Source organism: Arthrobacter sp. AOP36-C1-22, assembly GCF_052377515.1.
Classification (GTDB): Bacteria; Actinomycetota; Actinomycetes; order Actinomycetales; family Micrococcaceae; genus Arthrobacter_H.
This window is the reverse complement of sequence record NZ_JBQSWW010000003.1, coordinates 57,139-112,774: the sequence shown is the minus strand read 5'-3', so window position 1 is coordinate 112,774 and position 55,636 is coordinate 57,139. Positions and strand designations below refer to the sequence as shown.

The following is a 55,636-nucleotide window of genomic DNA, read 5'->3' as shown; positions in this document are numbered from 1 at the left end:
AGAACGACGTCGTCCGTGACTACCAGAGTGAACTGGCCGAGAACGTCAGGGTCACCGGCAACTACATCTTTGAAACCCAGATCCGGACCATCCTGGCCCATGCCTGGAGTGAGATCGAGCATGACATCCGGTTCAAGAAGGTCGACCCGCGGGCCTGGAGCCCCTATCTGGACCGCCAATTCACCGCGACCGCCGCCATGCTCGAGGCCGTTGAATCGACCTTCGAGGAACTGCATGACCGCTATCTGGCGGTCACCGGCTACTGGGACCGTGACGGCGAAGGGGCCGTGGAGCTGGACCCGGGGCGGATCCGGGAGATCTGGCAGACCCTGCTACCGCATGTGGACCGCAAGGCGGACGACGACTGGGGGTGGGCCGCCGAACTGCTCGCCGCCCACGGGCTGGGTACGACGATCGAACTGGCCGGGTTGCTCGATGCCACCGCGATCACCGAAGTACGCAAGGCGTTGGACCACCGGTACTCACCGGGCCCCGACCGGCTGCTCGATGACGTGCTGCTGTGGCGTTTCGGGGCCCGCCATATCGAGTTGACCGCCGGGAAGGACCGGCAGCGTCAGGAGAGCCTGCGGCGCCGGTTGGCCCAGATGGACTCCTATCAGGCAGATAAAAACCCCGGGTCCGACTAGCACCGACCCGTCGGGTCGGTGCGCCGGTCCCGGGGCAGGCGCCGGCTACTAGATGGTGGTGGTGGCCGTCTGGTAGTCGAAGCGTGGTAGGCGCGGACGCCAGGCGTTCTCGCCGGGCTTGCCGATGTTCACGACCATGAACGTCCGCTGGGTGGTTCCGGCATGGAAGTCCTCGTCCACCCCGGCGGCGTCGAAGCCTCCCATGGGGCCGGCATGCAGACCGACGGCCCGCACGGCCATGATGAAGTAGCCCGCCTGCAGATGGGCGTTGGAGTTGCCCACATGGGAGCGTGCGGCGGCATTATCCGCACCGTCGAAGGCCTCCTTGCGGTCCGGGGCATGGGGCAGGAAGGTGGCGAAGTGCTCATGCCATTCGGTGTCGAAGCTCAGGACGGCGACCAGCGGGGCGGAGAGCGTCTTGGGCCGGTTCCCCTCGGCCATGCGGTTGACCAGGGTTTCGCGGGCGGCCTCGGAGCGGACCCAGGTGATGCGCATCGGCTGGTTGTTCATCATCGTGGGCCCCATCTTCATGAGGTCGTAGATGGCCTGGGCCGTCTCCTCGCTGACCGGCTCATCGGTGAAGCTGTTGGCCGTGCGTGCTTCACGGAAGAGTACATCGGCGGTGGCCGGGTCGATGGCCAGTTCCTGCTCGACGTCGGAGATCGTGGTGGTCATGGGGTCCTTCCGGGGGAGACGGTGGTCGGGGCATGGTGAGGTGCCGGCCACTGACGTTGTGCTGGTCTTCAATTCCCAACCATTGCATGCCTGTGCATATTTCCGCATCATGGTGTGGCCTTGATCACCGGCGCCTAGTCAACGGTCGGAAAACCAATGCGCAGCCCCGTACCGTCCCCACCGACGGCCACGGTCAGGCCCTCCAGGGTCCCCACGATCTTCGAGGCGTCCAAGGAATCGGCATCGTAGGTTCCGGTGATGCCCAGGGTCCACGCTCCGGCGGCGCGCCCGGCCTCGATCCCGGCGGGAGCGTCCTCGAAGACCAGGGTCCGCTGCGGGTCCACGCCCAGGGCGGTTGCTGCGGCCAGGTAGCCTTCGGGGTCGGGTTTGCCCTGGGCGACCGAGTCGGCGGAGACCAGGATCGCGGGGGCCTCGATCCCCGCCACCGACAACCGCACGGCGGCCAGCTCAGCGGTGCAGGAGGTGACGATCGCCCAGCGTGTCGCCGGCAACGCCGCCAGCAGTTCGGCGACACCGTCCTTGATCGCGATGCCCTCCTTCTGCTCCACCTCCAGGGCTTCGATCAGGGCCAGCGCCTCGGCCCGGCGGCCCGGTTCGATCCGTTGGGCCACGACATCCCGGGCCGGGACGCCATGCGGGTGCGGGCCGTGCTCTCCCAGCCCCATCCGATGGGACCATTCCTGCCAACACTTCTCGGTGGCCCGGGTCGAATCGATGAGGGTCCCATCGAGGTCGAACAGCAGTGCCTCGACGTCGAGATGGTCGCCGTTGGAGTGGTGACGGGCCGCTGGGCGGTGGCTGGTATCCATCAGCCCAGCCTATCGGCGGAACCGGGCTCCCGGAGTGGCCGGAAAATCGGTGGCCCGGGCCCGGGCAGGAATCGACGGGGCAGGCTAGCATGAGTGAATGTCAGAGAACCCAGCAGCAATTCCCCTTCAGAAGCTCGCCAACGGTGCCGAGATCCCGATGATCGGATTGGGCACCTGGACGATGGACGACACCGAGGCCGGAGCCGCGGTGCTCAACGCCGTCGAGGCCGGCTATCGACTGATCGACACCGCCGAGAAATACGGCAACGAAGCCGGGATCGGACAAGGTATCGCGCGCTGTCCGCTCGCCCGTAGCGAATTGTTCGTGACCACCAAGTTCAATGCCGAATGGCAGTCCTTCGACGGGGTCCGCCAGGCTTGGCGGCATTCGATCGAACAGTTGGGACTGGACTACATCGACCTGCTGCTCATCCACTGGCCGAATCCGGGGCAGGGGACCTACGTCGAAGCCTATGAGGGGCTGGTGAAGCTCCTGTCCAAGGGCAAGGTCAGGGCGATCGGGACCTCGAACTTCACCCCCGCGCAACTGACCGAACTCATGGATGCCACCGGGGTGGTGCCGGATGTGAACCAGATCCAGCATTCCCCGATGTGGAGGCGTGAAGAGGAGATTGCCTTCCACCAGCGCCACGGCATCCACACCCAGGCCTGGGCCCCGCTGGCCCGCGGCGACGCGTTGAAGGCAGCACCGGTCATCGAGGCCGCCACCGCCCACCAGAAGACCCCCGCCCAGGTGGTGCTGCGCTGGAACCTGCAGCACGGGGCATCACCGATCCCCAAGTCCCAGGATCCGGGACGGATGGCCAACAACCTCGACGTGTTCGGATTCGAACTCGACGCCGAGCAGATGGCCGCCATCGACGCCCTCGACGGGACCGGCGACGAGCTGGTCGACCCGATGGTCTTCGGCCACTGACCGCCACCACGAACCCCAGGAGCCACCCATGAAGGTCATCGTGATCGGCGGCCACGGAAAGATCGGCTTATTGCTCGGCCGCGAACTGTCCCGTCGAGGTGATCAGGTCACCTCGGTCATCCGCAATCCGGACCATGCGGAAGAGGTCCGGGCGACCGGCGCCACCGAGTTGGTGCTGGACATCGAGCGGGCCTACGGCCCCGAACTGGAACCGGCCCTGACAGGATTCGACGCCGTGGTGTTCACCGCAGGGGCCGGCGGCGGTGATCCCGAGCGCACCTACGCGGTCGACCGGGACGCGGCCATCCGCATCATGAACGCCGCCCTGGTGGCCGGAGTGCAACGCTTCGTCCTGGTCTCCTTCGCGAAAGCCGATACCCGCTACCTGAAACCGCTCGACGACCCGTTCTATCCCTATCAGGTGGCCAAGATCGCCGCCGACGAGCATCTGCGTGAATCGGCGTTGGACTGGACGATCCTGGGGCCGGGGGCGCTGACGCTGGAACCGGGAACCGGGAAGGTGGCCCCGCTGGAGCATCCGATCTCCGGGGACACCTCCACCGCGCGGGCCAATGTCGCCGCAGCCATTGCCGAAGCCTTGGCCCAACCGCGCACCATTGGTGCCACGTTGAACTTCTGCGACGGGGACCTGCCCGTGGACCAATGGTTCGCCGCAGTGGACGGGTGACCCGGTGGCGCTAACGGGGTGGGGCGCGCATGGCGCGGGGTGCGACCACCAGTGAAAGCAGCAGCATCAGCGCCACGAGATAGAACGCGTTGAGGATCCCCAGGTGTTCGCCGACCACACCGAGCACCGGCGGGCCGACCAGGAAGGCCATGTAGCCGAATATCGAGATGATGCTGACCCTCCGTGCCGACTGCGTGGGGTGGTCCGCCGCCGCCGAGACACCGATCGGGAAGCCCAGCGAACCGCCCAGGCCCCAGAGGCCCGCGGCGGCAAAGGCCGTCCACTGGGTGTCGGTCAGGATGAAGATCAGGATGCCGATGAACCCTAGTGCCCCCATGATCGTCAGGGTGTGGCGTCGGCCCAATCTGTCGATCAACGGCCCGCCGGCCGCCCGCCCGACGGTCATCGCCGCCACGAAGGTCCCGTAGACCAGGGCCCCACCGGCATTGTCGAAACCATGACCATCCACGGCAGCGATGGGCAACCAGTCGTTGGCGGAGCCTTCCACGAAGGCCATGCCCACGACCATGAGCCCCAGGAAGAACAACTGGGGTTCGGCGGCCATCTTCAGGATTTCGCGCAGCCGTGCCCCGAGGTGGGTGTGCCTCCCGACACCGGTGACCACCTGGGGCGTGGTCGGTAGGACGACGGGCTCCTTGATCCCGGGTCCGGGAAGATAGCGAACGCTCCAGCTGCCGGCGGCCGCGATGGCCACCCCGACCACCGTGAAGTGGATGGCCACCGGGAGCGAATTCATGGCTGCCACCGCGCCGAGGCCGGCACCGATGATGGTTCCGAAACTGAAGAAGGCGTGCATCATCGGCAGCAGGGTGCGCCCATTGGCCCTTTCAACCTCCGCCCCTTCGACGTTCATGACGACGTCGGTGATGCTGTAGAAGAAACCGAAGAGCACCAATATGCCGGCCGAGGCGGGGAAGGAACCCCATACCCGGGTGGCCAGGCCCAGTAACACGGTGGCCACGGCCATGGCCAGCAGCGAATATCTCAGCCCGTTGCGGGTCCCCATCCCGGCCATGTAGTTCGGGGCGGTGGCGAGTCCAGCGATGGAACCGAAGGCCAGGCCGAAGAGCATCAGTCCGATGGTGGCGGTGCTCAGGTGCATGCCGTCCCGAACCGCCGGAATGCGGGAGACCCACGAGGCGAAGCCCAGGCCTGAAAGGGTGAAGACCACGAAAACGGCATTGCGCCACGCACGGAGGTTTCCTCGAACCATGGTCGGCTGCGTGGTGGGCACCTGGATGCTTCTTCCTGTTCCTTCGGGGTCAAGATGGTGATGCGGTCCCGGAGGACCGAGGACCTCCCGATCGGATCAGCGTGTTGCTGCCGGGCGGGGGACTATCTCTGCTGCTGCCTAAAGTCTAATGGCTTTTATGCTGCGGGTGGACTATTTGTTGTTCGTGCCTCGCCGGCGCGGGCCCGGCGCGTCTGAGCGCAACGGCCTCGTGGGTGTGGGTGGTGCCCCCGGCGCGATTCGAACGCGCGACCGACAGATTAGAAGGCTGTTGCTCTATCCACTGAGCTACGGGGGCCCGTGCCCCGCAGGGCAACAGGAATCATTCTAGCGATCCGTTCCGGCAGCGCCACATCGGGCCGGCCACGGACCCCTCACACCCCCCGGTCTCCGGACGAATCAGACCGGTAGTGCACACCCTCGCCGACGGCGCCACCGCTTCTGCGGCCGACCGGCCAGTCTGGGGATCCGGGACGATCGGTCCCGGTTCGAGCGCAGCACTGGAGGACACCATGAAAGACGTGAACAACTTCATCACCGTGGTCGGCAATGTGGGGACCGACCCGGTGGTGCGCACGCATGCCAATGACTTCAAGGTCACCCAGTTCCGACTCGGGGCCGATATCCGGGGCAGGAACCAGCAAAGCGGCGAATGGGAGACCAAGAGCACCAACTGGTACACGATCAAGGTGTTTCACCAGCTGGGGCTCAATGCCCACGCCTCCCTGCGCAAGGGGCAACGGGTTTTCGTGGCCGGATACGCCAAGGTGGACCAATACACCCGTGAGGACGGCAGCACGGGGACGGGAATAGATGTCGAGGCCGAGGCCATCGGCCATGACCTCAAATTCGGGACCACCGAATTCGCCAGGCTTCCCCAACTATTCGCCCCCCGGGGCGACGGGCACCGGACGGAGCCGGGGCCACCCGCGGTCCAGGGGGACGAAGCCGAGGCGCCGTCCGGGCCGGGAACGGCCCATGCGGGTCCCTCCGCTGCCGGGTCCGGTGATGCGTGGCAGGACCAGGAGGAACCGGAGGCGGATCCGTTGGCCGGTTGAGGCCGCGGCCTCCGGTCCTGCACCACCGGTGATGGACTGTTCCGGTGGGGCCACTGCAGCAGTAGTGCCGGCAGGAGTCCTCCGGCCCCGCCCAAATAGGGAAATGTCCGCGGCAACGACTAGCCTAGAGGGCATGGCAGAATTCATTTACACCATGACCAAGGCCCGCAAGGCCGTTGGCGACAAGGTGATCCTCGACGATGTCAGCATGTCGTTCTACCCCGGCGCGAAGATCGGTGTCGTCGGCCCGAACGGTGCGGGTAAGTCGACGATCCTCAAGATCATGGCCGGCCTCGACACGCCGTCGAACGGCGAGGCACGGCTCAGCCCCGGATACTCGGTGGGCATTCTGCTGCAGGAGCCACCGCTGAACGAAGAGAAGACCGTCCTGGGCAACGTCCAGGAAGGGGTCGGGGAAATCTACGGGAAGATCTCCCGTTTCAACGAGATCTCCGAGGAGATGGCCTCACCGGACGCCGACTTCGATGCGCTGCTCGAGGAGATGGGCAAGCTGCAGGAGGCCATCGACGCCGCCGACGCCTGGGATATCGATTCCCAGCTCGAGCAGGCCATGGATGCCCTGCGTTGCCCTCCGGGTGATGCCGAGGTTTCGATCCTCTCCGGCGGTGAGCGCCGTCGTGTCGCCTTGTGCAAGCTGCTGTTGCAGAAGCCGGACCTGTTGCTCCTGGACGAACCGACCAACCACCTCGACGCCGAATCCGTGCTCTGGCTCGAACAGCACCTGCAGGCCTACCCGGGCGCCGTGCTGGCCGTGACCCACGACCGGTACTTCCTGGATCACGTGGCCCAGTGGATCGCCGAAGTCGACCGTGGCCAGCTCCACCCCTACGAAGGCAACTACTCGACGTACCTGGAGAAGAAGCAGGCCCGTCTGGCCGTCCAGGGCAAGAAGGACCAGAAGCTGTCCAAGCGTCTGAGCGATGAACTCGAATGGGTCCGCTCCAACGCCAAGGGCCGCCAGACCAAGTCCAAGGCCCGTTTGGGCCGCTACGAGGAGATGGCTGCCGAGGCCGAGCGCACCCGCAAGCTCGACTTCGAGGAAATCCAGATCCCGCCGGGTCCGCGCCTGGGCTCGCTGGTCATCGAAGCCGACAAGATCAAGAAGGGCTACGGGGACCGCGTCCTCATCGAGGACCTCTCCTTCACCCTGCCGCGAAACGGCATCGTCGGGGTCATCGGGCCCAACGGTGTCGGCAAGTCGACCTTGTTCAAGACGATCGTGGGCATGGAAGAGATCGACGACGGAGTGCTCAAGGTCGGCGACTCCGTGAAGATCTCCTACGTCGACCAGAACCGTGGTGGCATCGACCCGGAGAAGAACCTCTGGGAAGTCGTCTCCGAGGGCAATGACTACATCCAGGTCGGCAACGTCGAAATGCCCTCCCGGGCCTACGTCTCGGCGTTCGGGTTCAAGGGCCCGGACCAGCAGAAGAAGGCAGGTGTGCTCTCCGGTGGTGAACGCAACCGCTTGAACCTGGCGTTGACCCTGAAGCAGGGCGGCAACCTGTTGCTCCTTGACGAGCCGACCAACGACCTCGACGTCGAAACGCTCTCCAGCCTGGAGAATGCGCTGCTCGAGTTCCCCGGTTGCGCCGTCGTCGTCTCGCACGACCGCTGGTTCCTCGACCGGGTCGCCACCCACATCCTCTCCTACGAAGGCACGGAGGAGGATCCGGCCAACTGGTACTGGTTTGAGGGCAACTTCGAGGCCTACGAGGAAAACAAGATCGAGCGGCTGGGCCCGGATGCGGCCAAGCCCCACCGGGTGACCCACCGCCGTCTGACCCGCGGCTAGGTTCCCGGAACCACGAGCGGCGCCCCCACCGGATGATGACATCCGGCGGGGGCGCCGTATTTGTGTGGTGCGGGCGGTCCTAGCGTTTCTGTTCGTGCTTGATCGCCGCGCGCATCAGGCGCGACTGCACCCCGCCAATGATCTTGGACTTGGTATCGGTGGGAACACGGAGCATGCCTTCCTGGGCGACGGTCGCCACCAGGACGCCTTCGCGGGTGAAGAATCGTCCCTGGCCCAGCCCGCGGGCCCCGGAGGAACTGGGGCTCTCCTGGACGTAGAGCAGCCAGTCGTCGACGCGGACGTCGCGGTGCCACCACATGGCGTGGTCCAGGCTCGCGACACTCATCCCCGGGGTGATCCATGGCAGGCCATGGCGGCGCAGCACCGACTCCAACAACGTGTAGTCGCTCCCGAAGGCCAGCGCGGCCCGGTGGAGGGACTGGTCGTCGGGCAGGACCTCGTAGGACTTCATCCAGACGGCGTTCGAGGCGGTCCGGGCCTGACCGGTCGGGGCCTCGAAGTACAGGGGCTTGTCGATGTAGCGGATGTCGAAGGGGCGCTTATAGGCCCATTCGCGGGCAATGGGATGGTTGATCTTCCCGATCACCTCGGCGGTGGTCGGCAGTGATTCGGGCTCCGGAATGCCCTCGGGCATCTGCAGCTGGTGCTCCAGGCCCTCCGCCGGCTCCTGGAAGGAAGCGATCATCGACAGGATCGGCTTGCCCTTCTGGTAGGCATGGACGCGCCGGGCGGAAAAGGACCGGCCGTCACGCAGGCGTTCGACCCCGAAGGTGATGGGGATCTTCACGTTGCCGGGACGCAGGAAGTATCCGTGCATGGAGTGGATGGGCCGTCCGCCCTCGACGGTGCGCGAGGCGGCGATGACTGACTGGCCCAGGACCTGCCCACCGAAAACCCGGTCCCGGCTCTGCTCGGGAGTGTGGCCGACGAAGATGTCCTCGTCCGTGCGGGTCTGGCCGTCTCCTTCGAGATCCAGCACCCTGACCAGGGATTCGGGCACTTCTTTTTCGGGCACTATTACTCCTTGGTAGGCATTGTCCTGCGCTAGAGACTATCCGCGGGCCACCTCGCCAATCAAGCAGGAGAAACCGGAAAATAGCGTGCCGACACCGGGGGTGACAGCATGGGAACATGCTTCACGATACGCTGCTCTTCGCCGATGCCGACACCATGACTGATCTACGCACGTTCCTGACCCGGGCCCGGACCGTTGAGGACGGTCAAGTCCGGCTGCAGGCGGTTGGGACGGCACTGGCCGTCTACGTTCCGGTTCTGGCCCAGGAAGCCATCGCCGCGGCGACCCCCACCGTGCTGGGACTGCGGGTGGCCCGTCTGGCCAGCCCCGAAGCGGACGGTTTCGAAGCCGTCCATGAGCTCGGCGCGTTGACCGACCGGTTGGCGCGGGTCGATGAGTTCGAAACGACCTTGGCCTTGCCCCCGGCGGAGTCCCGGGCCGCCTGGGCCGGCATCACCCCGCCGTTGGCCGGTTGGGAGGAACTGGGTGCCTACGCCGACGACGAACTGCGGGCCCAGGCCGAAACCGGGATGCGCTCGGTCGCCGAGGCCGTTCCGGCCAGCGTGGGGCGCCCGGTCCTGGATACGGTCCGCGGGAGGATCTGGTCCGCCCCGGTGACCGGGACCGGCCCCCATGACGTGGAACTGCCGCTGGGGGCGGCCTTCGCCGCCCACACCTTGGGTTTCCTGCGGCCCGGGGGAACCAGCAGGGTCTTCAGGCAAGGCCGCTGGCTTCGGCTGTCCTCCGCGGGCGGACACACCCTCATCCGGCACGCAGCGCAATTGCTGTAGGGACCGACCGGCCCCCGGCCGGTGACCGATCACGGGTTCCGGCCCACGCCGACAGACCCATCGTCCCGACCGCGATCGACACCACGGCGGCGGCCAGTGCGCCATAGATCGGCCAGTCCACGGCCGGGTCCCAGCCTCCCAACAACCCGTAACCGACACCGAACAGTGCCGGAAGAACACACAGAGTGCCGATCACCAGGGCGGATACGGCGACGAAACCGGATTCGATGAAGACCATGAAACGCAGTTGGCTGCGGGTGGCACCCAACCGTTTCAACACGGTGAATTCGTTCTTCCTCGCCCCGGTGAGCATCACCAGGGTGTTTCCGGCAGCCAAGGCGACGAAGAGGACCAGGACCAGCAACAAGGCGTTGGAAAGGCGCTGCTGCTCGGCGGTGGAGATCACCGCTTGTTCGGCGTAGTCCGCGACACTGCTGACCGTGTATCCCCGGGAGGCGAGCGATGCTGAGGCGGCCGCGGCACCGCTGCCGGTGGTGTTCACCAGCACCGAGTCCACCCGGTCCGGGCGGTTCGTCGCCGGGATGTTGTCCTCGTTGATGATGAAGTCGCCGAATCCCAGACCGTTGCGGTAGATCGCGGCGATGGTCAGGGTGTGTTCGCTGCCGTCGCCGAAACGCACTTCGAGGGGGTCATTGAGGCCCTTTCCGGTCCCCAGCGTGGCCACATCGCTCACGGCGATGGTCCCGGGGGTCGAAAGATCCTCCAGCCTCCCCTGCGTGAGCCCCGGATCAAGGAACCGGCCCGGGTGGTCTCCCACCGTGCGCAGGGCCCCGGGTTCCCAGAGGAAGTCATTGAACAGGGCCAGATCCTCGTCATCGTCCTCGAGCTTCGTGCTGACCGGGACGGTAGAGCTGGCCATCGCGGACTCCACCCCCGGGACCTGTCCCACCTCGGTGGCGTTTTCGGTGCCCAGACCCGTGGGGGAGGAGACCACCAGATTGACTTCCAGGCCCTCGCGGAGCTGCAGCCCGGCCGCTCCGACGGTACCGACCCCCACCCCGGACTGGACGGTTCCCAAGGCCAGCAACAGGGCCAGGGGGATGATCGCGGTGGTGAGCCGACGCGAGAAACCCCGGGTGTTGGCGATCGCCAGTACCGCCGGCCCGGCCGGGCCCGACCGGACGAGCCTGACCGCAGCCCGGGCCACCCACCCGATCATGGCCGGCCCGCCCAACGCGGCCGCGGCGATGAGCAGGAACGCGGACGAGGCACCGCTGGAGCTGCCGATGGTGTTCGGCAGGATGATGGGGATCACGGAGGACCCCGAGCCCGCCGCCAGGAAGCTCCAGGCCGAGATACGCCGGACGGGGGAGAGCACCGGGGTTTCCATGGCGCTGCCGCTGACGGCCGCCATCGGGCTGACGCGGGTCAGGCTCCTGGCGCCCAGGTGTGCCGTGAGCAGGCTCGTGGCCAACAGCACCACCACGGCACCCACTGCGGGAAGTGCGGTGATGGTTGGCTCGAACCCTGCCGGGACGATCCCGCTGCGGCGCAACAGCGGCAGGAGCAGGCCGGAAGCGTAGAGCCCGGGGATGGCCCCGAGCGGTGCGGCCAGGCAGAAGACGGCAAAGACTTCGGCGGTGATCATCGAACGAATCTGAGCGGAGGTGGCCCCGATGGCCCGAAGCAGGGCGAATTGCTGCTGGCGTTGCCGTAGCGAGGCGGCGAAGGTCTGGGAGAGCACCAGGACGACCAGGATCAGGGCCGTGCCGGCGAAGGAACCGGCCACCGTCAGGAGCTGGGACACGGGGGAGCCCGAGGCCCCGGCGTTCAGCCCCGCTGCCAGGTAGACTCCGGTGGCCGAAAGCAAGGCGGCCGCAAGGAGCACGATCAGAAAGCTGCCGATGAAACTGGAACGATGGGCGCGCAATGCGGAGAGGGTCGTGGACCACATGATCTCAGCCCTCGAGCTTCGTGAGACGGGCGACGATCTGGTCGGTGGAGGGCGCGATCAGTTCTCCTGCCAGACGGCCGTCGGACAGGAAGAGCACCCGGTCCGCAGCGGTGGCCACCTGCGCATCGTGGGTGACCAGTACCAGGGTCTGGCCCAGTTCGTGGGCCGTGGTCCGCAGGACCTGAAGGACCTTCTGGCCGGTGGGGCGGTCCAGGGCGCCGGTGGGTTCGTCGGCGAAGACGACGTCCGGACGGGCGATCAAGGCCCGGGCGATGGCGACCCGCTGGGCTTGACCTCCGGATAGTTCGCCGGGGTACTGGTCTTCCTTCCCATTCAGGCCCACCGCCGAGATGAGCCGCTGCTGCCACTGCGTGTCGGCACGCCTGCCATCGAGTTGGAGCGGGAGTGTGATGTTCTCGGCGACGGTCAAATGACCGATCAGGTTATAGGCCTGGAAGATGAAACCTATATGGCGCCGGCGGAACCGGGTGACCGCGTCGGGGGAGAGCATCGTGAGGTCGGTTCCGCCGATGACCACGCGTCCACTGGTGGGTACATCCAGCCCGGAGGCACAGTTCAGGAAGGTGGATTTTCCGGACCCCGACGGCCCCATGACCGCGGTGAAGGTGCCTTGGGGGAGGGAGAGGGTGACATCGTCCAAGGCGGTGGAGACCCCGGGGCCGTTCGGGTAGGTCCTGCGCAGTCGGCTCAATACCACGGCCGGTGCCGGGATCCGGCCGGTCGGCACCGTGGCGGGGGTGGTCATGCTCATGGGATGGCTCCTATGTCGGGGGAATGCTGCCTGGGGACTTCGAGCCTAGAAGCGCCACGAGCCCGGCACGAGCCGCTGGAGGAGGCACCCCGGGACTTGCATCCTTTGATGCAAGGACCGGGTGCGCGCGGAGCCGGGAGGGCCCCTCGATGCCCCTTGGAGCCCGCCGGTCCGTTGACGTGGCACCGGTTCCCGAGGGCGGGACAACACCTTTGGATGGTGGTCCCCACATGCCATCCTGCACGGCTGGAGGCCCTGCCGCATGCGGCCATAGCGTCGGAAGGACAGCACAACAGCGGACGAACCCCCGGAAAGGGACCATGATGAGCACCACCGAACTACAACCGGACGTCGAGGCCGGATCCGTCCGGGGATTGATTAGACGACGGCCTTTGACGACCTTCTTCATCCTGACCAACCTCTTGAGCTGGCTGGGCTGGCTGCCGTACATCCTGTCCAGGAACGGGCTGGGGGTCTGGGACTATGGATTCCCCGAGTTGCTGGGCACCTCGCAGTTCGCCGGCGTCCTGCCCGGGGCCTTCCTGGGACCCATCGGTTCGGCCCTGCTGGTCACGATCGTGACGGAGGGCCGTTCCGGGCTCCGCATCTGGGTCGGACGCCTGTGGAGGTGGCGTGTCCACTGGCAGTGGTACGCGATCACGTTGCTGGGGGTTCCCGCGGCGATGCTGGTGACCGGGTTCGTGTTCTCCGGCGGGAGGATCAACGCTCCGTCGGTGACGGCCATCGGACTCTACGTTCCCTTGCTGCTGGTCCAGCTGCTGACCACCGGACTTGCCGAGGAACCCGGATGGCGGGATTTCGCCTTGCCGCGCCTGCAGCAACGCTTCGGGGCCCTGGGGGCGGCGATGCTCCTGGGCCCGCTCTGGGCCATCTGGCATCTGCCACTGTTCCTGACCGAATGGGGTGGCTGGCCCGAGGCCCACTGGACCCGCCCCGTGGCATTCATCATCTTCTGCCTCGCGTTCAACGTGGTGATGTCCTGGGTCTTCAACCGGACCGGGCAGAGCCTTCCGCTCTCCATGCTCATGCACGTCAGCGTCAACACCTTCGCCTCCATCATCTGGACCGAGACCTTCCTGGCGATCACGGAAGTCATGGTCCTTCCGGCGACCGCCATCGGTGCCGTCGTCGCTGCGGTGGCGATCATCGTCGCCACCGGCGGACAGCTGGGCCACGTGCCTGCTGGCGCGGAGGCGGCAGTCCGGGAAGGGGTGGGCTAGGGACCAGAGCCGTCGGGGACCTCGACGATCCGATTCTGGTAGGCCCACACGACCGCCTGGAGCCGGGACCTGACCCCGAGCTTGGGCAGCATGCGCGCCAAATGCGATTTGACGGTGGAGACTTCCACCACCAGATCGGCCGCGATCTCCTCATTCGGTTTCCCCTGGGCCAGCAGGAGCAGGATTTCGTGCTCCCTCGGGGTCAACAGGTCCTCCACCCTGCGTCCGGTGACCGGTTGCAGGCTCCGTCGCTCGACGAACTCCCGCAGGATCCGGCGGGTGAGCGTCTGGTCGATGGTCGCCTCCCCGCCGGCGACCCGTCGCACCGCCTGGGCAATCACCTGTGGTTCGGCGTCCTTGAGCAGGAACCCCGAGGCCCCGGCCTCCAGGGCCCCGAAGACATAGTCATCGAGGTCGAAGGTGGTCAGCACCAGCACAGGGATCGGCGTAAGGACCCCCGGCCCGCACAGCTCCCGGGTGACGCTGATGCCGTCGATCCCGGGCATGCGGATATCCAGGCAGGCGACATCGGGGTCCATCTCGCGGGCCAACTCCAGGGCTTGAACCCCATCGGAGGCGACGGCGACGACATCGATATCGGCCTCCATGTTCAATAAGGCGGAGAGCCCGGCTCGTACGAGGGGCTGGTCGTCGGCAAGCAACACGCGGATCAAGGCAACTCCTGGTGGGTTTCGTGGTCGTCGACGTCGGGGTCCCTGGCCTCCCGGGGCACCACCAGACGAACCGACCAGCCGCCGTCGCCCATCGGCCCGTGGCTCAGCGTAGCCCCGATGAGCTCGGCCCGCTCACCCAGCCCGAGGAGGCCGAAGCCCCCGGCGGTGCCCCGGGGCCCGGCCGCGGACGGCCCATTGCGCACGACGGCCGTGAGTCGGCCGGGATGGGTGTCGTCGATTTCCACGACGCACCGGGCCCCGGGAGCGTGGGCGGAGGCATTGGCCAGTGATTCCTGGACCATCCGATACACCACCAGTTGGGCCAGCGGTCCGATCCCGGTCCCCGGCTCCCGGTCGTCCCCCGCCGCCGACAGGAGCACCTCCACGTCCATTCCCGTGCCGCGTCGTTCCTCCACCAGGTCGGGAACCGCAGCCACCGTCCGGGTTGAACGGGTGCCTTCGGGGTGTTCGCGCAGCAGGCCGACCAGCAGGCGGAGATCCTGCAGCACGGCCGTGCTTTGGGAGCGGACCTGCTGGGCAGACCGTTTGGCTTCCTCGGGGTCGGTGTCGATCTGCTGTTGGATCGCCGAGGTCATCAGGGCGATGCCTGACATGTGGTGGGCGGCAATATCGTGCAGTTCCCGGGACATCGCCGTGCGTTCCCTCGCAACTGCTACCTCGATCCGGGCTTGGTGTTCACGCGCCAGGGCCTGGACTTCATGGGTGCGGGAGAGGCGGGCTTCCCGCCGGGACGAGAACACCAGCGCGAACAGGGCCGGGGCGCCGACCACCACCAGGGCCTGGAGGGCCGCGGAGATCCCGGCCTCGGAGGCCGGCATGCCGGTGCGGAAGTCGTTGACCGTCTGGGCCCCGGCAAGCAACAGGACGGCCAGGGCCAGCAAGGGGCCCAGCCGGCGTACCGGAAGCACGCCGACGGTGAGGAAGACGGCACAGAAGATGGCCAGGGTGCATAGGCTGAACGCCGAGCCAGGGACGAAGGCGGCCAAGGCGATCGGCAAGGCCACGACGATGAGCAGTACCGCCCGCGGGGCCGTCCTGGCCCGGAGCAGGGCGACCGCCTGGCCCACCAGGACCACCGCAACTCCCCATAGCTCATACCCGCCGGAGGGGAACGTCCCTCCCGGGATCTCCGTATCGGCGGTCTCGAGCAGCGGAAGCAGCAGCAGGGTGGTCAGTGCCAGCCCGGCACACACCACGGCGGAACCCCACTCGGCGGGAGATGGCCGGAAGCTGCGATCCTCGTGGTCCTGCATGTCCTGGGGTTCCTGTCCTGGAGTGGGTGGACGGTGGGCGACCTCGTCGTGGATTACCCTGTGTGGGCCCGGGGCACCCTCCCATCCTTGCAGATGATCGCCCGGCCCGAACAGGAGGCGTTGACCCGCGGGGAAACCGGAGTGAACGGGGCCGACGTCCCCCGACCGGTAGGGTCGGAACATGTTCTTCATCACACGGATCTTCTCCTAGTCCCGCACGTCATCACGTCCACAAGCCGTGGGCGTCATGTCGCTGCGCCCGGTGGCCTCTACCCCCCTAGGACGAACGACCAGGAAGATCCGTGAGAAACAAACCCCTTCAGCCCCGCCTCCGCCCTGCCATTCTCTCCAACGCCTCCGATGCCGGGGCGAATCAACTATTCGGCATCACCCTGGATATCGTCACCGTGACGGTCCTCGGGTTCTCGGCCACCCAAGTCGGCCTGCTCAACGCGCTGGGTTCGCTCTCGTTCCTGTTCCTCAGCGTCCCGTTGGGCATGCTCGTGGACCGTGTCGGCGCTGCACGGGTCCTGGCCGTATCTCTAGTGGCCAAACTGCTGGGATCGGGCACCGTCCTGATCCTGTTCCTGACCGGTCAGCTGGGCACCGTGGCCGCCATGGTCGCCGTGACGGTGACAGGGATCCTGACCGTGGCCTCCGAAAACGCGCAGACGACCATCGTTCCGGGATTGACCCGTGACACGAGGGGCATCGCCCAGGTCATTGCCACGATGGCTTCGGTCGACCGGGCTGCCGGAATCATCTTTCCCGGAGTGACCGGTGCGCTCATCGCGCTGTGGGGCGGCGCGCCCGCCTTGGCCCTGTCCACCGCCTTCTTCGCCCTGGCGGTGGCGGCAATGCTCCCCCTGGTGAGGAAGGGACCCGGCCGGGTGCGGCCGGCACGCGCCCCGTCGGCAGCCGGCAACCCGGCCGGGGCGGCGAAGGTCCTTGCCCTCGGGGCCGGCCACGGTTTCGCGGTATTGCTGCGCAACAGGGTCCTGCTGGGAATCACCCTGCTGACGGCTGCCGGCAATATCGGGCTGGCCATCGGTAGTTCGATCCAACCGATCCTGATCCTGCGGACCTTGGGGCTGGGCATGGGTTTCTACGGGATCCTGGGGACCGTGGCGGCGGCGGCGGCGTTGACGGCCACCTTCGTGGCGCCGGCGATGGTGCGTCGGGTCTCCTTGAGGCGCCTGTTCGGCTGGGGTGCGGTCCTCCAGGCGGTCGTGGCAGCTCTCTCGCTGGCCGCGTATCTGTGGCCCGGGGCGGCCGTGGTGCTGCTGCTGGCCTTCGAGGTCTGCTGGGCGGCCACCCTGACGGTGACCAATATCGCCGGGGCGGCCTTCACCGCCAATGCCGTCTCGGCCACCTCGCTGGGCCGGACCAGTGCCGCCCAACGCACGATCACCATGGGCTCCGTGCCGCTGGCGGCCGTCGGGGGAGGGCTGCTCGCCGATGCCTTCGGGCTGGGCGTGCCGTTGCTGGTGTGGCCCCTGCTTACCCTCGGAGCCGCCGCACTGTTCTTCATGCTCACGGCCCACAGGGCGTCGGTTCCCGCGGCGGTCTAGGCTGCGGTGGGCAGGGCTCCTAGCGGTCGGCGGCGTTCTGCAGCGAACGGGCCGCCCGGTCGAAGTAGTCCCAGATCGTGGCATCCTGCAGCGGTGGCAACGCGATCCGGTCCAGGGCATGACGCATATGGGCCAGCCAGGTGTCCCGGGCCGCGGTGTCCACGGTGTAGGGGACGTGGCGCATCCGCAGCCGCGGATGCCCGCGCAGCTGGCTGTAGGTGGTCGGGCCACCCCAGTACTGCTCGAGGAACAACTGCAGGCGGATGGCTGCCGGCTTCAGATCCTCCTCGGGGTAGATCGACCTGAACTCGGCATCATTGGCGACGGACTCGTAGAAGAGCTCGGTCAGCCGCTGGAACGTCCTGGAGCCGCCGACCTCGGCGTAGAAGGTCCCCAGATAGGGGGAGAGGTCCTCGTGGTCGCCCCGGTCGGCGGAGGCCGGGGTCGTCCCGCCGAATCGATCAGGGCCCTGCGGGGAGGTGTCGCCGTCCCCGGACTGCCCGCCCGGGGCCGCAGGGGACACCGAGGGGGAGGACAACGGGCGCGCTTGTCCGACATGGATGCCCAAGGATTCCCCTCCGGGCAGACGGACGGGCCCGCCTTGCTGGTTCTGCTGGTCGCTCACGAGTTGTTTCCTTCCACGGCTGGCACGGTCCAGCCTCCTCCACACTATCGAATACGCAGGTGCTTCAGGGCTTCTCGTTGGCTCAGGCCCGAGAGTTCCTGCCGATGCCCGGCCACGAAGGCGCGTACCCATGCCGGATCGGTTTTGGCGTATTCGCGCAGGGCCCACCCGATGGCCTTGCGGAGGAAGAAATCCTGTTCGCTCATATTCGCCACGATGGCCGCTTCCAGCAGGCCGACGTCGGTGGCCTCCTTCGCGCTGAGCTGGGTGATGATCGCCAGGCGACGCTTCCAATGGTTCGGATCCACCGCCCAGGCGCGCACCAGTGGATCAACCTGCCCGCGATGCTGCGCCAGGAGGTCGGCGAACCGGCGGTGGCACTGATCCACGATGTCCCACCAGGCGCCGTCGACGACCATGTCCTCGAACAGGTCGAGGAACTCGAGCCTGCCCCGGCAGGACCGGTACCCGGTGAGTTGTTGGGCGGCATACCACTGCTCGCGATACCGCGCGCCCTCCCAGAGTCCGCGGGCTGAGCCGAGCAGTTCCTCCCACCGGCCGACCCCGGATTCACGCACCGAGTCGCGCACGATCCGCTGGACGACGGGGGCCCGGACGCCGAAGAACTCCATGTCGGTCTTCATATAGTGCTGCATGGCATCCGCCGCGACCGGATCGGCGGCGGCCGCCAACCGGGAGATGATCAACTCCCCGAGCCCGGTGCCCATGGCTAGGGTGCTTCGGGCCGGTTGAGGACCGGGAAGTTCACCGACCGGGCGATGAAGCACAACCGGTGGGCCTTCTCATGCAGCGTGTCGGCCAGGTCCCGCTGGGACTCATCGGCCAGAACGATGCGCGGCCGGAGCAGGACCTGGGTGAATTCGCCGCTGCCGTCACGGTTCAGGCGCAGCGTCCCGGTGGCGGCGTCCGTGTATCCGGTCACCGCCACCGAATGTTTCACCGCCACATGGAAGTAGGACAACATATGGCATTGGGCCAGGGCACCGAGCAGCAGTTGTTCGGGGTTCCACCGATCGGGGTCACCGTGGAAGGTGGGATCGGCGGTGCCGGGAAGATCCGGCAGACCGTCCACCCGCAGGAGATGTTCCCTGCCGTAATCGCGATGGCCGGTGGTCCCGGTCCCGCGATTTCCCGTCCACTGGACATCGACCTGGTACTGATGCAGATACGGATCCATGGCACCACTGTAGGCCCGAATTCCCGGGCGATTAACGTCCCGGGTCCCGGCTCCGTGGGGAGCCGGGACCCGGGGGATCAGTGCATCAACCAGTCAGGGCCCTAGCCATCCACGGCCTGGGCGGCCAGGGCCCGGACCATCGCATCGCGGCTTTCCACCAGCATCCGGCGCAGTGCAGGGCTGCCGGTGCCCAGCTGCTCCAGGAAGGCATCGGTGGCTTCCAGCGTGGCCTCGCTGGTCTGGGCCATCGGGAACAACCCGACGATGATCTGTTGGGCGATCTCCCAGCTCTTGGACTCCCAGACCCCCTGGATGGTCTGGAAGTACTTCTCCACGAACGGTTCCAGCAGGGCGGGATCATGGGCCCGCTTGAAACCGGTGATCGCCGAGCGCTGATGGGTGTTGGACAGCTCTCCGCCATCGATGATGGCCTCCCAGGTGGCCAGCTTCGAGGCGGCCGTCGGGATGGCGGCCCGGGCCACTTCGGCGGCCAACCGCCCGTTGGCCGTGTCGTCGGCGGCGAGTTCTGCCGCGATGTCCGCGGCGGCGGCCCGCCCACCGGCGACCAGCGCGGTCAGCAGGTGCCAGCGCAGATCGGCGTCGACCTGTAGTCCGTCGAGCTTCTGTTCGCCGGTGAACAAGGCCGCGACCGTGTCCAGCTGGTCGGCGGTGTGCGACCGGGAGGCGAAGGCCTTCACGAACTGCAGCTGCTTATCCGAACCGGATTCGGCCTCGCGGGCCAGCACCCACAGCCGGTCGGCAGCCTGGTCGCCGATCCGCTCGCGGTCCTCCTCGCGTACGTAGTAGTCCAGGACCGTGTTCAGCTGGCCCAGGATGACCAGGACCACCGAGGAATCGGACTCGTGGCCGATGTTGCGCAGCACCAGCTCGACGAATTCACGCGCCGGGGTCTCGGCGTCGCGGGCGGCGTCCCAGGCCGAACCCCAGACCAGGGTCCTGGGCAGGGAATCCTCGAAGTCCTTCAGGTGCTTCATCGCGACCTGCAGCGAGGCGGGGTCCAGACGGATCTTGGCATAGGCCAGATCGTCGTCGTTGACCAGCACCAGGTCCGGGCGCTTCCTGCCCACGAGGGCCTCGACGTCGGTGCGTTCCCCGGCCACATCGAGTTCCTGGCGGTGGGTGCGCACCAGCTGGCCGGCGTCGTTCAGGTCGTAGAATCCCACCGCGGCCCGGTGGGGGCGGATGGTGGGGTGGGACTCGGTGGCCGATTGCACGACGGCGAAGGACGTGATGGTGCCGTCGTCGTCGGTGGCGATCTCGGCTTCAAGCTTGTTGACCCCTGCCGTTTCGAGCCATAGGCGGGTCCATTCGGAGAGGTCGCGGCCGCTGGAGGCCTCGAGTTCGCGCATCAGGTCGGTCAGCTCGGTGTTGGAGTAGGCGTGCTTGGCGAAGTATTCGCGCACCCCCGCCATGAACTCCTGCTGGCCGACCCAGGCCACCAGCTGGCGCAGTACGGAGGCGCCCTTGGCGTAGGTGATCCCGTCGAAGTTGACCTGCACGTCCTGCAGGTCGTTGATGTCGGCCTTGATCGGGTGGGTGGAGGGCAACTGGTCCTGTCGGTAGGCCCAGGACTTCTCCATCGAGGAGAAGGTGGTCCAGGCCTGGCTGAACTCGGTGTTCTCCGCAGCGGCCAGGGCCGACATGAATTCCGCGAAGGACTCGTTGAGCCACAAGTCGTTCCACCAGCGCATGGTCACCAGGTCCCCGAACCACATATGGGCCAGTTCGTGCAGGATGGTGATCGCCCGGCGTTCGACCATGGCATCGGTGGGGCGGGACCTGAAGACGTAGGACTCCAGGAACGTGACGGCCCCGGCGTTTTCCATGGCCCCGGCGTTGAACTCCGGGACGAAGAGCTGATCGTACTTCTCGAACGGGTACGGGGTGCCGAACTGCTCCTCGTAGAACTCGAAGCCCTGGCGGGTCAGGGTGAAGATGTTCTCCGCATCCAGGTGTTCCATGATCGACTTGCGGGCGAAGACGCCCAACGGGATGGTCCGCCCGTCGGAACTGGTCAATTCGCTGCGCACCGCCTCATAGGGCCCGGCGATCAGCGCGGTGATGTAAGACGAGATCCGTGCGGTGCGGGAGAAGGCCCAGGTGGCTTTCCCGTCCCCGGCGGGCGAGGGCGTGGGGGTGGGGGAGTTGGAGATGAGGTCCCAGTAGTCGGGGGCGGTGACGGTGAAGGAGAACGCCGCCTTCAGGTCGGGCTGCTCGAAGACGGCGAACATGCGCCGGGCGTCGGGTACCTCGAACTGCGAGTACAGGTAGACCTCGTCGTCGACCGGGTCCACGAAACGGTGCAGGCCCTCACCGGTGTTCATGTACAGGGCATCGGCGACGATGCGCAGCTCATTGCGTGCGGCCAGACCGGGCAACTGGATGCGGACGCCGTCGCTGACCGTCCCCGGATCCAGCTCCACCCCGTTGAGCGTGACCGAGTGGACGGTGTCGGTGACCGCATCGATGAACGTGTCGGCCCCGGCGGTCGCCTCGAAGTTCACGGTCGTGGTGGACCCGAACACCTTCTCGCCCCGGGTGAGATCCAGTTCGATGTCGTAGCTCTCGACGGTGACCAATCCGGCGCGTTCGCGCGCTTCGTCGCGGGTGAGATTCAATCCTGGCACGGTGATGCCTCCCTGTTTGTCTTTCGCGGTTGATGGCGGTCCAGAGAGCGCGGATATCTGAAGCGATTCCTGAACATTACGGTTATTGTCTCACTTAATGGGCGGGATGGCGCTACCTGGGGCCATCCGACCCGGCCAGGGGCGCCGGGGCCCATGTCCGCGCCGGGGACGGGCCGGATAGGATCGGTGGACGGGATCCGTCCCGCATCCCCCCGCGTCGATGACCAGGAGAAGCACCGTGAACCAGACCCATGTCTACGTTGGCTGCGCCAAGGCCGGAACCGTCGAGACCTTCGCCTTCGATCCCGGGGCAGGAACCTTCGGCCCCGCCGGTGGGCCGGTGCCCGTGGACGGGGTGCGGTCACTGGCCTCCAATCGGGAACTCGGGCTGCTCTACGCCGGGGCCTCCAGCAAGCCCCCCAGGCTCACCGCGCTGCGCATCGATTCCTCCACCGGCCGGCTCGGCGAGACCGCGAGCGTGCAGTTGGCGGACAACACGGCCTACATCAGCCTCGATGCCGACGGAGGGACGGTCCGCAGTGCCTCCTACCACCAGGACGCGGTGAACTCCGTGGCGCTGGACGACCAGGGGCTTCCGGTCGGTGACGCGGTCCAGGCACCCAGCCCGGGGGAGAAGGCCCATAGCGTGCGGGCATCCCCCGACGGCCGCTACGTCTACGCGGCCTCCCTGGGCAGCGACCGGGTCGTCTGGTATGCGGTGGCGCCGGGGGAACTGACACTGGTCGGTTCCGTCGAGGCCCCCACCGGCTCCGGCCCACGCCACCTGCTCTTCAACGCGGATGCCTCGCGGGTCTATGTCATCCACGAGATGTCCGGGGAGGTCGCCGTCCATGAGCGGGACGCTGTCTCCGGGGCCCTGACCGAGATCCAACGCATCGACTCCGTCCCGGCCTCCCTGGGCCTGATCCCGGGCTTCGCCCGCCACCCCGGTGGCCCGGTGCCCGGCCCCGACGCCATCTGGTGCGCCGATATCCGCATCGGGGGACGGGGCAGGTTCCTGTTCACCACCGAGCGGTCGACCTCGACGATCTCCACCTTCTCCATCGACCCGGACACCGGCATGTTGGACTACCTGCGCACCACCGACACCGAGCAGCAGCCCCGCGGGGCCGGCGTGGATGCCGGCGGGGACCACCTGCTGGTCTGCGGGGAACTCTCGGGCCACCTCAGTGCCTATGGGATTTCCGCCCAGGACGGCACGCTCACCGCGACCGACCGGGTGGCCACGGGAGCAGGCCCGCTGTGGATCGAGGTCGTCGCCCCCTTGTAAGGTGGGAAATGTTCCCCTGCCACGGATGACCCGAAGGACACCATGCGCGTTCATATTGCCACCGACCATGCCGGACTCGAGCTCAGTGCCCACCTCGTGGCGCATCTGCGCAGTGCTGGCCACGACGTCGTGGACCACGGCCCGACCTCCTACGACGCCGAGGACGACTACCCGGGATTCTGCATCAACGCCGCCGAAGCGGTCGCCGCCGAACGGGCCCGCGGGCTGGATTCGTTGGGGATCGTGCTGGGCGGTTCGGGCAACGGCGAACAGATCGCCGCCAACAAGGTCAAGGGCATCCGGGCCGCATTGGCCTGGAACCTGGACACCGCCCGGTTGGCCCGCCAGCACAACGACGCCAATATCGTCGCCGTCGGCGGCCGCCAGCACAGCCTGGAGGAGGCCACCGGACTGATCGATGCGTTCCTGGCCGAACCATTCAGCGAGGACGAACGCCATATCCGGCGGATCCAGCAGATCGGTGCCTACGAAACCACCGGCCAGCTGGAGCACTAGGGGTGCCCGAGGGGCACTCCGTCCACCGGCTGGCCCGCCAGCTGGACGACGTCTTCGCCGGACAGGTGCTACAGGTCTCCAGCCCGCAGGGACGGTTCGCCGCCGGGGCTGCACTATTGGACGGCCATGAACTCCTGGAGGCCACGGCCCACGGCAAGCAGCTCTTCGCCCGGTTCTCCGGCGAACGGATCCTGCGGGTGCACCTGGGCCTCTACGGGGCCTTCGGCTTCGGGGGGGACCAGACGTTCCGGGGTGCCTCAAGCATCGGGGCACCCCGGAGGATCGGCGAAAAGGAAGCGTACGACGACGAGGCTCCCGCCGCCTACGACGGCCCTCCCGCCCCGGTGGGCCAGGTCAGGATGCGCCTGGTCTCCGCCCACGGCTGGGCCGACCTGCGGGGGCCCTCGGTCTGCGAGGTCCTGACCATCCCGGAGGCCGAAGCGGTTCGGTGGCGCCTGGGACCTGACCCGTTGGGGGCTGATACCGCTGCGGGGGAAGAGGAATTCGTTGGCCGGATCGGGGCCACGGGCACCGTCATCGCCGCGGCCTTGATGAACCAGTCGCTGATCGCCGGGGTCGGGAACATCTACCGGGCCGAAGCACTGTTCAGGGCCGGACTGGATCCATGGATGCGCGGCCGCGATGTCCCGGTTCCGGCCCTGCGTGCGCTGTGGGCCGATATCTGCGCGATGATGGCCGATGGGGTCAGGGATGGCCGCATCATCACCACCCGGGTCCGGGACCGCAGCGATCCCGAGGCCCCGGTCTGGCCCGATCATGCCTATTACACCTACCAGCGCCAGGGTCGGCCATGCCTGATCTGCGGCACCCCGATCGGGCTGGCCGAACTGGCGGCACGCAAGCTCTACTGGTGCCCCGGCTGCCAAGCCCCGACCCGTCGGGTGCCCTGATCCGGCCGGAGGATCGCGGCTTCAGCCGGCCGTGAGCTGTTCAAAGGAGGCGATCAGTGCCTCGAATCCCGGATCGTCCTGGGCCCGGTGCCCGCTGCCGGGCAGGATCCGGTGCCCGGCCCCCTGCCGGGCCAGGACCTCGGCGACGGCCTCGTAATGCTCGTTCCACCCACCGCTGAGCACCAGGGTGGGTAGCGCCTCGATCAGGTCCGGGCTGATGTCGTGTCCCCACGGTGGTGGAAGGGTGCTGAACCGACGGGCGTGGGGCTCGTCCTGCGGCCAATCCGCTGCCAGTGCGGGCCCGCCGAACAGCCGGGGCTTCACCAGCGCCCAATAGCCGAAGAGATCGCCCTCGGCGGCCTTTTTCCGGGCCCGGGTCATGACCGCGATGTGCTCTTCCACGGATGCGGTGCCACGGATGAGGTCGAAGAGCGCCGGTTCGACCAGGACCAGCCGCGCCGGACGCAGTGTCCCGGCGGCGATGGCCAGCAAGGTCGGAGCGGCCCCCAACGAATGGGCGATGACCGTGCCGGGCTCCGTTGTCCTCAGCTGTCCCAGAAGGGTGGCCCGCTGCTCCACGGGTGAGTCCGGGGCGAAGGAGACGTACAGTCCCTCGTCATCGGTGGACTTCGGCCAGGCGGCCCTGCCGGTGCGGTTGGCCCCGGGAACGTAGATGCGCATGGCCGGACACTAGCACCCCGTTCCGCGCCCCTTAACGACGAAGGGCCGCCCTGGGGCGGCCCGACGCATGCGGAGGGGATGACGGGAATCGAACCCGCGTCATCAGTTTGGAAGACTGAGGCTTTACCATTAAGCTACATCCCCGCAAAGACGGGCCTTGCGGCCCGTTGCTTGGACCACATTAGCAGTGGGTCCGGAGCACGGCAAAATTGACGCCGGTCCCCGGGCGGCGCATGCTCGAAAGGTCGGGATCCGACGTCGTGACGAGGCCCCGGACGGCGGGGCATGGGGGTGGAAATTGGGCGGACCCAGGAAAGTGCCGGATCTTCGGATCCTGCGGGGACTCAGCGAGCTGGGAGTGACCATCGAGCAGATCGCCGAGCGCTACGGGGTCACTGCGGCCGGCGTCCAGCGGGCCCTGGACCGGGGCCAGGCCCCCGCGGGACGGCCTTCCTACCGCGACATCCTGCCCTGGACCGTGGAGTCCGAGCATCATCGCAGCGCCGTGATGGCCCATATCCGGGTCCTGCTGCGCCAGCGGGCAGGCCGGGACGTTCCCGATGAGCAGGTCCACGCCCTGCACGCCTGGCTGGATTGGTTGCAGCGTCGGGGACTGGTGCTGAACTACCATCCGGAGGCCCCACCGAATCGTGCGTCCGCGGTGGGCGGGTTCTACTACATGGACCGTTTGCCCAGTGACGAATGGATCATTCGGCAACCGGTCTCGCAGATCGCCGACGACCAGTAGGGACGGGCCCGCGCCATGGTGGGCCCCGGAGCTTGTCAGCAATTAGTTGTTCCGCGTCGATTCTGCGTAAACTAGCCTCTGCACCAATCGGGGTGTAGCTCAGCTTGGTAGAGCGCGCGCTTTGGGAGCGTGAGGTCGCAGGTTCAACTCCTGTCACCCCGACTCTGAACCTTCAGCCCCGTCAGCTCCACATCGGGGACGAGTGTGCAGTGTCTTTATAGCCCAGATCATTCAGGAGAGCTACGTAGTGAAGAGCGCCGTCGAAAACCTCACGCCCACCCGGGTCAAGCTCAATGTCGAGGTTCCCCTCACCGAATTGCAGCCGAACATCGACGCGGCCTACAAGTCCATCGCGGAGCAGATCAATGTTCCCGGCTTCCGCAAGGGCAAGGTCCCGAACCGCCTGATCGACCAGCGTGTCGGCCGCGGCTATGTGCTGGAGACGGCCATCAATGAAGGGCTCAACGAGTTCTACCAGGAAGCGGTCCGCGAGACGGAGATCGTCCCGCTGTCCCGCCCCGAGGTCGAGATCACCGAGGTCCCGGAGCCGACGGCCACCGAGGGCAACCTGGTCTTCGATGTCCAGGTGGACATCCGCCCGAAGATCGAGCTGCCGGAGTACACCGGCCTGGAGGTCCAGGTCGACGCCGTCGAGGCCACCGACGCCGACGTCGAGACCGCCATGGACGAACTGCGCGGCCGCTTCGGCACGCTGAAGAACGTCGAGCGCCCCGCCGCCGACCAGGACTTCATCACCTTGGACCTCACCGCCACGGTGGAGGACACGGAGGTCGACGCCGCCACCGATCTGTCCTACCAGGTGGGTTCCGGCACCATGCTTGAAGGCCTCGACGAGGCCGTCACCGGCCTGTCCGCCGACGAGGATGCCACGTTCGAGACCAAGCTCGCCGGCGGCGAGCATGCCGGGGAGACCGCCCAGGTCAAGGTCATCGTCAAGGCCGTCAAGGAGCGCGAACTCCCGACCGCCGATGACGAGTTCGCCCAGCTGGCCTCCGAGTTCGACACCATCGGCGAACTCCGCGAGGACCTGACCCAGAAGGCCGCCGAGTCCAAGCTCGTCGACCAGGGGGTCCAGGCCCGCGACAAGGTCATGGACAAGCTGACCGAGCTGGTCAGCGTGCCGGTTCCCGAGTCGGTCATCGACGAGCAGGTCGAGCAGCACTTCGCCCAGGGCAACGAGAACCCCGGCGAAGAGCACGACACCGCCGAGCACCGCGCCGAGGTCAAGACCAACACCGAGCGGGCGTTCCAGAACGAGGTCATCCTCGACGAGATCGCCGAAAAGGAAGAGGTCGGTGTCGAGCAGTCCGAGCTCATCGACTACATCGTCCAGAGCTCCAGCCAGTACGGCATGGACCCGAACCAGTTCGCCCAGATGCTCGACAGTGCCGGCCAGGTGCCGATGATGATCGGTGAGGTCCGCCGCCGCAAGGCACTGGCCAAGGTCCTGGAACTGGCCAAGGTCACCGATACCGACGGCAAGGACGTTGACCTGACCGACTTCGTCCGCCCGGCCGGCGAAGAGGACGAGTCCTCGGCGTCCTCCGGATCCTCGGCCTCCTCCGCTTCGGCGGAATCGGCCGAGTAGCCACACGAAACCACGGCAACCCTTCCCGGTTGCACCGGCGGGACCGTCTCATGCAGGCGGCCCCGCCGTCGTTTTTTAAGCCGAAGGCACCTGCAGTTAAGCCACGGGCGATGGGCCCCCGCCGGGGGTATGCGCCATCAGCGAACAGCGAATGATCGCGGGCGCGGCGCGTGTTGTGACTGCAGTAGTGTCAAGGAAAGCAAGCGCTACCGTACGTGGCCGGAAGAGCCACGTCGCATGGCACCCATGGAGAGGTATTCGAAAATGACGACGGAATCCCACACCCCGAAGATGGCCTCGGTCGATGCAGCCAGTCGCGAGGACTACATCTACAACCGACTCCTGAAGGAGCGCATCATCTGGCTCGGCACGGAGGTGAGCGACGAGTCGGCCAATGCCATCTCCTCCCAGTTGCTGCTGCTCTCCGCGGAGGACCCGGATAAGGACATCTTCCTGTACATCAACTCACCGGGTGGTTCCATCACCGCCGGCATGGCGATCTTCGACACGATGAACTACATCCCGAACGACGTCGTGACCGTGGCCACCGGGCTGGCCGCCTCGATGGGGCAGTTCCTGCTCTCTTCGGGCACCAAGGGCAAGCGCTACGCGACCCCGAACGCACGGATCCTGATGCACCAGCCCTCCGGCGGCATCGGCGGCACGGCCTCCGATATCCGGATCCAGGCCGAACTGATCCTGCACATGAAGAAGGTCATGTCCGAGCTCACCGCCGAACAGACCGGACAGACGCTGGAAACGATCCTCAAGGACAACGACCGCGATAAGTGGTTCACGGCCCCCGAGGCCCTAGAGTACGGCTTCTTCGACCACATCGCCGTGAACTCCGTGACGGTCTCCGGCGGCGGCGGAGTCAAGAACTAGCCACCCAGCCGACGAGCATCCCCACAGACCCCCCAGGAGAAGAACATGAATTACACCGGCAACGAAGGCACCGCTGGCGAAATGCCGTCCGCCCGCTACATCCTCCCTTCATTCGAAGAACGCACCCCCTACGGCTTCAAGCGCCAGGACCCCTACGCCAAGCTGTTCGAGGACCGCATCGTCTTCCTCGGCACCCAGGTCGATGACGCATCGGCCGACGACGTGATGGCCCAGCTGCTGGTCTTGGAGTCCATGGACCCCGAGCGTGACATCACCTTGTACATCAACTCACCGGGCGGGTCCTTCACCGCCATGACGGCGATCTACGACACGATGATGTTCATCCGTCCCGAGATCCAGACCGTCTGCCTCGGCCAGGCGGCCAGCGCCGCTGCGGTCCTGCTGGCCGCCGGTGCCCCCGGCAAGCGCCTGGCACTGCCCAACGCGCGCGTGCTGATCCACCAGCCGGCCATGGGCGGCGGGGAACGCGGCACGGCCACCGATCTGCAGATCCAGGCCGAAGAGGTCATGCGCATGCGGACCTGGTTGGAGACCACGCTGTCCGAGCAGAGCCACAAGAGCCCCGAGCAGGTCGGCAACGACATCGAACGCGATCTGTTCATGACCGCCTACGAGGCCAAGGAATACGGTTTGATCGACGAGGTGCTCAGCCCCCGCAAGATCAAGCAGCAGGCCATCAACAAGTAGTCGATGATGGCTGCCGTGACCGGGCGTCCCGTAGGTTTTTCGCACCACGGGCCGTCCGGTCACCTATTCTGTCGGGCAACTCACCTAGAGTTGTAGCTAGACATCATCATGCGGCGTCCGCCGTGTGGTTTCTGTAACACGTTAGGGGAAGAACACCATGGCTCGTATGGGTGAAAGCTCCGACCTGCTGAAGTGTTCGTTCTGCGGCAAAAGCCAGAAGCAGGTCCGCAAGCTCATCGCCGGTCCAGGCGTTTACATCTGCACCGAGTGCATCGAGCTGTGCAACGAGTTGATGGAGGAGGAGCTGGCCGAGATCGAGGCCGGTCCCGACTTCGAACTGCCGCGTCCCCGCGAGATCTTCGACTCCCTGCAGGAATATGTCATCGGCCAGGAGGGCGCCAAGCGTTCGCTGTCGGTCGCGGTGTACAACCACTATAAGCGCATCCAATCGGGGACCGGCTCCACGGCAGCGGCCCAGCTGGGCGACGTGGATGCCCTGGATGACGTCGAGGTCTCCAAGTCCAACATCCTGCTCATCGGGCCCACCGGTTGCGGCAAGACCTACCTCGCCCAGACGATGGCGCGCCGGCTGAATGTGCCCTTCGCCGCCGCCGACGCCACCGCCCTGACCGAAGCCGGCTACGTCGGTGAGGATGTCGAGAACATCCTGCTCAAGCTCCTGCAGGCCGCGGACTTCGATGTGAAGAAGGCCGAGCAGGGCATCATCTACATCGACGAGATCGACAAGATCTCGCGTAAATCCGAGAACCCCTCCATCACCCGTGACGTGTCCGGGGAGGGGGTGCAGCAGGCACTGTTGAAGATCCTCGAAGGAACCGTGGCCTCGGTCCCGCCCCAGGGTGGGCGCAAGCATCCACACCAGGAGTTCATCCAGATCGACACGTCGAACGTGCTGTTCATCGTGGCCGGGGCCTTCGGCGGTCTCGAGGAGATCATCGGCTCCCGGGCCGGGCAGAAGGGGATCGGATTCGGGGCGCCGCTGACCGCACTGAACTCCGAGGATGCCAAGTACTCCGATGTCCGCCCCGAGGACCTGCTCAAATTCGGTCTGATCCCCGAGTTCATCGGGCGCCTGCCGGTCATCGCCACCGTGGAGAACCTGGACCGCGAGGCCCTGATCAAGATCCTGACCGAGCCGAAGAACGCCCTGGTGAAGCAGTACCAGAAGATGTTCCGCCTCGATGGTGTGGAACTGACCTTCGAACTCGATGCCCTCGAAGCCATCGCCGATCTGGCGTTGGAGCGCGGCACCGGGGCCCGTGGGCTGCGGGCCATCCTCGAGGAGACCCTGGGATCGATCATGTTCGATCTGCCCGGCCGCGAGGACATCGCCGAGGTCGTCATCAACGCCGAAGTGGTGGCCCGGGTGAGTGAACCGACGCTCATTTCTGCCGAAGTAGTGAATAAACGACGGAATAAGTCCGCCTGATCCGGTCGTTGTACCGAATGCGGGGCAGGCTCGTCATGGGTCGGCACCGAGTTCATGCACCGATTTCAGGAGGAACACCTTGTCCGAGACCACGGCCGTAGATTTCTGGTTCGACCCGCTTTGCCCCTTCGCCTGGGCCACCTCGCGATGGATCCTCGAAGTGGAGAAGGTCCGTGACATCGAAGTCCAATGGCATGTCATGAGCCTGGCCGTCCTGAACGAGGACAAAGATGTCGAACGCGAATTCCCTAAGGGACTGAGCAGCGCGTGGGCCCCGGTACGGGTCGTCATCGCCGCCGCGGAAGCCCACGGACAGGAAGTCGTCGGCGAGCTCTACACGGCCATGGGTGAACTCATCCACTATGCCGGAATCCAGGACTTCGCCGAGGTCATCACCCGCGCGCTGGAGCGTGTCGGGCTGCCCGCCGAGCTGGCCCAGGCCGGCGCCAACGACGAGCATGATGCGGCCCTGCGGGCCAGCCACGAGCAGGGTATCTCCCTGGTGGGCCAGGAGGTCGGTACCCCGGTCGTCGCGCTGAACGGCACCGCCTTCTTCGGACCGGTCATCACCGAGATCCCCTCGGGGGAGGAAGCCGGACGCCTCTTCGACGCCTCCGTGACCCTGGCCTCGTTCCCGTACTTCTTCGAACTGAAGCGCACCCGCACCGGGGCACCGCAGTTCACCAAGGAACGTCAGCAGTTCTCCCAGGTCAATGCGTCCTAAGCGCCTCCGGGCCCGGTAGGGTCCCGACAGTGGTGGCCGGCTCCTCGGCGGGGGCCAACACCACATCGGAGACCACGAGTTCCTCGCCGCCTTCCTGCAGGTCCAACTCCACTGCGTTGCCCGCGGCGAGCAGATCGCCCAGTCCGGCCCTGACCTGGTCCAGGATCACTGCGGGGCCGCGGACGACCCCTGAAAGCACCTGGGTGCGCTGTTTGACCTTGGCCTCGGATTTGGACTTGCGGATCCCGCCCAAGGCGTCACCGACCGTGGGCAGCACGGCGGTGTCCGCGCCTTCCACCGCGCCGGTCAGGTGGGTGTTCGTCGGCCAGGCCGACTGGTGGACCGAGCCGGTCCGCCACCAGCTCCAGACCTCTTCGGTAGCGAAGGGCAGGAACGGTGCGAACAGGCGCAACACGGCATCCAAGGTGGTGGCCAGGGCCGCCAGCACCGAGGCCTGTTCGGCCTCGCCGCGGGCCCCGTAGGCCCGGTCCTTGATCAGTTCGACGTAGTCGTCGGTGAACGACCAGAAGAACGTCTCCACGATGTCCAGGGCCCGGGCGTAGTCGTAGATCCCGAAGGCGCGTTCGGCCTCCTCGATGACCTCCGAGAGGCGGGCCAGCAGCGACCGGTCCAGACCATTGATGATCAGGTGGGCATCACCGTCCAGGACGTTGGCCTGGGTGGCCCCGAGATTCAACACGAACTTGGAGGCGTTGAGGATCTTGATCGACAGCCTGCGGCCGATCTTCATCTGCGCGACCTCGTAGGCGGTATCGGCGCCCAGCTTCGCCGATGCGGCCCAATAGCGCACGGCGTCGGCCCCGAAGTCGTTCAGGACATCGGTGGGGACCACGACGTTGCCCTTGGACTTGGACATCTTCTTGCGGTCCGGGTCCAGGATCCACCCGGAGATCGCCGCATGCTTCCACGGGGCGCAATCGTGCAGGGCATCGCCGCGCACCGCGGTGGAGAAGAGCCAGGTACGGATGATGTCGTGGGCCTGGGGACGCAGGTCGAAGGGGAAGACCTTGGCGAAGAATTCATCGTCGCGGCTCCACCGGCCCACGATCTGCGGGGTCAGCGAAGAGGTCGCCCAGGTGTCGAGGACATCCGCATCCCCGGTGAAGCCGCCGGGGACGTCCCGCTGGTCCGCCGTATAGCCCGGAGCCGTTTCGGCCACCGGGTCCACCGGCAACTGGGCATCGTCGGGGACGAGCGGATGCTCGTAGTCCGGGTTGCCCTGGGCATCCAACGGGTACCAGACGGGGATCGGCACACCGAAGAAGCGCTGCCGGGAGACCAGCCAGTCGCCGTTGAGCCCATTGACCCAGTTCGTGTAGCGCGAGCGCATGAATTCCGGGTGGAACTCGATCTCCTGGCCGCGGGCGATCATGCGTTCGCGACGCTCCGCATCCCGTCCGCCATTGCGGATGTACCACTGGCGCGAGCTGACGACCTCGAGGGGCTTATCGCCCTTTTCGAAGAAGTTCACCGGATGGGTGATCTTGCGGGGTTCGCCGTCGAGCAGATCTGCATCGACCAGCATCGACGCCACGGCTTCCTTCGCGGAGAACACGGTCTTGCCGGCCAGCAGGGAGAAGGCCTCGCGCCCGGCCTCGGAGGTGATCCACTCGGGGGCCTGGCCCTGGATGCGGCCATCCCGGCCGATGATGGCGCGGGTGGGCAACTGCAGTTCGCGCCACCAGGTGACGTCGGTCAGGTCGCCGAAGGTGCAGACCATGGCAATGCCCGAGCCCTTGTCGGCCTTGGCCAAATGGTGCGGATGCACCTCGACTTCGACGCCGAAGAGCGGGGAGGTGACCTTCTTGCCGAACAGTGGCTGGTAGCGCTCGTCATCGGGGTTGGCCACTAGCGCGGCACAGGCGGCCAGCAATTCGGGACGGGTCGTCTCGATGTGGATCTCGGTGCCGTCCTCGGCGAAGAACGGGAACCGGTAGTAGGCTCCGTCGACTTCGCGGTCCTCGAGTTCGGCCTGGGCCACGGCGGTGCGGAAGGTGACGTCCCATAGCGTCGGTGCCTCGGCCATGTAGGCGTCGCCATCGGTCAGGTTGCGCAGGAAGGCCCGCTGGGACACGGCACGGGAGGTGTCGTCGATGGTGCGGTAGGTCAGGTTCCAGTCCACCGACAGGCCGAGGGTGCTGAAGAGGTGCTCGAAGACCTTCTCGTCCTGGACGGCCAGCTCCTCGCACAGCTCGATGAACGTCCGTCGGGAGACGACGTCCCAATCACGCTGGTTCTTCGCCGGCTTTTCCGGGGGACGGTAGGCCGGGTCGTAGGCGGTCTTGGGATCGCAGCGCACCCCGTAGAAGTTCTGCACGCGGCGTTCGGTCGGCAAGCCGTTGTCGTCCCACCCCATGGGGTAGAAGACGTTCTTGCCTCGCATGCGCTGGTACCGGGCCAACACGTCGGTCTGCGTGTAGGAGAACATGTGTCCCACGTGCAGGGAGCCCGACGCCGTGGGCGGGGGAGTGTCGATGGAGTAGACCTGATCGCGGGTGGTCTCGGGGTTGAAGGCGTAGGTTCCCTCGTCACGCCAGCGCTGTCCGAGCCTGGCTTCCAGGCCCTCCAGTGCCGGTTTGTCGGGGACGCTTACGGTCGCGGGCGTGTCTGTGCCCAAGTTCTGTTCAGCCATGGGACCAGTATTCCATGTCGGCAGGTCAGCCCCGATTCCATTCCCCTGCCTCCTGGTCATCCACAAGGTCCGGAGGCGACGAGCAGCACGGAAGGATTCGGCCTACCATCGAGTCATGGGCAAGATCAGAATGCAGCGGGCCTACTCGGCCCCGGACGGCGGCTACAGGATCCTGATTGATCGGCTGTGGCCCCGAGGCATCGCCAAGGAGGACGCCGAGCTCGACGAATGGGCCAAGGAAGTCGCCCCCTCGGCGGAACTGCGGGCCTGGTTCAACCACCGCGAGCACCGGTTCGAGGAATTCCGTGAACAGTACATCGCCGAACTCGAGGACGGTCCGGCCACCGAGGAGGCCGAACGCCTGCTGGAGCTGGTCAAGGACAAGGACGACGTCGTCCTCGTCTATGCCACCAAGGACGAGGAACATAATAATGCCGTGGTCCTGTTGGAGTTCCTGGACGAAAACCTCTGAGCAGCCGCAGCCCCCAGGGGGTACTCACGCCCCGGGTGGCGGCTCATCCTCCGGGGCCCGGGCCGGGCTCCACGGCTGGTCGGGTCGGGGCATGAACGCGCTCCAGGCCATTCGGCGCCGGCGGCGCGGATCATTCTCCACGTGGTCGGTGCTTTCGATGATCAGGGTCGACCTCGTCGCCTCGTCGTAGGGCGGCCACGTCGCAGAGGTGGTGCCCGATTCGGCGAACCTGAGCCACCGCCCGCGCATCCGCTGCCCGGCGCGGGCATAGGCCTCCCGGCCTCCCAGCGAGGTGATCATCCGCGCCAAGGGCACGTCGGTGCGGTCGAAGAGGGCGAACATCTCCACCCCGTGGGTGGCGTCCAGACCGACGATCTTCAGCAGCCGCGGGGCGAAGTCGAAGCGGTAGACGTGGACCGGTGCGAAGCGCGAGTGCAGGTCGGCCACCCGGGTGGAGGGATACCAGAACCCGTAATCCCCACCGAAGTCCGCCGCCGTCCTGGATTCGGGAAGTCCGGGATAGGCGGCGTGCATCTGGGACCAGGTCTCCCGGGGGGAGCGGGAAAAGACCCCCGCGATGCGCGAGGGGGAACCGGGCAGGATATCCCAGCGGCCACGAAAGACCGATCCCTCTCGATCGTTGGTCCCGATGATCAGCGGCACCCGGGCCGCCCGGCCACTGCCGATCGCGTCGATCGGGTGTTCGGGGACGTAGCGTCCGTCGATGACCGGGGCGAAACAAAAACCTCCCGGATAGGCCTCCGGGGTGTGCACCTGCAGGATCCTGGCGGCGGCGAGCAGATCGGGGACCGAACCGTTGAGCAGCAGATCCCGCACCGGGTCCGTAGCAGGCCCCGGCCGGGAGCTGGCAGGGTGTTGTTCCCCGAGGATCGACAGGAATTCTTCCGCCCACCGTGCGGTGAGCCCCGGAGGGTAGACGGCGTCGGCCGGAGCGCTTTGGGCGATGGCGCGGGCGAACAACCCCCGGGCCTGCGGTGTGGCCATGAGGGTGGTCACCGCATTCCCTCCCGCCGATTCCCCGAACACCGTCACCCGGTCCGGGTCGCCCCCGAACGCCCTGATGTTCTGCTGGACCCATTCCAGGGCGGCCACCTGGTCGCGCAGACCCAGGTTGGACTCGATGGGACGCTCGGCGGTGGAGTACCTGCTGAAATCCAGATATCCCAAGGGGCCCAGACGGTAGTTGAAATTGACGTAGACGGCCCGCCCCGTCCCGACGAAGCCTTCCCCCTGCCCCGAGAAGTCGCGCGAAGAGCCCTGGAAGTATCCTCCGCCGTGGATGAAGACCATGACGGGCAGGGAATCCGCATCCGCCAGGGCCGGCACCGGGGCCTGGACGTTCAGGCTCAAGCAGTCCTCGCTGGACCAGTCCGGGGCCCCGGCCCGGCTGTGATGGGCCCTGGTGGGTTGCGGAGCCGTCGGCCCGAACCGGGAGCCGTCCCTGACCCCGGTCCAGCCGGACGGCGGGGCCGGGGCCCGGAACCTCAGTGGCCCCACCGGCGGCGCCGCATACGGGATGCCGCGCCAGGAAAGCACGTTGCCTTCCCGCACGCCGCGGACCACTCCGCCGAACACCTGGACATCCGGCAGGCCGGTTGCTCCCGGGGCCGGGGAACGTCGGGCCCCGTCATGCCGGGGAATCAGATGCCGGTGGTGCCTCACGGTCGCCCGCTTTCGTCGGGGTGGCAACGCCCTCCGGCGTCGGCAGTCCTCCAACTGGAGGTTTGTCCCTCCAGAGTTGCACCGTTGAAGCGGGAGGTCCACAGCTGCCGGGGCAGGGTTCCGGCCCGGGCCTCGCTAGGCTGGAGGCATGACCTCAATGACCCAGCAGTCCATGAAAAGAGCAGTTGTCACCGGTGCCAGCAGCGGGATCGGCGAGGCCACGGCCCGTCGGCTCGCGGCCGAGGGCTGGACGGTCTATGCGGTGGCCCGCCGGGCGGAACGGCTCGAGGCCCTGGCCCGGGACACGGGGATCACCCCGGTCGTCGCCGATGTCACCGACGCGGACGACGTCGCGGCCCTGCTGGCCGTGGTCGCCGGATCCGGAGGGATCGACACCCTGATCAACATCGCCGGCGGCGCCCGGGGGGTCGACCGGATCGGTACGGCTAAGAGCGCCGACTGGGACTGGATGTACCGGGTCAACGTGGTGGGCACCATGAACATGATCCGGGCGTTCCTGCCCATGCTCCGGGCCGACGGCGAGGGGACGATCCTGAACCTGACCTCCACGGCGGCTCTGGGCGGCTACGAGGGTGGGGGCGGATACAACGCCGCGAAGTTCGCCCAACAGGGGCTGACCCAGGCGCTGCGGCTCGAGGAGGCCGAAAACAACATCCGGGTGATCGAGGTCGTGCCCGGTCTGGTGCACACCGAGGAATTCGCGCTCAACCGGCTGGGAGGGGACCAGCAGGCGGCCGACCAGGTCTATGCCGGGGTGGAGAAACCGCTGACCGGAGAGGATGTCGCCGACGTCGTGCTGTATTCGGTGGCCCTGCCGCATCACATCAACCTCGACCAGATCGTTGTCCGTCCCGTGGCCCAGGCCGCCAACCACAAGATGATCCGCACCACGTGATGCGCCGCCCACTGCACGTGATCGCCTGCGCCCACGGCACCGATGATCCCCGCGGGCGCCAGCTCATCGACCAGCTCCGGGCCCAGGTCGCAGGACTGGTGGACGACCAGCACGCCGAGGATGGCTGGTCGGTGCAGGTCCATGAGGCCTACGTCGACGTCCAGGACCCGGACCTGCCCAGGGTCCTGGGACAGCTCCCCGACGGGGAGGCGGCGGTGGTGCTGCCGCTGCTGCTCTCGCTGGGAATCCACACCGGCGTCGACGTGGCCGAGGCCGTCGCCTCCAGGACGAACACCATCGCAGCGGAGCCCATCGGGGCCGATCCCCGGCTGGCCGGGGTGATGGCCCGCCGCCTGGCCGAGGCCGGATGGGGCCCCGACGACGCCGTGGTGCTCGCCTCGGCAGGGACCCGCGTGCCTTCGGGCCAACAGCAGGCCCGGGACAGCGCCGGGACCCTGGCAGCGGCCCTGGGGGCCCCGGTCCAGGCCGCGTTCTGCTCGGCGGCCGACCCCCGGGTGGAGGATGCGGTGGAGCAGGCGGGACGGCAAACCCCCGGAGTCCGGGTCGGCGTCGTGTCCTATCTGTTGGCGCCGGGATTCTTCCAGGAACGCCTCGGCGGCGCCGGGGCAAATTATGTGACCGCACCATTGCTCCCGGACGTCACGATCGCCGAATGTGTCGCCGCAAGACTTCACAGTGCCCTGTCGGAGGCTGATTTCGAGGCCGGCTGAGGTCACGAAAAGCAACGTGTCGGCTGATGACCGGCGGGCGCGACAGTGGTGAAAACCCCGCCCTAGGCTCGCAGCCATGACTCAGGCAACCGATACCCAGCCAACCCCCGGGCCCTCCAGGTCCCGCCCACCGACCAGGCCCCAGGGCCAATGGAAAGTCGACGGGACCACCCCGCTGAACCCCAACGAGGAATGGAAGCAGCACGACGACGGGCTCAACGTCCGCGAACGGATCGAGACCATCTACGCCCGGGAGGGTTTCGACTCGATCGACCCCGAGGACCTGCACGGCCGATTCCGCTGGTGGGGTCTCTACACCCAACGCAAACCCGGGATCGACGGCGGGAAGACCGCCACCCTTGAACCACACGAACTCGAGGACCGCTACTTCATGATGCGGGTACGCATCGACGGCGGCGCCCTGAGCACCGAACAACTGCGCGTCATCGGTTCCATCTCCACCGAATTCGCCCGCGACACCGCCGATGTCACCGACCGGCAGAACATCCAACTGCACTGGGTCGATGTTCGTGACGTCCCCGAAATCTGGAGGCGACTGGAATCCGTCGGCCTGCACACCACCGAAGCCTGCGGCGACGTCCCCCGTGTCATCCTCGGCTCCCCGGTGGCCGGGATCGCCGCCGACGAGATCCTGGACCCCACCCCGGCCATCGAGGAGATCGCCGAACGCTACATCGGCAACCCGCTGTATTCGAACCTGCCACGGAAGTTCAAGACCGCGATCACCGGACACCCTTCCCTGGACGTCGTCCACGAGATCAACGACATCTCCCTGGTCGGGGTCCGCCACCCCGGACTCGGGGCCGGCTACGACCTGTGGGTCGGCGGCGGACTGTCCACCAACGGACGGCTGGCCGAACGACTCGGGGCCTTCGTCGCCCCCGACCAGGCCGCCGCCGTCTGGGAAGGCGTCGTGGGGATCTTCCGTGACTACGGATACCGCCGGCTCCGGAACAAGGCGAGGCTGAAATACCTCATGGCCGATTGGGGCCCTGCGAAGTTCCGCGAGGTGCTCGAACGCGAGTACCTCGGCCATGCGCTGCCCGACGGTCCGGCCCCCGAACCCACCAACGTGCCCGGGGACCACAGCGGGGTGCACCGGCAGAAGGACGGACTCTTCTACCTCGGGGCCACCACCAGCATGGGCCGGCTCTCCGGAACCCGACTGACCGGGCTGGCCGGACTGCTGGAACGCCACGGATCCGCCCGTCTGCGCACCACCCCCCACCAGAAGATCGTCGTCCTGGACATCCAGAAGGACGACGTCGAAGCGGTGATCACCGGGCTGCGGGAGCTCGGACTCGAAACCCGGCCCTCCGTGGTGCGCCGGTCCGCGATCGCCTGCACCGGCATCGAATTCTGCAAGCTGGCCATCGTGGACACCAAGGACACGGCGGCGGCCGCCGTGGACAGCCTGGAGGAACGACTGGCGGATCTTGAAGGGAAGATGCCGCGCAAACTCAGCCTCCACGTCAACGGCTGCCCCAACTCCTGCGCCCGCGTCCAGACCGCCGACATCGGGCTCAAGGGCCAGCTCCTGCCCGACGGGGAGGGCGGCCAGAAGGCTGGTTTCCAGGTCCACCTGGGCGGCGGCCTGGCGGATGAGACCCGGGAGGAAGCCGGTCTGGGCCGCACCGTTCGCGGGCTCAAGGTCGCCGCCGACGACCTGCCCGGGTATGTCGAACGGCTCGTGCGCACCTATGCCGACGAATCCGCCACGGGGGAGACCTTCGCGGCCTGGGCCCATCGGGCCGACGACGGGAGCCTGCAATGAGCGGGCCGTCCACGGGCACCGCAGCGTTGCGCGAGCTGGCCAGCAGCGGAGCGGCCGAACTCGGCTTCGACGCCGCCAGCGAGGACGTCCTGGCCTGGGTGGCCCGGCACTTCTCCACCGCCGAAGCCGCAGTCGCCTGTTCCATGGCCGACGCCGTGCTGCCGCATCTGGTCTCCGGAACGCTTCCCGGGATCGACGTCCTGTTCCTGGACACCGGCTACCACTTCGCCCAGACGCTGGACACCCGGGACGAGGTCGCCCGCTCACTCGAGGTGAACGTCGTGGACGTCAGGCCCGAACAGGGCGTCGCCGACCAGGACGCCACCGAAGGACGGGACCTCTTCGCCACCGATCCGGGCCGATGCTGCGCCCTGCGCAAGGTGGACCCGTTGAACCGTGCCCTGGCCGGCTACCGGCTCTGGTTCACCGGGGTGCGGCGCGATGAGGCCCCCACCCGCACGAACACCCCGTTGGTCGACTTCGATGAAGCCCACTCGTTGGTGAAGGTGAACCCCCTGGCCGGATGGAGCGCCAAGGAACTGAACGACTACTCCACCCGAAACCGGCTCCCACGCAATGTGCTGTTGGACCAGGGGTACCCCTCGATCGGATGCCGGCCCTGCACCGGCAAGGTCGCCCCCGGCGAGGACCCGCGGGCGGGCCGCTGGTCGGGACAAACCAAAACCGAATGCGGCATCCATGTCTGACCCCGGCCCCCACCCGGCCAGCCCCCACGAACCCTTCGACTCCCCAGGGAGGAACACCCCATGACCATCACCCAGGACGTGGCCCATCCGCGGGACGCCGGCGCCTCGGTCCCCGCGGACGGCCCGGCAGGCCCCCGACAGGTCCTCGACGCCCTCGAGGCCGAATCCATCCACATCATCCGCGAGGTCGTCGCCGAATTCGACCGCCCGGCCATGCTCTTCTCCGGCGGCAAGGACTCCGTGGTCATGCTCCACCTCGCGGCGAAGGCCTTCTGGCCCGGCCGGGTGCCCTTCCCGCTGCTGCACGTGGACACCGGCCACAACTTCGCGGAGGTCCTGGCGTTCCGGGACCGCACCGTCATCCAGCGGGGACTGAGGCTGGAGGTCGCCAGCGTGCAGGAGTACATCGACTCCGGTGAGCTGGTCGAACGCGCCGACGGCACCCGCAATCCGCTGCAGACCACCCCGCTGCTGGACGCCATTGCCGGGCACCGGTTCGACGCCGTCTTCGGCGGCGGACGCCGTGACGAGGACAAGGCCCGCGCCAAGGAACGCATCCTGTCCCTGCGGGACGTGTTCGGCCAGTGGGACCCCCGCAACCAGCGGCCCGAACTGTGGAACCTGTACAACGGCCGGCACCGCCCCGGACACCATGTGCGGGCCTTCCCGATCAGCAACTGGACCGAACTGGACATCTGGCGCTACATCGAACGTGAAGGCATCGAACTGCCGGGCATCTACTACGCCCACGAACGCGAGGTGTACCACCGCGAGGGCATGTGGCGGGCTGTCGGCGAATTCTCCCCGGCCCGCCAGGGCGAGGACATCGTCCGCCGCACGGTCAGGTACCGGACGGTGGGGGACATGTCCTGCACCGGGGCGGTGCTCTCCGACGCCGCCACCGTCGCCGCGGTGGTGGCCGAAGTGGCCGCCTCCACGCTCACCGAACGCGGGGCCACCCGCGCCGACGACAGGATCTCCGAAGCGGCCATGGAAGACCGCAAGAAGGACGGGTATTTCTAATGAGCACCACCCTGATCGAAGAAGGCCCCGGCGAGTCCGCAGCGACCGGGACCCTGTTCCGTTTCGCCACCGCCGGCTCCGTCGACGACGGCAAATCAACCCTGGTGGGCCGGCTGCTCCATGACGCGAAGGCCATCCTGGCCGACCAGCTCGAGGCGGTGGCCCGCACCTCCACCGAACGCGGTTTCGGCGGCGCCGCCGGCGGACTGGACCTGGCCCTGCTGACCGACGGGCTCCGTGCTGAACGCGAGCAGGGGATCACCATCGATGTCGCCTACCGCTACTTCGCCACCGACCGGCGCAGCTTCATCCTTGCCGACTGCCCCGGACACGTGCAGTACACCCGCAACACGGTCACCGGGGCCTCCACCGCGGACGCCGTCGTCGTCCTCATCGACGCCCGCAAGGGGGTGCTGGAACAAACCCGACGGCATCTGAGCGTGCTGGCGCTGCTGCGCACGGCGCACGTGATCGTGGCGGTGAACAAGATCGACCTGGTCGACTACTCCCGGGAGGTCTTCGAGGACATCGAACGCGAGGTTCTGGCCGTCTCCGAACGGCTGGGGATCACCGGGGCACGGGCCGTTCCGGTGTCTGCCCTGCTCGGCGACAACATCGCGGTGCCCTCCGAACTCACCGACTGGTACACCGGTCCGACCCTGCTCGGACTGCTGGAAACCCTCCCCACCCAGGACGAAGTCACCGAGCTCGGCCTGCCCTTCAGGTTCCCCGTGCAAACCGTGCTGCGACCGCAGGGAGCCTTGGCCCCCGGGCTCGCCGCGGAGGACTACCGCGACTACCGGGCCTATGCCGGACAAGTGAGTTCCGGCAGCATCGGCCTCGGGGACAGCGTGAGCGTCCTGTCCTCCGGCCAACCACCGCGCAACACCACGATCGAAGGCATCGACACCGCCGACGGCCCCCGTCAGGCGGCGGCCGCCCCGGCATCGGTGGCGCTGCGACTGGGTGACGACGTGGACATCAGCCGCGGGGACACCATCGTCTCCGGCCCCGTGGCCACGCCCCGCCGGGAGTTCGCGGCCCGGCTGTGCTGGCTCGGCCAGGAACCGCTTGCCCCCGGGGCCAAGGTGCTGATCAAGCACGGCACCGCCACCGTCCGCGGCCTGGTCACCAGCGTCGAGGGGCTACTGGACCTGGAAACCTCCGCCCTCGTTCCCGCCGACACGCTCGAACTCAACGACATCGGCAGCGTGGGCCTCAGTGTCGCCGCCGAACTGCCGGTGGAGGACTACGCGGCCAATCGTCGGGCCGGGTCCCTGCTGGTCATCGATCCGCAGACCGGCAACACCGTGGCCGCCGGACTGGTGATCTCCTCGTGAACGCCGGTGGCCCCGGGCCTCGCCGTGCCCGACGGCGGATGATCGGCTCCACCGTGGCCCTGGCCCTGCTGGTCGGCGCCGCCCTGGCCACACTCTGGGTTCCCGCCCCCTTCGGTCCGGCGGCCGCCGCCGAGCCGGCCGGGGGAGGCCCGGGCGGGGAGGGAAACCCCGCCTCGCAGCTGCGGCTGGGATATTTCGGCAACGTCACCCACGCCCCGGCCTTGGTGGGCATCCAGCGCGGATTCCTGGCCCGGGAACTGGCGGCGGACGGGACCGGGCTTCGCACCCAGGTCTTCAACGCCGGCCCGGCGGCGGTGGAGGCCCTGAACGCCGGGGCCATCGACGCCGCCTACCTGGGACCCACCCCGGCCATCGGCTCCTACACCTCCAGTGCCGGACGGTCACTGAAGGTCGTGGCCGGGGCCACCTCCGGGGGCGCCCAACTGGTGGTGCGCCAGGACATCACCTCACCGGCCCGGCTGCGGGGAACGGTCCTGGCCAGCCCGCAACTCGGGGGCACACAGGACGTCGCCCTACGCAGCTGGTTGGCTGACCAGGGATATGTGGTGGCCGCCGACGGGTCGGGGGACGTGGACATCAACCCCACCGACAACAGCCGGGCCCTCGCCCTGTTCAAGGCCGGCCGGATCGACGGGGCGTGGCTGCCCGAACCATGGGCCTCGCGTCTGGTGCTCGAAGCCGGGGCCCGGGTCCTGGTCGACGAACGTGATCTGCGGGACGGGTCCCCGACCGCACGCCCTGGCCACTTCCCCAGCACGGTCCTGGTGGTCGACGCCGACTTCGCCGCCAAGCACCCGGACACGGTCACCGCACTCGTGGCAGGAAACGCCGAGGCCGTTTCCTGGCTGCAGGAGGCGGACGCGGCCGAACGGGCCGAAACGATCAACGCAGGGATCGAAGACGCCGCGGGGGCCCGGCTGCCCGATGAGGTGCTGGCCCGGGCCCTGGACACCACCGACTTCACCACCGACCCGTTCCCGGGCGCCTTCGACCGGCTCCTGGAGCAGGGGGTCGCCGCCGGAGTGACCCGGGACGGATCCTTGGACGGCCTCTTCGACCCGGACACCACCCCACCGAAAGGAACGAGACGATGACCACCAGCGTCCTGGATGAAGACCCCGGCACCGGCACCGAACCGTCGGCCCCGGCCGGCCCACCGGCGTCCGTGGTGCTCGACGGGCTCGGCACGTCCTACGCCGCGGGGCCAACGGTCCTGGACGGGATCAGCACCACGATCGCCCGCGGCGAGTTCGTCTGCCTGCTGGGCGCCTCGGGCTGCGGGAAGTCCACGCTGCTGCAGATCCTGGCCGGTCTCCAGCTCCCCACCGCAGGAACGGTCCAGGTCCCCTCCGACGGGGCGGCCTTCATGTTCCAGGACGCCTCCCTGCTGCCCTGGCTCAGTGCCCGGGCCAATGTGGAACTGGCGCTGCGGCTGCGCGGGGTTCCCCGGGCCGAACGCCGGGCACTGGCGGACGCCCTGTTGGAACTGGTCCACCTGGCAGGGGTGGGCGAACGGCGCCCCCACCAGCTCTCCGGCGGGATGCGCCAACGCACCGCGCTGGCCAGGGCCCTGGCCCAGGACCGCGAACTGCTGCTGATGGATGAGCCCTTCGGCGCGTTGGATGCCATCACCCGTGACCTGCTGCATGAGGAACTCGATCGCGTGTGGACCTCCACCGGCCGGACCATCGTCTTCGTGACCCACAACGTCCGAGAGGCCGTCCGGCTGGGCCAACGCGTCATCCTGTTCTCCTGCCGGCCAGGCCGGATCGCCCGGCAATGGCAGGTGGGACCAGAGGTACGCAGGAACCCGGCGGCGACCGCCGCACTGACCGAAGAAATCACCCGGCAGCTACGACAGGAGATCAGCGGCCATGCCCACCCCTGACACCGTGGAACGTCCCGCCACAGGGCCTGATCCCACGGAACCCGCCGGCCCGGAGGCAGGTCCGGACCGGCTGCCGATGCCAGCACCAGCCACCCGACGCGACCTCGGGACCGTTCTGCTTCCGGCGGCGGCCCTGCTCGTGCTCATCTGCCTCTGGCAGATCCTGTCCTGGAGCGGCCTCAAACGCCCCGACCTGTTCCCCGGACCGGGAGCCGTCGCTGCGGGCATGGGCGATGCCCTCCTGGATGGCACCCTCCAAAATGCGGTGGCCACCTCGCTGGGCCGGGGCGTGACGGGTTTTGCCATCAGCGTGGCCATCGCCACCCCACTGGCCCTGCTGCTCGCCCAGTCGGCCACGTTGCGTGCCGCCCTGGGGCCCCTGGTCTCCGGGCTCCAGGTCCTGCCGTCGGTCGCCTGGGTGCCGGCAGCCATCATCTGGTTCGGGCTCACCGACGCGACCGTGTACTTCGTGGTCCTCATGGGCGCGACGCCCTCGATCGTGAACGGGCTGCTCTCGGGAATCGACCAGATCCCCCCGCACTACGGATCGGTGGGCACCGTACTCGGCGCCACCCGGCGCCAACAGACCCTGCTGATCACCCTGCCCGCGGCGCTGCCTGCCTATCTGGGTGGGCTGAAACAAGGCTGGGCCTTCTCCTGGCGTTCGCTCATGGCCGCCGAGATCATCGCCGTGGGCGGGAGCATCGGCTTCGGCCTGGGCTCGATGCTCCAACAAGGCCGTGATCTGTCCAGCATGGCGCTGGTGATGGCCGCGATCCTGGTCATCCTCAGCGTGGGCATCATCGTCGAACTGCTCGTCTTCTCACCCATCCAACGCCGTCTGCTCCAACGCCGCGGCCTATTGACCTCAGGAGCGAAATGAACGACCTGTATCCCACTTCTCTGCGCCTGCTCGGACGCCGCGTCCTGCTCGTCGGTGCCGGCCCCGTGAGCGAACGACGCCTCAAGGCACTGCTCGATGCCGGGGCCCGGGTCACCGTGGTCGCCCCCGACGCGGTGGAGGGGATCCGCCGGCTTCATGCCGCCGGGCTCCTCGACTGGCACCCCCGGCCCTACCGCGCCACCGACCTGAAGGACACCTGGTTCGTCCACACCGCCACGGGAGACCCTGCGGTGGACTCCGCGGTGGCTTCCGATGCCGAGAAGGCACGCCTCTGGTGCGTCAACGCCTCGAACCATCGCACCTCGACGGTCTTCACGCCTGCGGTGGCCCGGATCGACGAGGTCGTGGTGGCCGTGAACACCGATGGTGATCCGCGGCGGGCCGGACGAATCCGCACTGCGATCCGGGTGGCCGCCCAGACAGGACTCCTGCCATGGCGACGCTTCCGCCCCCGCGCTGCACAGGAACAGGGCACGACGCCGGCCGGTCGGGTGGCGCTGGTCGGCGGCGGACCGGGGGAGAGCGGGCTGATCACCGTGCGCGGACGCCAGCTGCTGGCCGAGGCGGACGTCGTGGTCGCCGATCGGCTGGGTCCACGCGCCCTGCTCGAGGAACTGGGCCCGGACGTCCGGGTCATCGAGGTCGGCAAGGCCCCCGGCGCCCATACCGCCACCCAGGACCAGATCAACGACCTGCTGGTGGGCCAGGCCCGGGCCGGGAACCTCGTGGTCCGGCTCAAGGGCGGGGACCCCTTCGTCTTCGGGCGCGGGGGAGAGGAGGCAGAGCACTGCCGGGGCCACGGGCTCGCAGTGGAGGTCGTTCCCGGGGTGACCAGTGCCCTGTCGGTCCCGGCAGCCGCCGGGATCCCGGTGACCCATCGGGGGGTCGCCGCAGGATTCACCGTGGCCACCGGACACGATGAACTGGCTGATCTGCCGGCCCGCAGCGACCACACGCTCGTGCTGCTGATGGGGGTCCGCCGGCTCGCCGAGTCCGTAGCCACCCTGGGCCGGCGCGGGCTGGGGCCCGACACCCCGGTGGCCATCATCGAAAGCGGCTGGACCGTCGACCAACGCGTGACCATCGGCACCCTGGCCACGATCACCGACCAGGCCGCCGCACGCCGCGTGGCCAACCCGGCGGTCATCGTCATCGGAGACGTCGTGAACCTGAGTACCTACACCCCCGACACAGTTGCCGTTCCTGCCCCCGCGGCCAGCCTGGCCGTCTGAACCACCCAAGGAGAACCATGACCACTGAAGACCATCCCCGTCCCACACCGTCCCCGCCCCACCCGTTGGATGCCAGCCAGTTACGGGTCGCGATCATCGGCGCCGGCCCGGCCGGCGTCTACGCCGCCGATCTGCTGACCAAAAGCGGCCCGGTGAGCTCCGGGGCCTTGACCGTATCCATCGACCTCTTCGACCGGTACCCGGCACCCTATGGGCTGATCCGCTACGGGGTGGCCCCTGACCATCCGCGGATCAAGGGCATCGTGAAGGCACTGCATAAGGTCCTGGACCGGGGGGACATCCGTTTCTTCGGGAACGTGGAGTACGGCACCGATCTGAGCCTGACGGACCTGGAAACCCACTACGACGCGGTCATCTTCGCCACCGGGGCGATCAAGGACGCCGACCTGAACATCCCGGGCATGGACCTCGAGGGCGCCTACGGGGCCGCGGACTTCGTGTCCTGGTACGACGGGCACCCCGATGTGCCGCGGACCTGGCCCCTGGACGCGCAGCAGATCGCGGTCATCGGCAACGGCAACGTCGCCCTGGACGTCGCCCGGATGCTCTCCAAGCATCCCGAGGACCTGCTGGTCACCGAGATCCCGGACAACGTCCATGCGGGCCTGGCCGCCTCACCGGTGACCGATGTGCATATCTTCGGCCGGCGGGGCCCCGCCCAGGTGAAGTTCACCCCGTTGGAGTTGCGTGAACTCTCACATTCGAGGGATGTGGACATCGTCCTCTACCCGGAGGACTTCGAATTCGACGATGCCTCCGATGAGGCGATCAAGACGAACAACCAGGCCAAGACGATGGTCAATACACTCACCAACTGGTTGGTCGAGCAGGAGGACCGCGAGGAGGCCGAGGACGCCGGGACTCGGACCCCGGCCTCGCGGCGGTTGCATCTGCACTTCCTGCACGCCCCGGTGGAGATCACCGGGTCCAACGGGTCCGTGGAAGCCATCCGGTTCGAACGCCAGGAACTGGACGGGACCGGCAACGTGCGCGGGACCGGGGAAATCGTGGACTACGGGGTCCAGGCCGTCTACCGGGCCATCGGCTACTTCGGCTCGGCCCTGCCCGAACTGGCCTACGACGGGAGCCACGGGGTCATCCCCAATGCCGGCGGACGGGTCCTGGACGAGGCCGGAGACCACGTGGTGGGGCTATATGCCACCGGGTGGATCAAGCGCGGTCCGGTGGGCCTGATCGGCCATACCAAGGGCGATGCCCTGGAGACCATCACGCTCCTGCTCGAGGACCTGGCCAACCTTCCGGCCGCCGTCGTCCCCGACCCCGCGGCGGTGCCCCGACTGCTGGCCGCCCGAGGGGTGGAGTTCACCGGCTGGGAAGGATGGGTCGCCCTTGATCGCCATGAACGGGCCCTGGGGGAGGCCGCCGGACCAGTGGCCACCGCCGCGGGGCCGGTGGCCCGTGAACGCATCAAGGTCGTCGACCGGGAGGCCATGGTGGAGGCCTCCACCATCGACGGCGAGCGCCGCCGCGCGGAGGTGGGTGCCTTGGCCTGAAGCCGTTCAGCTAGGAGGCGGCGGGATGGAGCCGGGGCGTGGGATTGGCCAGGATGAACTCGAAGCCGATGTCTGCCGGATACCCGAAGTCGGCATTGGCCACCACGACCCGCTCCATCGACACTTCCCGGATGCTGACCTTGACCCGTTCAGGATGGTCGTCGATATCGAGCCACCAGTCCTCCGCCAGATACTGCAGCCCCGGCTCCTCGAGGCGGGCTTCGGCCGCGGTCAGTTCCATGGCCGCGTCGAGTTCGTTCCACAACAGGTCGATGGGTACGAACCCTTCCTCCGTCATCTTCAGGTAGCCCAATTTCTCGTTGTCGCCATCCCGGGTATGCGGAAACACCACGTCTTCACTCATGCAGCCACCCTATCGGGGCGTTGGGCGGGAGAAGGGGGCCGTGGTGGAAAGCCTGCCCTGCGGCGCGGCCCCACGGCAGGCATCGCGGGGGAGAAGTAGCCTCGAGGGATGACCGCCGAAAACCCGAAGCCGCCCCTCGACGAGTCACGGCCGGCAGAGATCGCCCACCGGTACGCAGGAAGCGTCGCCCCCGCCGCCGCCGGTGGATTCGTCTTTCTGATCCTGCGGATCTTCGCGGTGTCCGGCTACGACTGGAACACGGCCTTCGCGGTCAGTACGACGCTGGGGTTGAGTGACGGCCTGGCCCTGCTGTTCGGTTCGCTGATGGCCGGACACCTGCTGGTCACCTACCTGATGATCGTGATCCTGCCACTGCTGTTGGCCACCTACGTGTGGTCCCCGTTGGGCCGACGCCCGGTGGTGCTGTTGGCCACCACGCTGGCCCTGGTGACCCTGGCCGCGCTGACGGTGTCCTTCAAGATCTGGTGGCTTCCCGTCGCGGTGGCTGCGGTCTTCGGACTCTTCGCCCTGATCCGGATACTTTCCCCGCAGAACCCGGTGCGCCGCGCGTTCGCCAAGGCCATGGCCAGCGTGGGCTGGGTGTCGGGGATCTCCCTGCTGCTGGTCGCCGCATTCGTCCAGACCCCCTGGGTTCCGCAGGAACATATTGAAACCACCGACGGGCCGCTGACCGCCTACGTCCTCAGCGTCGATTCCGGTTACCTGAACCTGCTGACCCAGGACCATGAATTCGTCATCATCAACAGCGGGGACGTCATCTCACGTAAATAGTGCGCCCTCCGCGGCCGGGGCCGGTGCCTGCTACCGCTCCGGTTCGTCCGGGACGTGGCCCTGGATCCACTCCATATACCTGGACAGTGAGGCTTCCACCAACGGTTTGGCCCCCTGCTCGATGACGGCGAAGGCGCTGTAGAGCCGGTCATAGTCATAGACCGCGGTGGCCTCAAGGATCCGGCGGATGGAACGGGCCGGCAACGGAATGTTGTTGGGATAGCTGCGCATGGCGCTCACCGAGGCCCGGTCGGCACCGATCTGGATCGTGTCCCCGCTGAGCATGGCTCCCTTCCCACCCGCCCCGGCGTCCCAGTGCACCACCGCACTGCCCGCAAAATGGCCGCCGCACTGGATCATCGTCAATCCCGGCAACACCTCATGCACTCCGGCCCAGAGCTCGATGACCGGATCGGGGCGGCGGATCCAGGCCCGGTCGGCAGAGGCCACCCACACCGGGGCCCGGTCGAAGGCATGGCTCCATTGGATGCAGGCCCCGGTCAGATGGGGATGGCTGGCGGAGATCGCCGCCACCCCTCCCAGCGCCTCGACGGCAGCCAGGGTCTCCTCGTCGAGATATCCCGGAGGCTCCCATAAGAGGTTCCCTGCCGGGGTGCACACCAGCAGCCCCCGCTGGCCGATCGCAAACCGGGGGACCACCGACAACCCGTGCAACCCCGGTTCGAGGGGCTCGATCCGCATCCGGTGGCCGTCGGCCGAGAGTTCTCGCTGATGGGTCCACCGCTGCCCGGTGGCCGGAACATATTGCCTCTCGTCCAGGCAGATGGCGCAGGACGACGGCGGGGCCCCGGTATCGGGGTGCCCGATACCGCAGGTCGCACAGATCCAGATGGTCATGGACCCATTCTTCGGTGCTCAACCGGTGACACGTCAAGGGCTCGCCGGGCCGAAGCCGGGCGGGTCTATCATCGGGGACATGTCTGAAGCCACTGATTCGCAGGCCACCCACCAGCACGCCGACCTGTTCTTCTCCGGCGGGACGATCCTGACCATGGACGCGCAGAGGCCGCGGGCCGAAGCGGTGGCAGTGGGGCATGGGCGCATCCTGGCCGTGGGCTCCATCTAGGAACTCTCTTCGCTGATCGGGGCAGGGACCGAACAGGTCGATCTCGAGGGCAGGGCGTTGCTGCCGGGGTTGATCGACCCGCATATGCATTCCTCCATGGTCCAGTTGGCCGACTGGGCCGATGTGAGCCCCATGACCTGTCCCACCGCGGACGACGTTTTTATCGCACTGCGCGAGGCCATCCCGGCGTCGACCGGTTGGGTGTTGGCCCAGCAATTCGACCCGAGCATCACCGCCGGCCACCCGATGCTGGACCGCCATGAACTGGACCGACTCGTTCCGCATGCTCCGGCGCTGGTGTTGGAAAGCAACGGGCATATCGCCTACGCCAACTCCGCGGCCCTCGCCCGGGCCGGTATCGACCGCAACACCGCGGATCCACCGGCGGGCCGCTATACCCGCGACGCCCAGGGTGAGCCGACCGGCCGGCTGGAGGAATCCTCTGCCCTGGCCGCGTTCGGGGCAGGGCTTCCCTTTGCCACCGGCGAGGCACTGGCCGGGCGGATCCGCGATCTGCTTTGGCAGGCTGCCAGCCAAGGGGTCACCCTGCTGCACGACTGCGGTATCGGCTCCATCGACGGAACGTCGGATCTGGACGTGCTGCGTACGGTGCTCGACGACGACTCCCCGGTCAGATACCGGGGGATGTTGGTCTCGAGCTGCTATGACGACTGGATGGCGAAGGGGATCCGCCCGGGGGACGGGGACGATCTGTTCCGGGTCGACGGCATCAAGGCGTGGTCGGATGGGTCCAACCAGGCGGGTACCGGATTCCAACGCAAACCCTATCTGGGCCAGACCAGCCGCGGGGCCCTGAACCATTCGCCGGCGGAACTGGCGGCTGTGGTGTCCCGGGCCCATCGGGACGGTTGGCAGATCGGTGTCCATGCCAATGGTGATGCAGCCATCGACACGACCCTGGAGGCCTTCGAGCAGGCGTTGGCCTCCGACCCGCGCCCCGACCACCGGCACCGGATCGAACACTGCAGTCTCACCCGTCCCGAACACATCGCCCGCATGGCAGCTGCCGGGATTTCGCCGTCGTTCCTGATCGGCCACGTCAGATGGTGGGGCCGGGCGTTCCGTGAACGGTTGCTGGGCCCCGAACGCGCCGACTTCTACGACCCCTGCGCCTCGGCGCTGGCTGGTGGCCTGCGCATCTCGCTGCACAGCGACTGGAACGTCACCCCGTTGGAACCGCTGCGCTACGTCCAGGATGCGGTCACCCGCATCATGGCCGAAGGCGGGGAAGTGTTGAACCCCGGCGAGCGCATCAGCGTCGAAGCGGCCTTGCGGGCCGTGACCATCGACGCCGCCTGGCAGTGCCGGGCCGATGACGTCACCGGTTCGATCGAGGTCGGAAAATATGCGGACCTGGTGGTGCTGGATCAGGATCCGACGGCGGTGGATCCCACCCGCATCCAGGACATCGCCGTGGTCCAGACCCGTCTGGCCGGGGCGGTGCGTTTCGGCTAGTGGGTCCCGCTGCCTCTGGTTCGGGGGCGGTCTGTTCGGGATACTGTCATCATGATGAAGAAACCCGGGAGCAGCGGGACCTGGACCCGGCGCCCCGGCTTCTCGTTCGAGTCCTCCGTATATGGGCTCATCGTGGTCTCCGCGATGCTCATTGTCATGGGCAGGTACGGCGACACCTCGGCGGAGAATTTCTTCAAGGTGCTCGGCACGGTGGTCGTCTTTTGGGCGGCCCACCTCTTCGCCGTCTGCGTGGCGCACCTGAACCAGAGCGAACCGGGCCAGGCCAGCTTTCGAGGCGAACTCAGCCATGCCTGGCGCCACTCGGCGGGGTTGCTCCTGGCCGCCGTCATTCCCCTGGGCGTCCTGCTGCTGGGGGTCCTGGGGGTCATCAGCGACGAGGTGGCGCTGTGGACGGCATTGTGGGTCAACGTCGTTCTACTCGGGGTGGTGGGATATCTTTCGTCCCTGCGCTGGGCCCCGACGGTCCGGGTGCGTCTGGTGGTCTCCGGCGGCACGGCACTGTTGGGGCTGCTGATCGTGGGCTTGAAGGTCTTCCTCCATTGAAACCGACCAGCTCAGGTCAAGGAGGATCCGTGCGCCACGACCAGATTCCGATCGACGTTCCCACTGCCCAGGCCTTGATCCGCCAACAATTTCCACACCTGAGGAGCGAACCCATCAGGTTTCTTCCCAGCACGGGAACCGTCAATGCCATCTTCCGCGTCGGCGACCTGCTGGCCGCCCGCTTCCCGCTCCACGAATCCGACCCGGCCGAACTGGCCGAATCCCTGAGTACCGATGCCGATGCCATGGGCGAACTCGCGGGGCGCAGCCCCGTGCCGACACCGACCTGCGTCGGTCTGGGCCGGCCCGACAAGTCCTACCCCCTGCCGTTCACGCTCCAGACCTGGATACCCGGACACGTCGCCACCCCCACGATGGTCTCGGACTCCCCGAAGTTCGCCGCCGACCTCGTCCGGTTCATCCAGGCCCTCCGGGCGACCGACCTGGACGGCCGGAGCTTCAATGGACGTGGACGTGGGGGAGCCCTGCCTGATCACGACGAATGGATGGAGCACTGCTTCACCCGGAGTGCCGGCCTGCTTGACGTTCCCCGGCTGCGCTGGATGTGGGCCGGTTTCCGCGGACTTCCGGCCGGAGGCAACGACACGATGAGCCATGGCGACCTGACCCCGGCCAACCTCCTCGTGGACGGGGGGCGCCTGGCCGGAGTCCTGGACGGCGGAGGGTTCGCCCCCGCCGATCCGTCCCTCGATCTGGTTGCCGCCTGGCACCTGCTGGGACGGCCGGCACGGACGACCTTCAAGGAGGGCCTGGGAAGCAGCGACGTCGAATGGCAGCGCGGGGCAGCCTGGGCCTTCCAGCAGGCCATGGGGCTGGTCTGGTACTACCAACGGTCCAACCCGGCGATGGCTGGGTTGGGCCACAGCACGGTGGAACGCCTCTTGGACGATCCCGAGGTTGGGGCACGCTGAAGGCCCGCACGGATCAGGTGGCCATGATTCCGCCGTCGGCAATGAATTCGACGCCCGTCGAGTAGCTGGCCCGGTCGGAGGCGACGAAGGCCACCAGATTGGAGACCTCCTCGGAGTCGCCGATGCGCTTCATCGGGATCTTCTCCATGAAGTCCTCGATGACCTTCTTGATGTTCTCCGGTTCGATGCCGGGGGTCTTGATGGCCCCGGGATGGACCGTGTTCACGCGGATCCCGAATTCGGCATACTCCTAGGCGACGGCCTTGGTCAGCCCGGTCACGGCGAACTTGGAGGCGCTGTAGACGGCATTGCCGGCGGTGGGACGCAGGCCTTCGTCGGAGGAGATGTTCACGATCGAACCTCCCCCTGCCTTCTGCATCGAGGGGAGGATCTTCTGCATGCCATGGAACTGGCTGAAGAAATTCACCTCGAACATCTTCTGGACGTCCGCTTCGGTGAAGTCCACGAATTTCTTCATCACGTCGATCCCGGCATTATTGACCAGGATGTCCACCGGCCCGAACGTCGATTCCGTCCGGGCAATCACCTGGTCCCAGGCAGCTGCCTGGGTCACATCGAGTTCGACGAAGGCGGCGACGTCGCCGAGCTCGTCGGCCAGCGACTGGCCCTTTTCGACCAGGATGTCGGCAATGACGACCCGCGCACCTTCCTCGACGAATTTGCGCACATGCGAGGCACCCATGCCTTGTGCGCCTCCGGTGATCAACGCGACCTTGTGATCCAGCAAACCCATCTCGTGCTCCTTCGATAGAGGGGGAGGACTGATTGGGACCCGGTCGGGAAGGCCAGTGCCTTCCCTGGGGTCCTGGCCTCATTCCACTCCTGTCCCCCCGGCGACGCAAACCGGTACGGGTGCGTGGGGACGGGCGCAGGGTGGAATGAGCTGGTGGTCAGGGGTTTTGTGTCATCCCCTTCTGTTGCGTCGGCGGGTCAGGCGCCAGAGGTGGGCCCCGAGGGCGAAGGCGAGCAGGGTGATGACCAGTGGTACGACGAGCCATGCGAGTCCGCTGCTCCAGCCGATCCCCACGCCGGCTTCGGTGTCGAAGGCGGTGACCGGGACCAGGAAGAGGAACGCGGAATGGGCTTGCTGGGCTCCGGCATCATCGACTGCAGCGAGCATGCCCCAGACGTAGGAGAGGAAGAGGGCCCAGTAGACCAGGAGGGCGGCGCCTGCGGTGATGATGCCGATGGACCAGAGGGGTCGTTTCATTCCTTCGTCACCGTAGCGGGCCGCCAGGCCGGAGGCGGGGCCGAGGTCGCGCAACGCCGCGCCGGTGCTGCGTGGCTCGACCAGCAGGTCATCGCGGAGGGACCGGATCACGTTCTTGCGGCCGGCTCCGGGCAGGCCGCCTTCCAAATGCCAGTCCAGCCGCATCAGATAGAGATCGATGCGTAGCCGGTCCATCATGGAGCGACGCGCAGTGGTGTCGGTGTCGTGGAGATCGTTCATCGCAGCTCTCCTGTCGAGGTGAGCGCGTCCTGGACCGCTCGTTGGAGGTGTTTCCATTGCTGGTGGGAATCGTTGCGTTGGTGTTCTCCCGCAGCGGTCAGCCCGAAGTACTTCCGTGGAGGCCCCTGGCTGGAGGCGGCGGTGTATGCGGCCAGGAGCCCATCGCGTTCCATCCTGCTCAACGCGGGATAGACCAGTCCGGTACCTGCCTGCAGGCCCAAGGCGCTCAGACGCTCGACGAGTTCATAGCCGTAGGACTCCCGCTCGGAGAGCAAGGTGAGGATCAATAAGGGCAGAGCCCCGCGCAGGAGCTGCCCGTCTCGTTGCGCATCTGTTCTACTCATACTAGTAGTGAATCATGAATAGTGGCCTGAGGGAACGTCCGAACCAGGATGCTTCTCCTGGTGCACGGGGCGAGCGCCACCGCCGTGGTATCCGCTAGACTGGTCCCACCAGCAACGACCCGGCCATCACCGGTGAGCTTCCGGAAGAACGGTCCGCCCCGTGCGGACCCAGTAGAACCGGGCGGTTGGGCGCGTGAAAGCCCAGTGCGAGCGGTTCGCGCAGTCCTCTCTCCGGAGGGCCCGCGGACAAGCGGGGTGGTACCGCGAGAACCGGCAACCGAATGCCGGGAATCGTCCCCGCATCGAGAACACCAGGCGTTGTGACCCGACGCCGAACCGATGCCAGGACTGCCGCTGATGAGTTTGTACCCCAAGGCCTCCACCGATCCGCAGAACGTCACGCCCGCCTCGCCGCGGTTCCCCGAGATCGAGGAACGCGTACTGAAGTACTGGGACGAGGACCACACCTTCCAGGCCTCCATCGACGCCCGACCCGCCGGCACCGACGGGTCCAATGAATTCGTCTTCTATGACG

At 67.4% G+C, this 55,636-nt stretch carries 54 protein-coding genes, 3 tRNA genes and 1 pseudogene (2 of these 58 running past the window's edge); 36 read left to right on the top strand and 22 right to left on the bottom strand.

All coding sequences use genetic code 11. From position 1 onward, the window contains the following. A protein-coding gene (locus ACT3S6_RS03160; protein ID WP_444553710.1) for a GTP pyrophosphokinase crosses the window boundary here: on the top strand, positions 1-647 show its 3' portion. It extends 460 nt beyond the left edge of the window; 647 of the gene's 1,107 nt are visible here — the last part of the coding sequence; the start codon falls outside the window, past its left edge; its stop codon occupies positions 645-647. Positions 648-695: 48 nt separating this feature from the next. On the opposite strand, the gene ACT3S6_RS03155 is transcribed toward ACT3S6_RS03160, so the two are convergent. After that, on the bottom strand, positions 696-1,322 hold the full coding sequence (locus ACT3S6_RS03155) for a malonic semialdehyde reductase (protein WP_444553709.1): 627 nt from the start codon (positions 1,320-1,322) through the stop codon (positions 696-698). Positions 1,323-1,456: 134 nt separating this feature from the next. Beyond that, a complete protein-coding gene (locus ACT3S6_RS03150) occupies positions 1,457-2,152 on the bottom strand; it encodes an HAD-IA family hydrolase (protein WP_444553708.1) in 696 nt (231 codons plus the stop codon). Positions 2,153-2,249: 97 nt separating this feature from the next. Here ACT3S6_RS03150 and ACT3S6_RS03145 point away from each other — a divergent pair, with 97 nt between their 5' ends. Continuing rightward, positions 2,250-3,089, top strand: a complete 840-nt coding sequence (locus ACT3S6_RS03145) for an aldo/keto reductase (RefSeq protein ID WP_444553707.1) — start codon at positions 2,250-2,252, stop codon at positions 3,087-3,089. A gap of 28 nt (positions 3,090-3,117) precedes the next feature. Next, positions 3,118-3,777, top strand: a complete 660-nt coding sequence (locus ACT3S6_RS03140) for an SDR family oxidoreductase (protein WP_444553706.1) — start codon at positions 3,118-3,120, stop codon at positions 3,775-3,777. Between the two features lie 10 nt (positions 3,778-3,787). On the opposite strand, the gene ACT3S6_RS03135 is transcribed toward ACT3S6_RS03140, so the two are convergent. Both ACT3S6_RS03135 and ACT3S6_RS03130 read right to left on the bottom strand, forming a co-directional pair. Next, positions 3,788-5,032, bottom strand: a complete 1,245-nt coding sequence (locus tag ACT3S6_RS03135; RefSeq protein WP_444553705.1) for an MFS transporter — start codon at positions 5,030-5,032, stop codon at positions 3,788-3,790. Positions 5,033-5,251: 219 nt separating this feature from the next. Then, positions 5,252-5,327: transfer RNA gene (locus tag ACT3S6_RS03130), tRNA-Arg, on the bottom strand. Between the two features lie 214 nt (positions 5,328-5,541). Between ACT3S6_RS03130 and ACT3S6_RS03125 the strand changes: the two genes are divergently transcribed. Together ACT3S6_RS03125 and ettA are read left to right on the top strand one after the other, a co-directional pair. Beyond that, positions 5,542-6,087: a single-stranded DNA-binding protein gene (locus ACT3S6_RS03125; protein ID WP_444553704.1), complete on the top strand. Its 546-nt coding sequence runs from the start codon at positions 5,542-5,544 to the stop codon at positions 6,085-6,087. A 133-nt stretch (positions 6,088-6,220) separates the two neighbouring features. Then, entirely contained in the window at positions 6,221-7,903 is a 1,683-nt protein-coding gene (gene ettA, locus ACT3S6_RS03120; RefSeq protein ID WP_444553703.1) for an energy-dependent translational throttle protein EttA, read from the top strand. 79 nt (positions 7,904-7,982) lie between these two features. Here ettA and ACT3S6_RS03115 read toward each other — a convergent pair whose 3' ends face one another. Beyond that, positions 7,983-8,939: an acyl-CoA thioesterase gene (locus tag ACT3S6_RS03115; protein ID WP_444553702.1), complete on the bottom strand. Its 957-nt coding sequence runs from the start codon at positions 8,937-8,939 to the stop codon at positions 7,983-7,985. Positions 8,940-9,055: 116 nt separating this feature from the next. Here ACT3S6_RS03115 and ACT3S6_RS03110 point away from each other — a divergent pair, with 116 nt between their 5' ends. Continuing rightward, entirely contained in the window at positions 9,056-9,730 is a 675-nt protein-coding gene (locus ACT3S6_RS03110; protein ID WP_444553701.1) for a hypothetical protein, read from the top strand. Here the strand turns inward: ACT3S6_RS03110 and ACT3S6_RS03105 are convergent. Together ACT3S6_RS03105 and ACT3S6_RS03100 are read right to left on the bottom strand one after the other, a co-directional pair. Continuing rightward, positions 9,702-11,645 (bottom strand): FtsX-like permease family protein, encoded by a 1,944-nt coding sequence (locus tag ACT3S6_RS03105; protein WP_444553700.1) that lies wholly within the window; start codon positions 11,643-11,645, stop codon positions 9,702-9,704. The two genes, ACT3S6_RS03110 and ACT3S6_RS03105, sit on opposite strands and share 29 nt — an antisense overlap. A 4-nt stretch (positions 11,646-11,649) precedes the next feature. Then, entirely contained in the window at positions 11,650-12,417 is a 768-nt protein-coding gene (locus tag ACT3S6_RS03100) for an ABC transporter ATP-binding protein (protein WP_444553699.1), read from the bottom strand. Positions 12,418-12,740: 323 nt separating this feature from the next. Between ACT3S6_RS03100 and ACT3S6_RS03095 the strand changes: the two genes are divergently transcribed. Continuing rightward, positions 12,741-13,658, top strand: a complete 918-nt coding sequence (locus tag ACT3S6_RS03095; RefSeq protein WP_444553698.1) for a CPBP family intramembrane glutamic endopeptidase — start codon at positions 12,741-12,743, stop codon at positions 13,656-13,658. Here the strand turns inward: ACT3S6_RS03095 and ACT3S6_RS03090 are convergent. Further along, positions 13,655-14,332, bottom strand: coding sequence for a response regulator (locus tag ACT3S6_RS03090; protein ID WP_444553697.1), 678 nt, complete (start codon positions 14,330-14,332; stop codon positions 13,655-13,657). The two genes, ACT3S6_RS03095 and ACT3S6_RS03090, sit on opposite strands and share 4 nt — an antisense overlap. Continuing rightward, on the bottom strand, positions 14,329-15,606 hold the full coding sequence (locus tag ACT3S6_RS03085) for a sensor histidine kinase (protein ID WP_444553696.1): 1,278 nt from the start codon (positions 15,604-15,606) through the stop codon (positions 14,329-14,331). Before ACT3S6_RS03085 ends, ACT3S6_RS03090 begins: the two co-directional genes overlap by 4 nt. A 302-nt stretch (positions 15,607-15,908) precedes the next feature. On the opposite strand from ACT3S6_RS03085, the gene ACT3S6_RS03080 reads away from it, so the two are divergent. Then, positions 15,909-17,177: an MFS transporter gene (locus tag ACT3S6_RS03080; protein WP_444553695.1), complete on the top strand. Its 1,269-nt coding sequence runs from the start codon at positions 15,909-15,911 to the stop codon at positions 17,175-17,177. Positions 17,178-17,196: 19 nt separating this feature from the next. Here ACT3S6_RS03080 and ACT3S6_RS03075 read toward each other — a convergent pair whose 3' ends face one another. The 4 genes from ACT3S6_RS03075 to pepN all read right to left on the bottom strand — a co-directional run bounded on the left by ACT3S6_RS03075 (position 17,197) and on the right by pepN (position 21,648). Continuing rightward, a complete protein-coding gene (locus ACT3S6_RS03075; RefSeq protein WP_444553694.1) occupies positions 17,197-17,802 on the bottom strand; it encodes a globin in 606 nt (201 codons plus the stop codon). 44 nt (positions 17,803-17,846) lie between these two features. Further along, positions 17,847-18,530, bottom strand: a complete 684-nt coding sequence (locus ACT3S6_RS03070; RefSeq protein ID WP_444553693.1) for a DNA alkylation repair protein — start codon at positions 18,528-18,530, stop codon at positions 17,847-17,849. Positions 18,531-18,532: 2 nt separating this feature from the next. Further along, a complete protein-coding gene (locus ACT3S6_RS03065) occupies positions 18,533-19,000 on the bottom strand; it encodes an OsmC family protein (RefSeq protein WP_444553692.1) in 468 nt (155 codons plus the stop codon). Between the two features lie 101 nt (positions 19,001-19,101). Then, positions 19,102-21,648 carry an aminopeptidase N gene (gene pepN, locus ACT3S6_RS03060; RefSeq protein WP_444553691.1) on the bottom strand — a complete coding sequence of 849 codons (2,547 nt, stop codon included), beginning with the start codon at positions 21,646-21,648 and terminating at the stop codon, positions 19,102-19,104. 238 nt (positions 21,649-21,886) lie between these two features. Between pepN and ACT3S6_RS03055 the strand changes: the two genes are divergently transcribed. From ACT3S6_RS03055 to ACT3S6_RS03045, 3 genes are read left to right on the top strand one after another with little or no spacing between them, the layout of a single operon-like run. Beyond that, positions 21,887-22,939 carry a lactonase family protein gene (locus tag ACT3S6_RS03055; RefSeq protein ID WP_444553690.1) on the top strand — a complete coding sequence of 351 codons (1,053 nt, stop codon included), beginning with the start codon at positions 21,887-21,889 and terminating at the stop codon, positions 22,937-22,939. 42 nt (positions 22,940-22,981) lie between these two features. Next, positions 22,982-23,455 carry a ribose-5-phosphate isomerase gene (locus ACT3S6_RS03050; RefSeq protein ID WP_444553689.1) on the top strand — a complete coding sequence of 158 codons (474 nt, stop codon included), beginning with the start codon at positions 22,982-22,984 and terminating at the stop codon, positions 23,453-23,455. Between the two features lie 2 nt (positions 23,456-23,457). Next, positions 23,458-24,366 (top strand): Fpg/Nei family DNA glycosylase, encoded by a 909-nt coding sequence (locus ACT3S6_RS03045; RefSeq protein WP_444553688.1) that lies wholly within the window; start codon positions 23,458-23,460, stop codon positions 24,364-24,366. Between the two features lie 21 nt (positions 24,367-24,387). On the opposite strand, the gene ACT3S6_RS03040 is transcribed toward ACT3S6_RS03045, so the two are convergent. Then, entirely contained in the window at positions 24,388-25,047 is a 660-nt protein-coding gene (locus ACT3S6_RS03040) for an alpha/beta hydrolase (protein ID WP_444553687.1), read from the bottom strand. 73 nt (positions 25,048-25,120) lie between these two features. Then, positions 25,121-25,191, bottom strand: a tRNA-Gly gene (locus tag ACT3S6_RS03035). 172 nt (positions 25,192-25,363) lie between these two features. Between ACT3S6_RS03035 and ACT3S6_RS03030 the strand changes: the two genes are divergently transcribed. The 7 genes from ACT3S6_RS03030 to ACT3S6_RS03000 all read left to right on the top strand — a co-directional run bounded on the left by ACT3S6_RS03030 (position 25,364) and on the right by ACT3S6_RS03000 (position 31,171). Next, a complete protein-coding gene (locus ACT3S6_RS03030; RefSeq protein WP_444553686.1) occupies positions 25,364-25,795 on the top strand; it encodes a hypothetical protein in 432 nt (143 codons plus the stop codon). Between the two features lie 88 nt (positions 25,796-25,883). Then, positions 25,884-25,957, top strand: a tRNA-Pro gene (locus ACT3S6_RS03025). 85 nt (positions 25,958-26,042) lie between these two features. Beyond that, the gene (gene tig / locus ACT3S6_RS03020) at positions 26,043-27,404 is read left to right on the top strand and encodes a trigger factor (protein ID WP_444553685.1); all 1,362 of its coding nucleotides are present in this window, start codon (positions 26,043-26,045) and stop codon (positions 27,402-27,404) included. A gap of 291 nt (positions 27,405-27,695) precedes the next feature. Next, complete coding sequence (locus ACT3S6_RS03015) at positions 27,696-28,289, top strand: ATP-dependent Clp protease proteolytic subunit (protein ID WP_444553766.1); 594 nt, start codon at positions 27,696-27,698, stop codon at positions 28,287-28,289. Between the two features lie 45 nt (positions 28,290-28,334). Continuing rightward, a complete protein-coding gene (locus tag ACT3S6_RS03010; protein ID WP_444553684.1) occupies positions 28,335-28,997 on the top strand; it encodes an ATP-dependent Clp protease proteolytic subunit in 663 nt (220 codons plus the stop codon). Between the two features lie 157 nt (positions 28,998-29,154). Beyond that, entirely contained in the window at positions 29,155-30,447 is a 1,293-nt protein-coding gene (clpX, locus tag ACT3S6_RS03005) for an ATP-dependent Clp protease ATP-binding subunit ClpX (RefSeq protein ID WP_444553683.1), read from the top strand. 79 nt (positions 30,448-30,526) lie between these two features. Then, on the top strand, positions 30,527-31,171 hold the full coding sequence (locus ACT3S6_RS03000) for a mycothiol-dependent nitroreductase Rv2466c family protein (RefSeq protein WP_444553682.1): 645 nt from the start codon (positions 30,527-30,529) through the stop codon (positions 31,169-31,171). Here the strand turns inward: ACT3S6_RS03000 and valS are convergent. Continuing rightward, complete coding sequence (valS, locus tag ACT3S6_RS02995; protein ID WP_444553681.1) at positions 31,158-33,824, bottom strand: valine--tRNA ligase; 2,667 nt, start codon at positions 33,822-33,824, stop codon at positions 31,158-31,160. The genes ACT3S6_RS03000 and valS overlap by 14 nt on opposite strands. A 115-nt stretch (positions 33,825-33,939) precedes the next feature. Here valS and ACT3S6_RS02990 point away from each other — a divergent pair, with 115 nt between their 5' ends. Continuing rightward, the gene (locus ACT3S6_RS02990; protein WP_444553680.1) at positions 33,940-34,296 is read left to right on the top strand and encodes a DUF488 domain-containing protein; all 357 of its coding nucleotides are present in this window, start codon (positions 33,940-33,942) and stop codon (positions 34,294-34,296) included. A gap of 24 nt (positions 34,297-34,320) precedes the next feature. Here the strand turns inward: ACT3S6_RS02990 and ACT3S6_RS02985 are convergent, their stop codons facing one another. Continuing rightward, the gene (locus tag ACT3S6_RS02985) at positions 34,321-35,979 is read right to left on the bottom strand and encodes a carboxylesterase/lipase family protein (protein WP_444553679.1); all 1,659 of its coding nucleotides are present in this window, start codon (positions 35,977-35,979) and stop codon (positions 34,321-34,323) included. Positions 35,980-36,127: 148 nt separating this feature from the next. Between ACT3S6_RS02985 and ACT3S6_RS02980 the strand changes: the two genes are divergently transcribed. The 11 genes from ACT3S6_RS02980 (at position 36,128) to ACT3S6_RS02930 (ending at position 48,071) form a co-directional block, all read left to right on the top strand. Further along, positions 36,128-36,895 (top strand): SDR family oxidoreductase, encoded by a 768-nt coding sequence (locus ACT3S6_RS02980; protein ID WP_444553678.1) that lies wholly within the window; start codon positions 36,128-36,130, stop codon positions 36,893-36,895. After that, positions 36,895-37,626, top strand: coding sequence for a sirohydrochlorin chelatase (locus ACT3S6_RS02975; RefSeq protein WP_444553765.1), 732 nt, complete (start codon positions 36,895-36,897; stop codon positions 37,624-37,626). Before ACT3S6_RS02980 ends, ACT3S6_RS02975 begins: the two co-directional genes overlap by 1 nt. A gap of 76 nt (positions 37,627-37,702) precedes the next feature. Then, positions 37,703-39,421, top strand: coding sequence for a nitrite/sulfite reductase (locus tag ACT3S6_RS02970; RefSeq protein ID WP_444553677.1), 1,719 nt, complete (start codon positions 37,703-37,705; stop codon positions 39,419-39,421). Further along, entirely contained in the window at positions 39,418-40,128 is a 711-nt protein-coding gene (locus ACT3S6_RS02965; RefSeq protein WP_444553676.1) for a phosphoadenylyl-sulfate reductase, read from the top strand. Before ACT3S6_RS02970 ends, ACT3S6_RS02965 begins: the two co-directional genes overlap by 4 nt. A gap of 60 nt (positions 40,129-40,188) precedes the next feature. Further along, positions 40,189-41,151 (top strand): sulfate adenylyltransferase subunit CysD, encoded by a 963-nt coding sequence (gene cysD, locus ACT3S6_RS02960; protein ID WP_444553675.1) that lies wholly within the window; start codon positions 40,189-40,191, stop codon positions 41,149-41,151. Further along, positions 41,151-42,491 (top strand): sulfate adenylyltransferase subunit 1, encoded by a 1,341-nt coding sequence (locus ACT3S6_RS02955; RefSeq protein ID WP_444553674.1) that lies wholly within the window; start codon positions 41,151-41,153, stop codon positions 42,489-42,491. Before cysD ends, ACT3S6_RS02955 begins: the two co-directional genes overlap by 1 nt. Positions 42,492-42,529: 38 nt before the next feature. Beyond that, positions 42,530-43,606 carry an ABC transporter substrate-binding protein gene (locus ACT3S6_RS02950; protein ID WP_444553673.1) on the top strand — a complete coding sequence of 359 codons (1,077 nt, stop codon included), beginning with the start codon at positions 42,530-42,532 and terminating at the stop codon, positions 43,604-43,606. Next, a complete protein-coding gene (locus ACT3S6_RS02945) occupies positions 43,603-44,400 on the top strand; it encodes an ABC transporter ATP-binding protein (protein ID WP_444553672.1) in 798 nt (265 codons plus the stop codon). The genes ACT3S6_RS02950 and ACT3S6_RS02945 overlap by 4 nt, the downstream gene beginning before the upstream one ends. After that, on the top strand, positions 44,387-45,283 hold the full coding sequence (locus ACT3S6_RS02940) for an ABC transporter permease (protein WP_444553671.1): 897 nt from the start codon (positions 44,387-44,389) through the stop codon (positions 45,281-45,283). Before ACT3S6_RS02945 ends, ACT3S6_RS02940 begins: the two co-directional genes overlap by 14 nt. Continuing rightward, entirely contained in the window at positions 45,280-46,536 is a 1,257-nt protein-coding gene (gene cobA / locus ACT3S6_RS02935) for a uroporphyrinogen-III C-methyltransferase (protein ID WP_444553670.1), read from the top strand. Before ACT3S6_RS02940 ends, cobA begins: the two co-directional genes overlap by 4 nt. A gap of 17 nt (positions 46,537-46,553) precedes the next feature. Then, on the top strand, positions 46,554-48,071 hold the full coding sequence (locus ACT3S6_RS02930; protein WP_444553669.1) for an FAD-dependent oxidoreductase: 1,518 nt from the start codon (positions 46,554-46,556) through the stop codon (positions 48,069-48,071). Between the two features lie 10 nt (positions 48,072-48,081). Here the strand turns inward: ACT3S6_RS02930 and ACT3S6_RS02925 are convergent, their stop codons facing one another. Beyond that, the gene (locus tag ACT3S6_RS02925; protein WP_444553668.1) at positions 48,082-48,435 is read right to left on the bottom strand and encodes a serine/threonine protein phosphatase; all 354 of its coding nucleotides are present in this window, start codon (positions 48,433-48,435) and stop codon (positions 48,082-48,084) included. 108 nt (positions 48,436-48,543) lie between these two features. Between ACT3S6_RS02925 and ACT3S6_RS02920 the strand changes: the two genes are divergently transcribed. After that, the gene (locus ACT3S6_RS02920) at positions 48,544-49,227 is read left to right on the top strand and encodes a hypothetical protein (RefSeq protein ID WP_444553667.1); all 684 of its coding nucleotides are present in this window, start codon (positions 48,544-48,546) and stop codon (positions 49,225-49,227) included. Between the two features lie 30 nt (positions 49,228-49,257). On the opposite strand, the gene ACT3S6_RS02915 is transcribed toward ACT3S6_RS02920, so the two are convergent. Next, positions 49,258-50,085 (bottom strand): hydrolase, encoded by an 828-nt coding sequence (locus ACT3S6_RS02915; protein ID WP_444553666.1) that lies wholly within the window; start codon positions 50,083-50,085, stop codon positions 49,258-49,260. A 79-nt stretch (positions 50,086-50,164) separates the two neighbouring features. On the opposite strand from ACT3S6_RS02915, the gene ACT3S6_RS02910 reads away from it, so the two are divergent. The 4 genes from ACT3S6_RS02910 to ACT3S6_RS02895 are packed head-to-tail and all read left to right on the top strand — an operon-like array spanning position 50,165 to position 53,286. Further along, positions 50,165-50,314 (top strand): hypothetical protein, encoded by a 150-nt coding sequence (locus tag ACT3S6_RS02910; protein WP_444553665.1) that lies wholly within the window; start codon positions 50,165-50,167, stop codon positions 50,312-50,314. Between the two features lie 12 nt (positions 50,315-50,326). Next, positions 50,327-51,790, top strand: a complete 1,464-nt coding sequence (locus ACT3S6_RS02905; RefSeq protein ID WP_444553764.1) for an amidohydrolase — start codon at positions 50,327-50,329, stop codon at positions 51,788-51,790. 51 nt (positions 51,791-51,841) lie between these two features. Beyond that, positions 51,842-52,354, top strand: a complete 513-nt coding sequence (locus ACT3S6_RS02900; RefSeq protein WP_444553664.1) for a hypothetical protein — start codon at positions 51,842-51,844, stop codon at positions 52,352-52,354. Between the two features lie 29 nt (positions 52,355-52,383). After that, positions 52,384-53,286, top strand: coding sequence for an aminoglycoside phosphotransferase family protein (locus tag ACT3S6_RS02895; RefSeq protein WP_444553663.1), 903 nt, complete (start codon positions 52,384-52,386; stop codon positions 53,284-53,286). Positions 53,287-53,299: 13 nt separating this feature from the next. Here ACT3S6_RS02895 and ACT3S6_RS02890 read toward each other — a convergent pair. The 3 genes and pseudogenes from ACT3S6_RS02890 to ACT3S6_RS02880 form a co-directional block, all read right to left on the bottom strand. Then, positions 53,300-54,040, bottom strand: a pseudogene (locus tag ACT3S6_RS02890) (SDR family NAD(P)-dependent oxidoreductase). 171 nt (positions 54,041-54,211) lie between these two features. Next, the gene (locus tag ACT3S6_RS02885; RefSeq protein WP_444553662.1) at positions 54,212-54,757 is read right to left on the bottom strand and encodes a hypothetical protein; all 546 of its coding nucleotides are present in this window, start codon (positions 54,755-54,757) and stop codon (positions 54,212-54,214) included. Further along, entirely contained in the window at positions 54,754-55,101 is a 348-nt protein-coding gene (locus ACT3S6_RS02880; RefSeq protein WP_444553661.1) for a PadR family transcriptional regulator, read from the bottom strand. Before ACT3S6_RS02880 ends, ACT3S6_RS02885 begins: the two co-directional genes overlap by 4 nt. A 357-nt stretch (positions 55,102-55,458) precedes the next feature. Here ACT3S6_RS02880 and ileS point away from each other — a divergent pair, with 357 nt between their 5' ends. Then, positions 55,459-55,636, top strand: partial view of an isoleucine--tRNA ligase gene (gene ileS, locus ACT3S6_RS02875; protein ID WP_444553660.1) — the beginning only. 3,080 nt of this gene lie beyond the right edge of the window; 178 of the gene's 3,258 nt are visible here — the first part of the coding sequence; it begins with the start codon at positions 55,459-55,461; its stop codon lies off the right edge, out of view.

Bases quoted from the DNA above. Each gene is read 5' to 3' on its own strand.
- ACT3S6_RS03155 (WP_444553709.1), bottom strand. From the start codon at position 1,322: ATGACCACCACGATCTCCGACGTCGAGCAGGAACTGGCCATCGACCCG.
- ACT3S6_RS03150 (WP_444553708.1), bottom strand. From the start codon at position 2,152: ATGGATACCAGCCACCGCCCAGCGGCCCGTCACCACTCCAACGGCGAC.
- ACT3S6_RS03145 (WP_444553707.1), top strand. From the start codon at position 2,250: ATGTCAGAGAACCCAGCAGCAATTCCCCTTCAGAAGCTCGCCAACGGT.
- ACT3S6_RS03140 (WP_444553706.1), top strand. From the start codon at position 3,118: ATGAAGGTCATCGTGATCGGCGGCCACGGAAAGATCGGCTTATTGCTC.
- ACT3S6_RS03125 (WP_444553704.1), top strand. From the start codon at position 5,542: ATGAAAGACGTGAACAACTTCATCACCGTGGTCGGCAATGTGGGGACC.
- ettA (WP_444553703.1), top strand. From the start codon at position 6,221: ATGGCAGAATTCATTTACACCATGACCAAGGCCCGCAAGGCCGTTGGC.
- ACT3S6_RS03110 (WP_444553701.1), top strand. From the start codon at position 9,056: ATGCTTCACGATACGCTGCTCTTCGCCGATGCCGACACCATGACTGAT.
- ACT3S6_RS03105 (WP_444553700.1), bottom strand. From the start codon at position 11,645: ATGTGGTCCACGACCCTCTCCGCATTGCGCGCCCATCGTTCCAGTTTC.
- ACT3S6_RS03100 (WP_444553699.1), bottom strand. From the start codon at position 12,417: ATGAGCATGACCACCCCCGCCACGGTGCCGACCGGCCGGATCCCGGCA.
- ACT3S6_RS03095 (WP_444553698.1), top strand. From the start codon at position 12,741: ATGAGCACCACCGAACTACAACCGGACGTCGAGGCCGGATCCGTCCGG.
- ACT3S6_RS03085 (WP_444553696.1), bottom strand. From the start codon at position 15,606: ATGCAGGACCACGAGGATCGCAGCTTCCGGCCATCTCCCGCCGAGTGG.
- ACT3S6_RS03070 (WP_444553693.1), bottom strand. From the start codon at position 18,530: ATGGGCACCGGGCTCGGGGAGTTGATCATCTCCCGGTTGGCGGCCGCC.
- ACT3S6_RS03065 (WP_444553692.1), bottom strand. From the start codon at position 19,000: ATGGATCCGTATCTGCATCAGTACCAGGTCGATGTCCAGTGGACGGGA.
- ACT3S6_RS03050 (WP_444553689.1), top strand. From the start codon at position 22,982: ATGCGCGTTCATATTGCCACCGACCATGCCGGACTCGAGCTCAGTGCC.
- ACT3S6_RS03040 (WP_444553687.1), bottom strand. From the start codon at position 25,047: ATGCGCATCTACGTTCCCGGGGCCAACCGCACCGGCAGGGCCGCCTGG.
- ACT3S6_RS03015 (WP_444553766.1), top strand. From the start codon at position 27,696: ATGGCCTCGGTCGATGCAGCCAGTCGCGAGGACTACATCTACAACCGA.
- ACT3S6_RS03010 (WP_444553684.1), top strand. From the start codon at position 28,335: ATGAATTACACCGGCAACGAAGGCACCGCTGGCGAAATGCCGTCCGCC.
- clpX (WP_444553683.1), top strand. From the start codon at position 29,155: ATGGCTCGTATGGGTGAAAGCTCCGACCTGCTGAAGTGTTCGTTCTGC.
- valS (WP_444553681.1), bottom strand. From the start codon at position 33,824: ATGGCTGAACAGAACTTGGGCACAGACACGCCCGCGACCGTAAGCGTC.
- ACT3S6_RS02990 (WP_444553680.1), top strand. From the start codon at position 33,940: ATGGGCAAGATCAGAATGCAGCGGGCCTACTCGGCCCCGGACGGCGGC.
- ACT3S6_RS02980 (WP_444553678.1), top strand. From the start codon at position 36,128: ATGACCTCAATGACCCAGCAGTCCATGAAAAGAGCAGTTGTCACCGGT.
- ACT3S6_RS02975 (WP_444553765.1), top strand. From the start codon at position 36,895: ATGCGCCGCCCACTGCACGTGATCGCCTGCGCCCACGGCACCGATGAT.
- ACT3S6_RS02970 (WP_444553677.1), top strand. From the start codon at position 37,703: ATGACTCAGGCAACCGATACCCAGCCAACCCCCGGGCCCTCCAGGTCC.
- ACT3S6_RS02965 (WP_444553676.1), top strand. From the start codon at position 39,418: ATGAGCGGGCCGTCCACGGGCACCGCAGCGTTGCGCGAGCTGGCCAGC.
- cysD (WP_444553675.1), top strand. From the start codon at position 40,189: ATGACCATCACCCAGGACGTGGCCCATCCGCGGGACGCCGGCGCCTCG.
- ACT3S6_RS02955 (WP_444553674.1), top strand. From the start codon at position 41,151: ATGAGCACCACCCTGATCGAAGAAGGCCCCGGCGAGTCCGCAGCGACC.
- ACT3S6_RS02950 (WP_444553673.1), top strand. From the start codon at position 42,530: ATGATCGGCTCCACCGTGGCCCTGGCCCTGCTGGTCGGCGCCGCCCTG.
- ACT3S6_RS02945 (WP_444553672.1), top strand. From the start codon at position 43,603: ATGACCACCAGCGTCCTGGATGAAGACCCCGGCACCGGCACCGAACCG.
- ACT3S6_RS02940 (WP_444553671.1), top strand. From the start codon at position 44,387: ATGCCCACCCCTGACACCGTGGAACGTCCCGCCACAGGGCCTGATCCC.
- cobA (WP_444553670.1), top strand. From the start codon at position 45,280: ATGAACGACCTGTATCCCACTTCTCTGCGCCTGCTCGGACGCCGCGTC.
- ACT3S6_RS02930 (WP_444553669.1), top strand. From the start codon at position 46,554: ATGACCACTGAAGACCATCCCCGTCCCACACCGTCCCCGCCCCACCCG.
- ACT3S6_RS02925 (WP_444553668.1), bottom strand. From the start codon at position 48,435: ATGAGTGAAGACGTGGTGTTTCCGCATACCCGGGATGGCGACAACGAG.
- ACT3S6_RS02920 (WP_444553667.1), top strand. From the start codon at position 48,544: ATGACCGCCGAAAACCCGAAGCCGCCCCTCGACGAGTCACGGCCGGCA.
- ACT3S6_RS02915 (WP_444553666.1), bottom strand. From the start codon at position 50,085: ATGACCATCTGGATCTGTGCGACCTGCGGTATCGGGCACCCCGATACC.
- ACT3S6_RS02910 (WP_444553665.1), top strand. From the start codon at position 50,165: ATGTCTGAAGCCACTGATTCGCAGGCCACCCACCAGCACGCCGACCTG.
- ACT3S6_RS02900 (WP_444553664.1), top strand. From the start codon at position 51,842: ATGATGAAGAAACCCGGGAGCAGCGGGACCTGGACCCGGCGCCCCGGC.
- ACT3S6_RS02885 (WP_444553662.1), bottom strand. From the start codon at position 54,757: ATGAACGATCTCCACGACACCGACACCACTGCGCGTCGCTCCATGATG.
- ACT3S6_RS02880 (WP_444553661.1), bottom strand. From the start codon at position 55,101: ATGAGTAGAACAGATGCGCAACGAGACGGGCAGCTCCTGCGCGGGGCT.